This is a genomic window from Verticiella alkaliphila, from assembly GCF_018904615.1.
Taxonomy (GTDB): domain Bacteria; phylum Pseudomonadota; class Gammaproteobacteria; order Burkholderiales; family Burkholderiaceae_B; genus Verticiella; species Verticiella alkaliphila.
Genome location: NZ_JADCNH010000003.1, coordinates 1 through 55,881 on the forward strand (window position 1 = coordinate 1; position 55,881 = coordinate 55,881).

General features: G+C 66.8%; 53 protein-coding genes and 1 tRNA gene (1 of these 54 only partly in view). 20 read left to right on the top strand and 34 right to left on the bottom strand.

Annotated features, from left to right (window positions below; genetic code table 11):
- The coding region (locus IMZ29_RS02910; protein ID WP_216180266.1) for a hypothetical protein at positions 1-200 on the top strand (200 nt) is incomplete at its 5' end.
- Positions 201-749: 549 nt separating this feature from the next.
- Here the strand turns inward: IMZ29_RS02910 and IMZ29_RS02915 are convergent.
- The 5 genes from IMZ29_RS02915 to IMZ29_RS02935 all read right to left on the bottom strand — a co-directional run bounded on the left by IMZ29_RS02915 (position 750) and on the right by IMZ29_RS02935 (position 4,558).
- A complete protein-coding gene (locus IMZ29_RS02915) occupies positions 750-1,475 on the bottom strand; it encodes an amino acid ABC transporter ATP-binding protein (protein ID WP_216180269.1) in 726 nt (241 codons plus the stop codon).
- Entirely contained in the window at positions 1,456-2,112 is a 657-nt protein-coding gene (locus IMZ29_RS02920; protein WP_216180272.1) for an amino acid ABC transporter permease, read from the bottom strand. The genes IMZ29_RS02915 and IMZ29_RS02920 overlap by 20 nt, the downstream gene beginning before the upstream one ends.
- Positions 2,109-2,783 carry an amino acid ABC transporter permease gene (locus IMZ29_RS02925; protein ID WP_216180275.1) on the bottom strand — a complete coding sequence of 225 codons (675 nt, stop codon included), beginning with the start codon at positions 2,781-2,783 and terminating at the stop codon, positions 2,109-2,111. The genes IMZ29_RS02920 and IMZ29_RS02925 overlap by 4 nt, the downstream gene beginning before the upstream one ends.
- A 27-nt stretch (positions 2,784-2,810) precedes the next feature.
- On the bottom strand, positions 2,811-3,596 hold the full coding sequence (locus tag IMZ29_RS02930; protein ID WP_216180278.1) for a transporter substrate-binding domain-containing protein: 786 nt from the start codon (positions 3,594-3,596) through the stop codon (positions 2,811-2,813).
- A gap of 272 nt (positions 3,597-3,868) precedes the next feature.
- Positions 3,869-4,558, bottom strand: a complete 690-nt coding sequence (locus IMZ29_RS02935; RefSeq protein ID WP_216180281.1) for a GntR family transcriptional regulator — start codon at positions 4,556-4,558, stop codon at positions 3,869-3,871.
- A gap of 86 nt (positions 4,559-4,644) precedes the next feature.
- Between IMZ29_RS02935 and IMZ29_RS02940 the strand changes: the two genes are divergently transcribed.
- The gene (locus IMZ29_RS02940; protein ID WP_216180284.1) at positions 4,645-5,904 is read left to right on the top strand and encodes a M20/M25/M40 family metallo-hydrolase; all 1,260 of its coding nucleotides are present in this window, start codon (positions 4,645-4,647) and stop codon (positions 5,902-5,904) included.
- 136 nt (positions 5,905-6,040) lie between these two features.
- On the opposite strand, the gene IMZ29_RS02945 is transcribed toward IMZ29_RS02940, so the two are convergent.
- The 13 genes from IMZ29_RS02945 to IMZ29_RS03005 all read right to left on the bottom strand — a co-directional run bounded on the left by IMZ29_RS02945 (position 6,041) and on the right by IMZ29_RS03005 (position 22,036).
- A complete protein-coding gene (locus tag IMZ29_RS02945; protein WP_216180286.1) occupies positions 6,041-7,297 on the bottom strand; it encodes a hydantoinase/carbamoylase family amidase in 1,257 nt (418 codons plus the stop codon).
- A gap of 134 nt (positions 7,298-7,431) precedes the next feature.
- Positions 7,432-8,184 (bottom strand): ABC transporter ATP-binding protein, encoded by a 753-nt coding sequence (locus IMZ29_RS02950; protein ID WP_216180812.1) that lies wholly within the window; start codon positions 8,182-8,184, stop codon positions 7,432-7,434.
- A 17-nt stretch (positions 8,185-8,201) separates the two neighbouring features.
- On the bottom strand, positions 8,202-8,957 hold the full coding sequence (locus tag IMZ29_RS02955) for an ABC transporter ATP-binding protein (protein ID WP_216180289.1): 756 nt from the start codon (positions 8,955-8,957) through the stop codon (positions 8,202-8,204).
- Positions 8,954-10,054, bottom strand: coding sequence for a branched-chain amino acid ABC transporter permease (locus IMZ29_RS02960; protein ID WP_216180292.1), 1,101 nt, complete (start codon positions 10,052-10,054; stop codon positions 8,954-8,956). Before IMZ29_RS02960 ends, IMZ29_RS02955 begins: the two co-directional genes overlap by 4 nt.
- Positions 10,051-10,917, bottom strand: a complete 867-nt coding sequence (locus tag IMZ29_RS02965; protein ID WP_216180295.1) for a branched-chain amino acid ABC transporter permease — start codon at positions 10,915-10,917, stop codon at positions 10,051-10,053. Before IMZ29_RS02965 ends, IMZ29_RS02960 begins: the two co-directional genes overlap by 4 nt.
- Before the next feature lie 122 nt (positions 10,918-11,039).
- Positions 11,040-12,218, bottom strand: coding sequence for an ABC transporter substrate-binding protein (locus tag IMZ29_RS02970; RefSeq protein WP_216180298.1), 1,179 nt, complete (start codon positions 12,216-12,218; stop codon positions 11,040-11,042).
- Positions 12,219-12,335: 117 nt separating this feature from the next.
- The gene (locus IMZ29_RS02975) at positions 12,336-12,659 is read right to left on the bottom strand and encodes a 2Fe-2S iron-sulfur cluster-binding protein (protein WP_216180301.1); all 324 of its coding nucleotides are present in this window, start codon (positions 12,657-12,659) and stop codon (positions 12,336-12,338) included.
- A gap of 8 nt (positions 12,660-12,667) precedes the next feature.
- Positions 12,668-14,104, bottom strand: coding sequence for a glutamine synthetase family protein (locus IMZ29_RS02980; protein WP_216180304.1), 1,437 nt, complete (start codon positions 14,102-14,104; stop codon positions 12,668-12,670).
- 10 nt (positions 14,105-14,114) lie between these two features.
- Positions 14,115-15,437 (bottom strand): aromatic ring-hydroxylating dioxygenase subunit alpha, encoded by a 1,323-nt coding sequence (locus IMZ29_RS02985; protein WP_216180307.1) that lies wholly within the window; start codon positions 15,435-15,437, stop codon positions 14,115-14,117.
- 284 nt (positions 15,438-15,721) lie between these two features.
- Positions 15,722-16,126: a RidA family protein gene (locus IMZ29_RS02990; RefSeq protein ID WP_253206737.1), complete on the bottom strand. Its 405-nt coding sequence runs from the start codon at positions 16,124-16,126 to the stop codon at positions 15,722-15,724.
- The gene (locus tag IMZ29_RS02995) at positions 16,123-17,088 is read right to left on the bottom strand and encodes a Bug family tripartite tricarboxylate transporter substrate binding protein (RefSeq protein ID WP_216180310.1); all 966 of its coding nucleotides are present in this window, start codon (positions 17,086-17,088) and stop codon (positions 16,123-16,125) included. The genes IMZ29_RS02990 and IMZ29_RS02995 overlap by 4 nt, the downstream gene beginning before the upstream one ends.
- On the bottom strand, positions 17,085-20,756 hold the full coding sequence (locus IMZ29_RS03000) for a hydantoinase B/oxoprolinase family protein (protein WP_216180312.1): 3,672 nt from the start codon (positions 20,754-20,756) through the stop codon (positions 17,085-17,087). The genes IMZ29_RS02995 and IMZ29_RS03000 overlap by 4 nt, the downstream gene beginning before the upstream one ends.
- Positions 20,753-22,036, bottom strand: coding sequence for an NAD(P)/FAD-dependent oxidoreductase (locus IMZ29_RS03005; RefSeq protein WP_371820092.1), 1,284 nt, complete (start codon positions 22,034-22,036; stop codon positions 20,753-20,755). Before IMZ29_RS03005 ends, IMZ29_RS03000 begins: the two co-directional genes overlap by 4 nt.
- Before the next feature lie 285 nt (positions 22,037-22,321).
- Between IMZ29_RS03005 and IMZ29_RS03010 the strand changes: the two genes are divergently transcribed.
- A complete protein-coding gene (locus tag IMZ29_RS03010) occupies positions 22,322-23,092 on the top strand; it encodes a GntR family transcriptional regulator (RefSeq protein ID WP_216180316.1) in 771 nt (256 codons plus the stop codon).
- Positions 23,093-23,135: 43 nt separating this feature from the next.
- Here the strand turns inward: IMZ29_RS03010 and IMZ29_RS03015 are convergent, their stop codons facing one another.
- A complete protein-coding gene (locus IMZ29_RS03015; protein WP_216180317.1) occupies positions 23,136-23,912 on the bottom strand; it encodes an enoyl-CoA hydratase in 777 nt (258 codons plus the stop codon).
- A gap of 113 nt (positions 23,913-24,025) precedes the next feature.
- Here IMZ29_RS03015 and IMZ29_RS03020 point away from each other — a divergent pair, with 113 nt between their 5' ends.
- Both IMZ29_RS03020 and IMZ29_RS03025 read left to right on the top strand, forming a co-directional pair.
- On the top strand, positions 24,026-25,807 hold the full coding sequence (locus IMZ29_RS03020; protein WP_216180319.1) for a M61 family metallopeptidase: 1,782 nt from the start codon (positions 24,026-24,028) through the stop codon (positions 25,805-25,807).
- Positions 25,804-26,652: an SDR family oxidoreductase gene (locus IMZ29_RS03025; RefSeq protein WP_216180321.1), complete on the top strand. Its 849-nt coding sequence runs from the start codon at positions 25,804-25,806 to the stop codon at positions 26,650-26,652. The genes IMZ29_RS03020 and IMZ29_RS03025 overlap by 4 nt, the downstream gene beginning before the upstream one ends.
- A 12-nt stretch (positions 26,653-26,664) precedes the next feature.
- On the opposite strand, the gene IMZ29_RS03030 is transcribed toward IMZ29_RS03025, so the two are convergent.
- Complete coding sequence (locus IMZ29_RS03030; RefSeq protein ID WP_216180324.1) at positions 26,665-27,591, bottom strand: LysR family transcriptional regulator; 927 nt, start codon at positions 27,589-27,591, stop codon at positions 26,665-26,667.
- A gap of 102 nt (positions 27,592-27,693) precedes the next feature.
- On the opposite strand from IMZ29_RS03030, the gene IMZ29_RS03035 reads away from it, so the two are divergent.
- Both IMZ29_RS03035 and IMZ29_RS03040 read left to right on the top strand, forming a co-directional pair.
- Positions 27,694-29,742: a metallophosphoesterase family protein gene (locus IMZ29_RS03035; RefSeq protein ID WP_216180328.1), complete on the top strand. Its 2,049-nt coding sequence runs from the start codon at positions 27,694-27,696 to the stop codon at positions 29,740-29,742.
- Between the two features lie 49 nt (positions 29,743-29,791).
- Positions 29,792-30,760, top strand: coding sequence for a Bug family tripartite tricarboxylate transporter substrate binding protein (locus IMZ29_RS03040; protein WP_216180331.1), 969 nt, complete (start codon positions 29,792-29,794; stop codon positions 30,758-30,760).
- A gap of 12 nt (positions 30,761-30,772) precedes the next feature.
- Here IMZ29_RS03040 and IMZ29_RS03045 read toward each other — a convergent pair whose 3' ends face one another.
- Positions 30,773-31,606: an NADPH-dependent oxidoreductase gene (locus tag IMZ29_RS03045; protein ID WP_216180333.1), complete on the bottom strand. Its 834-nt coding sequence runs from the start codon at positions 31,604-31,606 to the stop codon at positions 30,773-30,775.
- Between the two features lie 93 nt (positions 31,607-31,699).
- On the opposite strand from IMZ29_RS03045, the gene IMZ29_RS03050 reads away from it, so the two are divergent.
- From IMZ29_RS03050 to hisC, 4 genes are read left to right on the top strand one after another with little or no spacing between them, the layout of a single operon-like run.
- Complete coding sequence (locus IMZ29_RS03050) at positions 31,700-32,503, top strand: SDR family oxidoreductase (RefSeq protein WP_216180336.1); 804 nt, start codon at positions 31,700-31,702, stop codon at positions 32,501-32,503.
- On the top strand, positions 32,500-32,865 hold the full coding sequence (gene folB, locus IMZ29_RS03055) for a dihydroneopterin aldolase (RefSeq protein WP_216180339.1): 366 nt from the start codon (positions 32,500-32,502) through the stop codon (positions 32,863-32,865). Before IMZ29_RS03050 ends, folB begins: the two co-directional genes overlap by 4 nt.
- 29 nt (positions 32,866-32,894) lie before the next feature.
- Complete coding sequence (gene ttcA, locus IMZ29_RS03060; RefSeq protein WP_216180342.1) at positions 32,895-33,869, top strand: tRNA 2-thiocytidine(32) synthetase TtcA; 975 nt, start codon at positions 32,895-32,897, stop codon at positions 33,867-33,869.
- A 33-nt stretch (positions 33,870-33,902) separates the two neighbouring features.
- Positions 33,903-34,964, top strand: a complete 1,062-nt coding sequence (gene hisC / locus IMZ29_RS03065; RefSeq protein WP_216180345.1) for a histidinol-phosphate transaminase — start codon at positions 33,903-33,905, stop codon at positions 34,962-34,964.
- A gap of 143 nt (positions 34,965-35,107) precedes the next feature.
- On the opposite strand, the gene IMZ29_RS03070 is transcribed toward hisC, so the two are convergent.
- From IMZ29_RS03070 to hemA, 5 genes are all read right to left on the bottom strand, one after another.
- Positions 35,108-35,704 carry a UbiX family flavin prenyltransferase gene (locus IMZ29_RS03070; protein ID WP_216180348.1) on the bottom strand — a complete coding sequence of 199 codons (597 nt, stop codon included), beginning with the start codon at positions 35,702-35,704 and terminating at the stop codon, positions 35,108-35,110.
- Positions 35,704-36,030: a Grx4 family monothiol glutaredoxin gene (gene grxD / locus IMZ29_RS03075; protein WP_216180351.1), complete on the bottom strand. Its 327-nt coding sequence runs from the start codon at positions 36,028-36,030 to the stop codon at positions 35,704-35,706. Before grxD ends, IMZ29_RS03070 begins: the two co-directional genes overlap by 1 nt.
- A gap of 30 nt (positions 36,031-36,060) precedes the next feature.
- Positions 36,061-36,990, bottom strand: a complete 930-nt coding sequence (gene prmC, locus IMZ29_RS03080) for a peptide chain release factor N(5)-glutamine methyltransferase (protein ID WP_216180354.1) — start codon at positions 36,988-36,990, stop codon at positions 36,061-36,063.
- Positions 36,991-37,141: 151 nt separating this feature from the next.
- Positions 37,142-38,221: a peptide chain release factor 1 gene (gene prfA / locus IMZ29_RS03085; RefSeq protein WP_216180817.1), complete on the bottom strand. Its 1,080-nt coding sequence runs from the start codon at positions 38,219-38,221 to the stop codon at positions 37,142-37,144.
- Positions 38,222-38,355: 134 nt separating this feature from the next.
- A complete protein-coding gene (gene hemA / locus IMZ29_RS03090) occupies positions 38,356-39,624 on the bottom strand; it encodes a glutamyl-tRNA reductase (RefSeq protein WP_216180357.1) in 1,269 nt (422 codons plus the stop codon).
- A 157-nt stretch (positions 39,625-39,781) separates the two neighbouring features.
- On the opposite strand from hemA, the gene IMZ29_RS03095 reads away from it, so the two are divergent.
- Both IMZ29_RS03095 and IMZ29_RS03100 read left to right on the top strand, forming a co-directional pair.
- Positions 39,782-39,857 (top strand) — tRNA-Phe (locus tag IMZ29_RS03095).
- A 430-nt stretch (positions 39,858-40,287) separates the two neighbouring features.
- Positions 40,288-40,560 (top strand): hypothetical protein, encoded by a 273-nt coding sequence (locus IMZ29_RS03100; protein ID WP_216180359.1) that lies wholly within the window; start codon positions 40,288-40,290, stop codon positions 40,558-40,560.
- A 511-nt stretch (positions 40,561-41,071) separates the two neighbouring features.
- On the opposite strand, the gene IMZ29_RS03105 is transcribed toward IMZ29_RS03100, so the two are convergent.
- Genes IMZ29_RS03105 through IMZ29_RS03115 form a run of 3 tightly spaced genes read right to left on the bottom strand, consistent with a single transcriptional unit; the run spans position 41,072 to position 44,043 of the window.
- On the bottom strand, positions 41,072-42,559 hold the full coding sequence (locus tag IMZ29_RS03105) for a tripartite tricarboxylate transporter permease (RefSeq protein WP_216180820.1): 1,488 nt from the start codon (positions 42,557-42,559) through the stop codon (positions 41,072-41,074).
- Entirely contained in the window at positions 42,559-43,041 is a 483-nt protein-coding gene (locus tag IMZ29_RS03110) for a tripartite tricarboxylate transporter TctB family protein (protein WP_216180361.1), read from the bottom strand. The genes IMZ29_RS03105 and IMZ29_RS03110 overlap by 1 nt, the downstream gene beginning before the upstream one ends.
- Positions 43,042-43,086: 45 nt before the next feature.
- Positions 43,087-44,043, bottom strand: coding sequence for a Bug family tripartite tricarboxylate transporter substrate binding protein (locus IMZ29_RS03115; RefSeq protein WP_216180363.1), 957 nt, complete (start codon positions 44,041-44,043; stop codon positions 43,087-43,089).
- 256 nt (positions 44,044-44,299) lie between these two features.
- Here IMZ29_RS03115 and IMZ29_RS03120 point away from each other — a divergent pair, with 256 nt between their 5' ends.
- From IMZ29_RS03120 to IMZ29_RS03140, 5 genes are read left to right on the top strand one after another with little or no spacing between them, the layout of a single operon-like run.
- Complete coding sequence (locus IMZ29_RS03120; RefSeq protein WP_216180366.1) at positions 44,300-45,295, top strand: acyl-CoA dehydrogenase family protein; 996 nt, start codon at positions 44,300-44,302, stop codon at positions 45,293-45,295.
- Complete coding sequence (locus IMZ29_RS03125; protein ID WP_216180368.1) at positions 45,283-46,041, top strand: PIG-L deacetylase family protein; 759 nt, start codon at positions 45,283-45,285, stop codon at positions 46,039-46,041. Before IMZ29_RS03120 ends, IMZ29_RS03125 begins: the two co-directional genes overlap by 13 nt.
- Positions 46,038-46,622 carry a class I SAM-dependent methyltransferase gene (locus IMZ29_RS03130; protein ID WP_216180370.1) on the top strand — a complete coding sequence of 195 codons (585 nt, stop codon included), beginning with the start codon at positions 46,038-46,040 and terminating at the stop codon, positions 46,620-46,622. The genes IMZ29_RS03125 and IMZ29_RS03130 overlap by 4 nt, the downstream gene beginning before the upstream one ends.
- A complete protein-coding gene (locus IMZ29_RS03135) occupies positions 46,619-47,317 on the top strand; it encodes a glycosyltransferase family 2 protein (protein ID WP_216180373.1) in 699 nt (232 codons plus the stop codon). The genes IMZ29_RS03130 and IMZ29_RS03135 overlap by 4 nt, the downstream gene beginning before the upstream one ends.
- 50 nt (positions 47,318-47,367) lie before the next feature.
- Positions 47,368-48,000 (top strand): ABC transporter ATP-binding protein, encoded by a 633-nt coding sequence (locus IMZ29_RS03140; RefSeq protein ID WP_216180377.1) that lies wholly within the window; start codon positions 47,368-47,370, stop codon positions 47,998-48,000.
- Between the two features lie 64 nt (positions 48,001-48,064).
- Here IMZ29_RS03140 and IMZ29_RS03145 read toward each other — a convergent pair whose 3' ends face one another.
- The 5 genes from IMZ29_RS03145 to IMZ29_RS03165 form a co-directional block, all read right to left on the bottom strand.
- Positions 48,065-50,992, bottom strand: a complete 2,928-nt coding sequence (locus tag IMZ29_RS03145) for a DUF4135 domain-containing protein (RefSeq protein WP_216180380.1) — start codon at positions 50,990-50,992, stop codon at positions 48,065-48,067.
- A 44-nt stretch (positions 50,993-51,036) separates the two neighbouring features.
- Positions 51,037-52,053: a hypothetical protein gene (locus IMZ29_RS03150; protein ID WP_216180382.1), complete on the bottom strand. Its 1,017-nt coding sequence runs from the start codon at positions 52,051-52,053 to the stop codon at positions 51,037-51,039.
- Between the two features lie 69 nt (positions 52,054-52,122).
- Positions 52,123-52,428 (bottom strand): Nif11-like leader peptide family RiPP precursor, encoded by a 306-nt coding sequence (locus tag IMZ29_RS03155; protein WP_216180385.1) that lies wholly within the window; start codon positions 52,426-52,428, stop codon positions 52,123-52,125.
- An 82-nt stretch (positions 52,429-52,510) separates the two neighbouring features.
- Positions 52,511-54,001: a dihydropyrimidinase gene (gene hydA / locus IMZ29_RS03160; RefSeq protein ID WP_216180388.1), complete on the bottom strand. Its 1,491-nt coding sequence runs from the start codon at positions 53,999-54,001 to the stop codon at positions 52,511-52,513.
- Between the two features lie 94 nt (positions 54,002-54,095).
- A complete protein-coding gene (locus IMZ29_RS03165) occupies positions 54,096-55,037 on the bottom strand; it encodes a LysR family transcriptional regulator (protein WP_216180391.1) in 942 nt (313 codons plus the stop codon).
- A 115-nt stretch (positions 55,038-55,152) separates the two neighbouring features.
- On the opposite strand from IMZ29_RS03165, the gene IMZ29_RS03170 reads away from it, so the two are divergent.
- Together IMZ29_RS03170 and IMZ29_RS03175 are read left to right on the top strand one after the other, a co-directional pair.
- On the top strand, positions 55,153-55,821 hold the full coding sequence (locus IMZ29_RS03170) for an aspartate/glutamate racemase family protein (protein WP_216180394.1): 669 nt from the start codon (positions 55,153-55,155) through the stop codon (positions 55,819-55,821).
- A gap of 50 nt (positions 55,822-55,871) precedes the next feature.
- Positions 55,872-55,881, top strand: partial view of an N-carbamoyl-D-amino-acid hydrolase gene (locus tag IMZ29_RS03175; RefSeq protein ID WP_216180397.1) — the 5' portion only. Its footprint extends 998 nt past the window's final position; only the first 10 of its 1,008 coding nucleotides appear in the window; it begins with the start codon at positions 55,872-55,874; the stop codon falls past the right edge of the window.

Consider the following 55,881-nt stretch of genomic DNA (forward strand, 5'->3'; position numbering starts at 1 on the left):
TCGCTGCGGCGCCGTCATCAGCAGAGAAGCGAGATTATGAAGAAGTTTTTGAAGCTTGTCAAGCTAGCGTTTTCGCTCACTTAACGGCCAACTTCTTCACGCTCGATTTGTTCAACGTTCTTGCTAGAGAACCTTCAACGAATCGCTCGCCGCACCCCTTCCAGGACACTTGGCTCGCCTGCCTGGCCGCGTCCCCGTAGTGATCAGCGCCGTAGCAGCGAAGCCCTCAACTATAACACGTTTATTTCATCCGTGTTGCGAAACCGAAAATTTCTTTTCAACCCCGCTTGCCTCTGCTGTTCACCACCCCATCGCGTTGCCGCGTACTGCCGGGTGCTTGTCTGGACATCACCGTGGTGATGCGTGATCAGCGAAGCCCTGAACTATAGCACGTTTATTTTCGTGCTGGCAAATCGAAGTTGGCGCTGAGAGAAGCTTTCTTCACCAACCCGACTTGGCGTCAGGCCCGTCACCCAATCCGTCGCGCTTTGCGCTGCGTTTCAAGTGCCGAGCCAAGAACTATAGCACGGTTTTCGAGTTGTGCAACAGCATGTTCGTTCGAAAGACAAAATATCGCCATTAACGGCGTCGTTCCTCTTATGCGCCCCTATATATAGCGTGCGGCATCTTCAAGGAAGTGCCGTTCGCCGCAACGGACCCTCTGCGGAAAGGCGCCATGAGATGCCGGACCACGATATGTGGTGTTCGCTATATATAGGGAGCCCCTCGTATGTAGCCCGGGTAGACCGCTACAGCATACCCAGGAACTGACGCAGTTCCGGCGTCGACGGGTTGTCGAACACTGCCTCGGAAGGTCCGACCTCGTGCACACGCCCCTGGTGCATGAAGACGACGCGATCACAGACTTCCCGGGCGAACCGCATTTCGTGCGTCACCATCATGAGCGTCATGCCCTCGGCCGCAAGCTCGCGCACCACGGCCAGCACCTCGTTGACGAGCTCGGGATCCAGCGCGGAGGTGATCTCGTCGCATAGCAACGCCATGGGCTGCATGGCCAGGGCGCGCGCGATGGCCACGCGCTGCTGCTGACCGCCGGACAGCGAATCCGGCCAGGCATCGAACTTGTGCTCCAGCCCCACGCGCGTGAGCATGCGGCGGGCGATGTCTGCGGCCTCATCGTCCTTCATGCCCTTGACGACCTTGAGCGACAACATGACGTTGCGGCCAGCCGTCAGGTGGGGGAAGAGATTGAATTGCTGGAAGATCATGCCCACGCGCAGGCGTAGCGCACGCAGACGGATCTCGTCGGTGCCCACGTGGGCGTCGCCCACCATGATGGCGCCGCTCTCGATCGTCTCCAGCCCGTTGATGCAGCGCAGGAGCGTGCTCTTGCCCGAGCCGCTCTTGCCGATGATGGCGATCACCTCGCCCGGGTCGACGTTCAACGACACGCCCTTGAGGACTTCGTTGTCGCCAAAGCGCTTGCGCACCTCGTCAACGACGATAAGCGGCATGGGATCTCCTCTCGAGATGACGGCTGGCCAGGGAAAGCGGCCAGCACAGGACGAAGTACAGCAACGCCGTGAAGCCGAACACGGTGAAGGGCTGGAACGTGGCGTTGGTGATCATGCTGCCGGCCTTGGAGAGCTCGACGAAGCCGATGATGGACGTGAGCGCCGTGCCTTTGACGACCTGCACGGAGAAACCCACGGTGGGGGCAATGGCCACGCGAAAGGCCTGGGGCAGGATCACATGGCGCATCTGCTGATAGCGGTTCATGGCCAGGCTGGCCGACGCCTCCCACTGCCCTCGGGCGACCGCATCCACGCAACCGCGCCAGATCTCGGCGAGAAAGGCGGCGGACCACAGGATGAGTGCAAGCCCCGCGGCGACCCAGGCCGGCAGATTCACGCCGAGCAGCGCCAGGCCGAAGAAGGCCAGAAAGAGCTGCATCAGAAGGGGCGTGCCCTGGAAGAGCTCGATGTAGCCCCAGGCCAGGCGACGGGGCCACGCGCGGCGCGACGTGCGCATCGAGAGGATCGCGAGACCGAGGAGGCCGCCGCCGATGAAGGCGGCGACCGACAGCAGCACCGTCCAGCGCGCGGCCAGAAGGAGATTGCGCAGGATGTCCCACGTGGTGAATTCGATCATGCGGGGCTCCTGCGTGCGAAGAGCGCCCAGCCCAGCGCGCGCAGCGCCTGGCGCAGCAGGATGGCGAGCATCAGGTAGATGAGCGTCGTGGCGAAGTACGCCTCGAACGCCCGGAAGGTGCGCGCCTGGATGAGATTGGCCGCATACGTCAGATCCTGGGCGGCCACCTGCGAGCACACGGCCGAGCCCAGCATGACGATCACCACCTGGGATGACAGCGCCGGCCAGATGCGTTGCAGCGCGGGCATGAGTACGACGTGCCGGAAGACCTGCATCCGGCTCATCGCGAGGCTGGCCCCCGCCTCGAACTGACCGCGCGGCGTGGCCTCGATGCCGGCACGGATGATCTCGGCACTGTAGGCGCCCAGGTTCACCACCATGGCGAGCAGCGAGGCCTGCATCCCAGTGAGCTTCACGCCCAGCACGGGAAGCCCGAAGAAGATGAAAAAGAGCTGGATGAGGAACGGCGTATTGCGCGTGAGCTCGATATAGGCGACGACGGGCGGGCGCAGCCAGCGCGGGCCGAGTGATCGGCTCCAGGCGCAGAAGATGCCGAGTGCGCCACCGCCCACCGCACCCACCAGCGTGAGCCAGGTCGTGATCTGGATGCCGTGCCACAGCAGATCCAGGTTCTCGCCCGTGAGCACCGAGAAGTCAAAGGCGTAGTTCATGCCGTCGCCTCATCACGCATGGGGGATTCAAAGATCGGCCGGCAGGCCCATGCCAAGCCACTTCTGGGAGATCGCGTCGAGCGAACCATCTGAGCGGGCCGTGGTGATGATCTCGTTCACCTTGGCGAGCAGCTCCGGCTCGTTCTTGTTCAGGCCGATGAAGCACGGCGAGTTCTTGATGAGGAACTTGGTCTCGGGGCGCGTGGGCGGATTGCGCGCCAGGATGGCGGCGGCCACGACGTTGCCGGTGGCCACGAGCTGCACCTGTCCCGAGAGGAAGGCCGAGATGGTGCCGTTGTTGTCTTCGAAGCGGTGGATGGTGGCGTCGGCGGGCGCGATCTTCGTGAGCTCGAGATCCTCCACCGCACCACGCGTCACACCAATGGTCTTGCCGGAGAGGTCGGACGCGCCCTCGGCCTTGATGGCCGGGCCGCCGAAGACGCCGTTGAAGAACGGCGCATACGGCACGGAGAAATCGATGACTTTCTCGCGTTCGGCGTTCTTGCCCAGGCTGGAGATGACGAGATCGACCTTACCGGTCTGCAGGAAGGGCACGCGGTTCGCGCTGGTGACCGGTACGATCTCGACCTTCACGCCCAGCTTCTGGCCGATCAGATTGGCCGTGTCGATGTCGTAGCCCAGCGGCCGCATGTCGGGGCCCACCGAGCCGAACGGCGGGAAATCCTGCGGAACCGCCACGCGCAGCACGCCGGCCTTCTGAATCTGTTCCAAGGCGTTGGCCTGGGCGACACCGAAAGGGACGGCGAAAGCGGCGACGGCCGCGAGAGAAGCGAAGACTTGCCGGAAGGACATGTGGATCTCCTGAGGCGGCCGGTGCGGCCAAGTGCACACGAATTTCGTATACAAAACGTGATGCAAAGGCTGTGCCATCTTTATGCCTGGAGCATGGCGGGAGGATCCTGGCCGCCAGGGTGCACGCTCGAAGCGCTGTCATTCCGGACGTGGGTTCAGCTAGCCGGCCCGAGGGTGGTGCAGTCAGCACCAGGATGGTGCCAATCCGTGACCACCGGCCTCAGGTGCGTGCACGGGGTGGTGCCCCCTGGCTTTCCGGGCGGTATGCCAGATCAGGCAAGCAGCGCGGAGACGAGGTCCGCGCTGTTGGCCGCCGGCTCGTCGAACACCAGGGAATCCTCGACGTGCGCGAGATGCGCGAGCATGAGCGCACAGGCACGATCGGCATCACCGGCCTTGGCGGCCTCGATGAACTGCGCGTGTTCGTCGGACGAGCACTGGGCATCCATGCCGGACTGATAGAGCACCGTGATGACGGCGCTGCGCGCCGACAACTCCTGCAGCATCTCCGTGAGCACGGTGTTGCCCACGACATTGGCCAGCAGGATGTGGAAGTCGCCCAGAAGGCGATTGCGCAGATGCGTGTCGCCTGCCGCAATGGCCTTGCGCTCCTGGCGCAGGTGCTGCTCGATGCGCTTGTAATCTGCCGGCTTGGCGCGGGCGACGAACTCGCGCGCCAGGGCGGCCTCGAGGATCTTGCGCACGGCGAAGATCTCGCGCGCCTCGGCAGCACTGGGCCGGCTCACGAAGGCGCCCTTCTCTGGCACGGTGCGCACCAGCTTGTCCTTCGTGAGCATGAGCAGTGCCGCACGGATCTTGGTTCGGCTCACGCCATAGACCCGGGCGAGCGCCTCTTCGCGCAGGCGCGCCCCAGGCGGTAGCTGGCGGGTGACGATGGCGTTGGCAATGCTGGCGGCGATCTGCTCGGCGCTGGCGTCAGCGGGAATGTCGGGCGTGCTCATGGGGGCCTAGTCTACCGAATTTCATACGATCCTATGGCACTAAAATTGCATCCTTATTTTGGATACAAAATAGACCGTGAGATCCCATGTCCTCGACGCCAAAGCAGCTGCTGTCCTACCTCGCGACCCAACGCGACGCTCAGACCGAATTCCTGCGGGCGCTGGTCCGCACGCCGTCTGACAATCCGCCTGGCGATTGCCAGGCACTGGCCGAGGTGGCTCAAGACGCGCTGCAGGCGCTTGGCCTGACGGTGGAAACCGATGCGGTGCCGCCGGACGCGGTGCAGGCCAACGGCATGCGCGCCGTCACGAATCTCATCGTGCGACACCGGTTTGGCACAGGCGGTCCGGTCATCGCGCTCAATGCGCATGGGGACGTGGTGCCGCCAGGGGATGGCTGGGGTTACGACCCTTATGGCGCGCAGATCGTCGAGCATCCGGAACACGGACCGACCCTGTATGGGCGCGGCGCTGCGGTGTCCAAGTCGGACTTCGCCACGTATACCTGGGCGTTGCTGGCCCTGAAGGAGGCCGAGCAGGCAGGCGCGGCACTGGCGGGCACCGTCGAGCTGCACCTCACGTTCGATGAGGAAGCGGGTGGAGAGATCGGCCCCGCGCGGTTGTTGGCGAATGGTCTGAGCCGCCCGGACTACGCGATCTCGGCGGGGTTTGCGTACGGGGTCGTGGCGGCACACAACGGCTGCCTGCATCTGGAAGTGACGGTGCGCGGGCGCCAGGCGCATGCAGCGCTGCCGCACACGGGCGTGGACGCGCTGGAGGCGGCCACCCACCTGCTCAGCGCGCTCTATGCGAGCCGGACAGCGCTGGCGCGGCAGCATTCAGCCACTGACGGCATTGATAGCCCGACGCTGAACATCGGTCTGATCGAGGGCGGCATCAATACCAACGTGGTGCCGGATCGGGTGAGCTTCCGGGTGGACCGCCGCGTGATTCCGGAGGAATCGATGGCGACGGTCGAGGCCGAGTTGCGGGCGCTCCTGGCCGAAGCAGCAGCGGCGCGCCTTGGCATCACGATTGAGATCCGCACATTGCTTCGCGCCGATCCCTTGCCCCGACTGCCACGTGCGGACCGTCTCATCGAGGCACTCACCCGGCATGCGCAGGCGCAGACCGGTCACACGATTCCGGTGACGGGCTCGCCGCTCTACACAGACGCTCGGCACTATGCGGCGGCCGGCATCCCGACGGTGCTCTATGGGGCGGGGCCGCGCACGCTGGCGGAGGCCGGCGGCCACAATGTGGACGAGAACATCCGTCTGGGTGACCTGGCGCTGGCCACGGACGTGGTCACGCTGACGCTGGCGGAGATGCTGGGCGCTTCCTGACCAGAGCAGCGTTAAGACCCCGCGGACGGCAGATGCGACACATTCGAGGCACACGCCGCCGCCGGCAACGCTGCGGGTCACGCAACGCGGCAGCCCCATCGCGAGCCGCGCGCCATCATTCGACCCAGAAGCAGCTTCAGGCGCCCAGCCCGGCGCCCTCGAGCAGGAACGCATGGGTCGCTGCCAGCGCCAGGGCCACGTCTGCGACGTCGACGATCTCGCGCGGGTTGTGGCTGATGCCGCCATTGCCGCACCGTACAAAGAGCATGCTGACGGGGGTGACAGACGACATCATGACGGCATCGTGGCCGGCGCCGGAGGGCAAGGCATAAGCTGGCACGTTCACCGCGGACAGTGCCCGTTGCCAGGCAGCCTGCCCTGAAACATCGCACGGCACGGCAGGGCCGCGCAGCAGGGTCTGGCGGCCACAGTCGATATTGCGCTGGGCGGTGATCGCATCGATCGCCGCATCGATCCGTGCCAGCGCGGCGTCCCGCACGTCGTCCGCGCCGGCACGCACGTCCAGCGAGAGTACGCAGGCGCCAGGCACGACGTTGACGGCGCCATCCGGCACACTCAGTTGACCGACCGTGCCCACCAGGCCGGGCACGTTGGCGCAAAGGCCTTCGACGGCGAGCACGATCTCGGCGGCCGCGCACGCGGCATCGCGTCGAAGATGCATGGGCGTGGTGCCCGCGTGGGACGCCGTGCCAGCCAGATGCAAGCGCCGGCGCTCGGCGCCAGCGATGGCTGTCACAACGCCCAGCGGCTGCCCGGCATCGAGCAACACCGGGCCCTGCTCGATGTGGACTTCGAAGTAGTGAGCGATGGCGGGTGACGGCGCCGTGGCGGGCCGGGCCAGTGCGTCGGGGTCGCCGCCTGCGGCCTGCACAGCCTCGCGCACGGTGACACCGCTGGCATCTGCGCGCTCCAGCAGCGCGGGATCGAATCGGCCGACGAACGCGGACGAGCCGAGATAGGTGCTGCCAAAACGCACGCCCTCCTCCTCGGCGAACGCCACGACTTCCAGGTCCACGGGGAGGCGGCGCCCTTGCGCGGACAGTCGCGCTACGAGGGCCATGGGCAGGAGAATCCCGAGCCGTCCGTCATAGCGGCCCGCGTCGCGCACGGTGTCGTAGTGGCTGCCCGTCACCACACGGCGAGGGTCGATCATGCCAGCGTCGGCGCCGTAGCGGCCGATCACGTTGCCGATGTCGTCCCGACGCACCTCGTCAAAGCCGCAGGCGCGCATCGTGTCTGCGAGCCAGAGTGCTGTGCGCTGATGGGCGTCGGTGAGGAAGGTGCAGGTGAGCTTGCCGGGCTCTTCCGTGAAGGCGGCCAACTCATCGGCCCAGGCCATGATGCGCTCGGCATCGGCAGCGAAGTCGGACATGCGCGCACACTCCTGGAACGGGTTTGGGAAAGTCTACACAATTTTTGTATACAGAAAAACCCTGACCCGGCTTTGGCTCGCTGGCGAAATGTCATCTTCGGTGGCCCCTGCCGACGCCAGACGGCGAGCGCACCTTACCCAAGCCCGATCAGCCGCTCCAGTCGCGCCGTGTCTGCCAGCAAGCCAGCACTGTCGCCGTCGTAGACGACGCGCCCACGATCCATCACGAGCGCCTGGCGTGTCATGGCCAGCGCCTGTTGGGCGTGCTGTTCGACCAGGATGAGGGACAGTTCGCCACTGCTCGCCATGGCCTGGATCGCGTGCGTGAGTTGCTCCACGATGACCGGCGCGAGGCCTTCCAGGGGCTCGTCCAGCAAGAGCAGGCGCGGCTGCAGCATGAGGGCACGCGCAATGGCCAGCATCTGCTGCTCGCCGCCGGAGAGTTGATTGCCGAGGTTGTGCTGGCGCTCCTCGATACGGGGAAAGAGTTCGAAGATGCGCGCGAGTGTCCACAGCCCCTTGCGCGCGGCCACCGTCAGATTCTCCCGCACGGAAAGCGAGGGGAAGATCCAGCGTTCCTGCGCGACCCAGCCCAACCCGGCCGCGGCACGTCGATGCGCGGGCACCGTGTGCAGCGGCTTGCCCTCAAAGTGGATGGAGCCGCGGTGCAGGCGGGTGGCGCCCATCAAGGTGCCGATGAGCGTGGACTTGCCCACGCCATTGCGGCCCAGCAAGGCGAGGCTGCTGCCCTGGGCCAAGGTGAAGCTGACGCCTTCGAGGATGACGGCACGGTCGTAGCCCGCGTGGACGTCCTGGAGTTCGAGCAACGGTGCGGTTGTCGATGTGCTCTCCTGCCGGGACAGGCGATCGTCGCTGGCAATGGGCATGGCTGCGGCGTGCGTACTCATGCGGCGTGCTCCGCGTTGCCCAGATAGACGGTGCGCACGTCGGGATGGTGGGCGATCTCCTCGGGCGTGCCTTCGGCCATCACGCCGCCCGCCACGAGCACGGTGATGCGCGAGGCGAAGCGAAAGACAAGGTGCATGTCGTGTTCGATGAAAAGCAGGGAGATGTCGTCCGGGAGCTCGGCGATGATCTCGAAGAGCTCGGCACTTTCCGTGGTGGGAATGCCGGCGGCAGGCTCGTCCAGGAGGAGCACGCGCGGTTTGAGCGCCAGTGCCAGCGCCACCTCCACGATGCGCTGCTGGCCGTACGGCAGCGTGCGTGTGCGCTGATGCGCGACCTGGCCCAGGCGCAGGCGATGCAGGATGGCGAGGGCTTCGTCCACCGCCGCCGTGTGATCCCCGGTGCGGCGATGCCACCGGTGGGTGATGCCGAGGCGTTCGCACACGGCCAGCGTCACCGCCTCGTGGGGTGTGAGCTCGGGAAAGAGCGAAGTGACCTGGAAGGTGCGCACGAGGCCACGCTTGACGCGCTCGTCCGGCCGGCGGGTGGTGATGTCTTCGCCCAGGAGCTGGATCTGCCCGCTCGACGCGGGCAGCGTGCCCGTCAGCAGGTTGATGAAGGTTGTCTTGCCGGCGCCGTTGGGGCCGATGAGGGCATGGCGCGCACCGACGGGCAGCGTGAAGTCGACGTTGCGCGTCACCTCCAGCGCGCCGAAGCGCTTGTTCAGGCCCAAGGTCTGCAAGGCGGGGGTCATGTGGGCTCCTTGGCGGGATGCGCGCCGGCCGGTCGCCCCGCGGTGGCCTCGGTGCGGCGAAAGCCCAGGCGCGCGCCGATCCAGTGCGCGCCGCCCAGCACGCCTCCAGGCGCGAAGAGCACGACCAGGATCATCGCGATACCCAGGCCGAATTGCCAGAACTCCGGACTCAGGCCTGAGAGGATGTCGCGGGCGATGAGGAACGCGGCAGCGCCGAGCAGACCGCCGTAGCGATAGCCCACGCCGCCCAGCACGAGCATGATGAGCACGTCGGCCGAGAGCTGGAAGCTGAGGGTTTCGAGCGCGACGAACTGCGTGGTCTGTGCAAGCACGGCGCCGGCGACGCCCGCGAAGAGGGCGGACAGTGTGTAGGCCTTGCGCAGCCGCGCGGCCACCGGCGTACCGATGGCCGCCATGCGCTGCGGATTCCCGCGCAGGCCGCGCAACGCCAGGCCGAAGGGGGAATCGATGATGCGCGTGATGACGACGAAGCACGCGGCCAGCACGCCCACGGCATACCAATAGGCCGTGTGACCCCAGAAATCGAACTCGAACACGCCGAAGAGCGGCCAGACCGACATGCCCTGAAGACCGTCATCGCCGCCGGTGTACTGACGCAGGCGATTGGCAGCTTCGAACACCATGAGGCCGATCCCGAGCGTGACCATGAGCTGGGCCAGATGGCGCACGCGCACGACGATGAAGCTGGTGAGAAAGCCTGCGACGGCCGCGACCAGTGCGCCAGCGGCCAAGCCGGTAACGGGCTCGCCCCACCCCGCCACGGACAGCATGCCGGCCGTGTAGGCACCCAGCCCGAAGAACGTGGCGTGCCCGAGCGACAGCAGCCCGGCATAACCGATCAGCAGGTCCAGCGAGATGGCAAAAAGACCGATCGCGGCGATCTGGCTGGCAAGGACCAGGTAGCCTGGAAAGGCGATCCAAACGATGATCGGGATGGCCAGCCACAGGGCGATCTCGAGGCCGCGGCGGCGCAGCCAGGGCGTCTCGGACGGGCCAGTTGCCGGGATAGCCGTCGCCGACGACACAGGCTGCGGCTGATCTGCGCGAGCCGGCACCGGGGAAGTGGACTCGTTCATTGCGGTTTCCCGAGCAGGCCGTGCGGGCGCCACATGAGAAGGGCAACCATGACGGCATAGATGATGAAGGCGCCTGTCTGCGGCAGGAAATACTTGCCGGCGACATCGACCACGCCGATGAGGCAGGCGGCGAGCAGCGTGCCGGTGACGGAGCCCATGCCGCCCACGGACACGACGACGAGGAAGAACACCAGATACTTGAGCGGGAAGGCGGGGTTCAGGCCCAGCACCTGGATGCCGAGGGCGCCGCCCACGCCGGCCAGACCACTGCCCAGCGCGAAGGTGATGGCAAAGACGCCACCGACGCTGATGCCGAGCCCCGTGGCCATGACCGGGTTATCCACCGCGGCCCGGATGCGCGCGCCAAAGCGCGTGCGCTCGATGCCCAGCACCACCGCGGCGGCCACGGCCAGGCCGACGACGATGAGAAAGAGCCGGTAGACGCCGACCTGGATGCCGAGCAGCGACATCTGACCTTGGAGAAAGGCCGGCAGCGCCACGGGCTGCTGCGAAGGACCGAAATGCCAGGTGACGGCGGCGATCAGAACGAATGTCAGACCAATCGTGAAGAGCACCTGATCCAGGGGGCCGCGTCGATAGAGCCGGCGATACAGCAGGCGCTCGACCACGACGCTGGCCAGCGCCACGGCGACGAAGGCCGCAGGCAACGTGGCCAGGAACGGCCAGCCGGCCTCCTGCATGAGCACGACGGCGAGATACCCGCCCAGCATGGCGAAGGCGCCATGGGCAAGATTCACGAATCCCATCAGCCCCATGGTGACCGACAGGCCCAGACTGATGAGAAAGAGCAGCATGCCATAGGCAATGCCATCGAAGAGGACGCCGAAGATGACTGCGGCCATGCGGTAGATCTCGCGGTGGGTGCCTGATGGGGCCAGGTGGACGACGGGCGGGTGGCGCGCAATGGACAGGGAACCTCACCCGGCACGTCGTGCCAGGCGAGACCCTGCCGCGCAGACTCCGCTCAGTTGGCCTTGGCCGGATCCTTGACCTGATCGAACTGATCGAACTCGACGTTCACGAGTTCGCCATTCACGCGCTCGACCTTGCGGATGTAGACGTTCTGCACGATGTCGCGCGTTTGCGGATCGATCTGGATCGGACCGCGCGGGCTTTCGAACTGCAGCCCGGCCAGCGCCTGCATCACCTTCTCGCCGTTCACGTCACCGCCCGTCTTCTCCAGCGCGTTGGCGATGGCGGCCATGCCGTCATAGGCGGCCACGGCAAAGTAGCTCGGCCGCAGCTTGTCGCCGAACTCGGTGCGGAAGTTCTGCACGAACTTCTGATTGAGCTCGGAAGGGTGGGCGTACGAATAGTGGTGGCTCGTCACGAGGCCCAGCGCCACATCACCCGTGGCCTGCAGATAGCTGTCGTCCGTGGCCTCGCCGGTGGCGAGCAGGCGGATGCCGTCGGCCTCCAGGCCGCGCTCCTGCCAGGCCTTCAGAAAGGCGGGCGGCTGCACGCCGGAGGGGAAGAAGATGAAGACGGACTCGGGCTTCTCGTTCTTGATGCGCTGCACGTACGCCGAGAAATCCGGGTTGTTCATCGGGGTGCGCAGCTTGCCCACGATCTTGCCGCCGCCGGCGGTGAAGGCCTTCTCGAAGGCCTCCTCGGCATCGATGCCGGAGGCGTAGTCGGCCACCACGATGAAGGCTTCCTTCACGCCGTCCTTCAGCGCCCACTCGGCCATGGGCGCGGAGACCTGCTGCACGGTAAAGGCCACGCGCGCCACGTAGGGCGACTTGGTGGTGATGGCCGAGGAGGCCGCGTTCATGACAACCACGGGCACCTTGGCCTCGGAGGCCACGGCCCCCACGGCGTAGGCGTTGGGGCTGAAGTCCAGGCCCGTGATGACGTTGACCTTATCGCGCACGATCAGCTCCTGCGCGAAGCGGCGCGCCTGGTCGGGCGCGGGGCCGGCGGTGTCACGCTTGATGATCTGCACGTCCTTGCCGGCGATCTTGCCGCCGTGCTCCTTCAGGTACAGCTGGATGCCGCTGTCGAACTGGCGACCGTAATCCGCATAGGGGCCCGAGTACGACGCGATCACGCCGATACGCAGCGTGTCGGCCGCGTGGGCGGAACAGGCGAACATCGCGGCAGCGAGTGCGAGGGAAGGCAACATCGGGATCTTGCGAGACATCGGTTTCTCCAGGGCGGATACAGGGGCTTTGCCGAAAGCCCGGATGGTGCGGCAGGGTCAGATCAGCCGGTGCGTGGCCCAAGGTGCCGCACACCGAGGGGACATCGCATCGACGGTCTACGCCTGGCGCTGGGGCACGCGCACCGTCAGGCCGTCGAGCTCGGCCGTGACGACGATCTGGCAGGACAGGCGGCTGTTCGGTTCCCGGTCGACGGCGACCTCATCGAGCATCTCGGCCTCCTCCTCGTCTGGCGGATCGAGCCGGTCGAAGAAGGCGTCGTCGACGTAGACATGACAGGTGGCACAGGCACAGGAGCCGCCGCATTCGGCGTCGATGCCGCGCACGTTGGCGCGGATGGCGGTCTCCATGACACTGTGACCGGCCGTGGCCTCGACCGCGCGGGTCGAGCCGTCCTTGAGGATGAAGTGGATCTGGGGCATGGGTGCAATCAGAACATGTCGAAGTACTCGCGATGCTCCCATTCGGAGACCTCGAGCTGGAAGCGGGCGATCTCGGCTTCCTTGATGTGGCAGTAGTAGTCCACGAAGCGTTGGCCGAGGCGTTCGCACAGATAGGTGTCGGCACGCAGGCACTGCAGGGCAGCCGCGAGCGACGTGGGCAGCTTCTCCGCGGGCGTCTCGTAGGGCGCATCGGCCGAGGGGCCGGGCGACAGGCGCCGCTCGATGCCGTCCAGACCGGAGAAGATCTGCGAGGCGAGGTAGAGATAGGGATTCGCGGTCGGCTCACCCACGCGGTTTTCGATGCGGGTGGCCGGCGAACCCACGCCCCCCAGCACACGCAGCATGGCGCCGCGGTTGTCGCGTCCCCAGGCTGCACGGTCGGGCGCCAGCGAGAAAGGCCGGTAGCGGCGATAGCCGTTGATGGACGGGCTGGCAAGGGCGGCCGCGCCACATGCGTGCGCCAGCAGCCCTGCGAGATACTGCTCGCCGATCGGACTCAGATCCTGGCCGCTGGGCGAGGGCATGAAAGCGTTGCGGCCATCACCCACGCCGCGCAGGGACTGATGCAGGTGCCAACCACTGGACATCACGTTGGGGATGCGCGGACGACACATGAAGGTGGCGTGATAGCCATGGCGGCGGCAGACCTGTTTGATGGCGCTGCGTAGCAGCACCATGGCGTCGGCCGGGGCCATGCCCAGCGTCGGCCCGAAGGTCAGCTCGAACTGGCTGGGGCCAAACTCGATCTCCAGCGAGCGCAAGGGCAAGTCCAAGGCCTGGATGTGTCGACGCAGCAGCGTCATGACCTCATCGACCGCGTCATAGCGCAGCTCGGTGAGGTACTGGTGGCCATGCGAGAGCAGTTCCACGGATGGTGGCGTGCCTGGCTGACCGGAGTCGTTCAACCCCATGCGCGGATCGAGCAGGCGAAACACGTGGAACTCGACTTCCAACCCTGCCAGGAACTCGTGGCCCGTGCCGGCCAGCTGATCGACGGCGCGACGCAGGATCTGGCGCGTGGCGAGCGGCGAGGCGCTGCCATCGGGCATATAGGCATCGCACAGCACCCAGCCGGTGTTCTCGGCCCAGGGCAGTACGCGGAACGTGGTCGGATCCGGCAGGATGATGAAGTCCGCCCCGCCCTGCATTCCCGGGAAATCGAAGCCGCCGCCGCTGGAGAACACCGGGAACACCGTCTTGTGCGAGGTGTCCTTGGCGAGCAGCGTGGTGGTCATGTTCACGCCATCGCGCAGGACGGCGCGCGCTTCGTCCACGACGAGCGTCTTGCCGCGCAACACGCCGTGCTGGTCGGGAAAGGCGAAGCGCACGACCTCGATGCCGCGTGCATCCAGGCTGCCCAGGAGCTCGCGCGCTGCGTGTTCCTGATCGTTCGTCCAGAGACCGAATCGTTCGGAGAAGGACATGGCGCGGGCCTCAGGCAGCCTTCGTGTCGGCTGCCCAGCTCGAGGCCTCGCGACGGCGACGGTCCTCGGTGCGCCAGTAGCCGTCGGTATCGTCCGAGGGGCCGATGCCGTCGATGGATGGCGGGCCGGCATACTCGCCCGCCTGATCGGCCTGGATCACCATGGGTACGCCCTCGCCCTGCTGGTTGCGCTCGATGGCATCGACCAGCATGCGACGGTAGGCGATGATGCCCTTGTCGGAGGTGCCCAGATGCTCGCGGGTGCGGTCCTGGATCGGGCCCTGAGACTCGATCGCCCACTGGTCATGGACGTTGATGTCGTGGCCCATGCCGGTGTAGGTCTTGCTGGCCTGCTCGGCGACGTCGAAGCCGTAGTTGTTGCGCTTGTTCTGACGCGAGACGTAATCCGGCAGCTCATAGAGCTCCAGGCGCTGGGCGCGCATCTGCGCCTTGTCCACCGGCTCGGTGAAGCTCGTGAAGATGGCGTACCAATAACAGGAGGTGTCGTCCACGGGCACGTGCCACTGCGAGATCGTCATTTCGGCGCTCATGGGGATGACGAAGGCCTGCGGGAACACGAGATTGGTCACGCGCACGTGGGTATGGGTCTCGTCGAGCTTACGCAGGGCCGTGAGGCGCATGCCGTGGTTGACGGGCTCCACGCGGATCTCGGGGCGGCCGAACTCGCGCAGCACGCGAGTGATGGGCATGTCCGAGTTGGCCGACGCGCCGCGGAACTGCTTGCCATAGCTCTCGGACGTGTCCTCATCCTCGAAGAAGCGATGCAGATAGGACGCATGCGCCGGATCAATGCCGACTTCGAGTGCCTGCAGCCAATTGCATTCGAGCAGGCCCTTGAAGGCGAACGTGTGCGTGCCGGGCGCCACGAAGCAGTCAAAATCCGGGAACGCCGGCGGCTCGCCCTCGCCGATGTAGGCGAAGATGATGCCACTGCGCTCGACGACGGGATAGGACGCCTGCCGGATGCGCGAACAGAGCTTGCTGCCCACGGGCTCGGCAGGCATGTCCAGGCATTTGCCCTCGACGCTGAAGAGCCAGCCGTGGAACGGGCAGCGCAGGCCGCCATCTTCCAGTCGGCCGAAGGCCAGATCGGCCCCGCGGTGCGGACAGTCGCGGTCCAGGAGCCCGAGCTTGCCGGCCTCGTCGCGAAAGAGCACGAAATCCTGCCCCATGAGACGCACGGGGCGCACAGGCCGTGGGCCTTCGAGCTCGTCGCTGATGGCCACGGGCTGCCAATAGCGCCGCAGCAGCGCGCCGGCTGGCGTCCCTTTGCCGACGCGGGTCATGAGGTCATTCTGTTCGGCACTGATCACGGCGATCTCCTGTGATTCCTGCATTCCGTTGTATGCAATATGATGGGATTATGAGTTTCAGGCTGTGACGCCGTCAAGACATTCCGAGCCTGAAAACACATGAAATCCATGCCGAATTTCCTTTCAATAAATTGATTTTGAAAGAAAAACATCCATCATGATGCATGACGGCACCGGCATGACGCACCGTGCACCATCCGGGACCGGGAAAACCCTGACTTACTCAATGCACTGCATTGCATACAAAGATGTCGTCGGATCGTGGTGTCGGGTCAGTCGGGCCGTCACGCCGTGCCGGGAACAACCGCCACCGCCTCGATCTCCACCAGCACCGGCGCAATCAACCCGCTGATGACGGTGGAGCGTGCAGGTGGCGCCTCGCCCATGCGCTCGGCGTAGGCCGCATTGAAACCGGGGTAGTCTTCAGCGCGCGTCAGCCAGACATTGACCTTCACCACGTCGGAAAGTCTTGCCCCGGCGTGCGCGAGCAGCGCTTCGATCATGTCCAGCGTCGCGTGGGTCTGGCCGGCGATGTCGTCCGCAGCCGGCCGGCCATCGATCATGGGCACCTGCCCCGACACGAAGGCCAGCGGGCCGTTCGCAAGGACGACCGGCGTGATGGGCTGGCGCTGGCCTGCTCGCATCACCGGCCCGCCCAGGCGGGTGATGCCAGGGCGCGGCGCGCTCAATTGCGCTCCACGCCGGCCTTGGCCACGATATCCGCCCACTTGGCGGTTTCTGCCTGCACGAACGCGCCGAATTCGGCAGGTGAATTGCCCGCGACCGTGAAACCCTGGCCGGCAAAGAAAGCCTGCACCTGGGGATCGCGCAGAATGGTACCTACATTTCGACTCAAGGCCTGAATGACCGGCTCGGGGGTGCCTGCCGGCGCAAACAAGCCCTGCCAGGACAGCGACTCGAATCCGGGCACGCCGGATTCGGCGATCGTCGGCACCTCGGGCAGCATGGGATGGCGCTGTGCGCCGGTGACCGCGATGGCCCGGATGCGGCCGGACGTCAGATGCGGCATGAGCACGAGCACGTCGCCATACATGGCATCGATCTGTCCACCCAGCAGGTCATTGGTGGCTGCCGCACTGCCCTTGTAGGGAATGTGCAGCGTGTCCGTGCCCGCGGCGAGGTCGAACATTTCCCCAGTCAGGTGCATGGAGGTGCCGTTGCCCGGCGAGCCGTACGTGAGTTTGCCCGGATTCGCCTTGGCATAGGCGATGAAGCTGGCGGTGTCCTGGATAGGCAGACTGGCGTTGACTGCCAGCACCAGCGGTGCGCTGACGATCATGGATACGGGAGCGAAGTCCTTGACCGGGTCGTAGGGTGGCTTCTCGTACAGGCTGTAGCTCACCGAATGTGATCCCGTGACCCCCATCACGAGTGTGTAGCCGTCCGGGGCGGCGCGGGCGACGGCTTGCGAGCCCACCGTGCCCCCCGCCCCGGCTTTGTTCTCGACCACCACGGGCTGGCCCGATGCCTTGCTCAGGCGCTCGGCCAGTTGGCGGGCGAGGACGTCGGTGCTGCCGCCAGGCGGAAACGGCACGACCAGCGTGGTCAACCGCGAGGGATACTCCGACGCGGCGGCGCTGGCGCCGAGACAGAGGGCGACGACGCCCAGAAGCGATGCAAGACGATTCATGAGTGACTCCCGGACAGAACGGACGTTGAATGGGACAGGTCTTGTATGTCTCCCCAGCCCCCACCGCCTGCCGTGGCGATGACCAGGCGCTCGCCGGCCTGCCAGCCGAACCGCGCCTTGGAGGCAATGTCGATGCGCGAGCCGTCGGCGCGCTCCAGCCAGGCGCGGGAGGACGATCCCGCAGACCCGCCCGCCGCACCGGCGGCACGCCCTTCGTGGCGCTCTCCGCGATACGACACCGTGGCTCGCCCCTCGAGCAACAGGTAGCGGCGCAGCACACCATCGCCGCCAGCGTGCCGGCCGACGCCGCCAGACGCGACGTGCCGGGCGTGGCATTCCACGCGGATGGGGGCCTGAGCCTCGAGCATCTCGGCGGGCAGATTGCGAGCGTTGCCCACGTCGGTGGACACTCCGCTCACCCCGGGGCCGGCGGCATGGGCGCCCGCGCCACCGGCCACGATCTCGGTGAAGAAGAAAGGCCGGCCGGCGTCGTCCTCTCCTCCGACTGACATGACCACGGCCACACCGGCATTGGCAGCGACCGCGCGCTCGGGGTCGGCCTGAGCCCAGGCGGCCAACAAGGCGTTGCAGGCGAGCTTGACGGTGGCCGTGCGGGCATTCACGGGCGCTGGCAGCGCCGGATTGACGAGCGAGCCCGGCGGCAGTTGCAAGGTGAGCGGGGCAAGACACCCATGGTTGTTGGGCGCGGCAGGGGCAAATGTGCGCATGAAGAAGAACGCCGCCGACAGCATGGCTGCCGGCGGGGCATTCAGGGGTGCCCGCACCTGCGGCGACGTGCCCGTGAAATCCAGCGTGATGCACTCGCCCTGCTTGTGCACCCGCACGCACAGACGGGCCGGCTCTCCCGTGGCCAGCGCATCCAGGGCATCCGCATGCGTGAACTCACCATCCGGCAATGCCAGCAGTGCCGCCCGCGTCATCCGTTCGGCGCGATCCATGAGGGCAGCCCCCACCTGGGCCAGGTCATCGGTGGGTCGTTCCTCCAGCATTGCTAGCAGTTCGCGCACGCCCAGAGACACGGCGGCCCACTGGGCATCCAGGTCACCGAGGAGGTTCTCCGGCGTGCGCGAGTTGGCCGTCAGCAGCGCGGCAAGCCCCGGATCGACGACACCGCGCGCACGCCAGCGTACAGGAGGAATGCGCAGGCCCTCCTGATAGATGTCGAGTGCATCGGGCGGCACCGATCCGGGCGCGGAGCCGCCGATGTCCTGGTGGTGAAGAATGCTGGTGGCAAAGGCTACGACCACGCCTTGCCGCACCACCGGCCGCAGCATCACGATGTCCGGCAGGTGCGTGCCGCCCGACCACGGATCGTTGAGGAGATAGGCGTCCCCCTCGGCCATGCTGCTGACCGGAAAGACCCGCAGGATGCCGGCTACCGCCGGAATCAGACTGCCCAGCAGCAGGGGAAGCGAGCGCGCCTGGGCGAGGATGCGGCCATCCGCCAGGAACAGGGCGGCGGCGCAGTCCATGCCTTCGCGCGCCACGGACGAGACGGCTGAACGCACCAAGGCCTGCTGCATGCGCTCGGCAATGCCTTCCAGCCGCAGCCGCAGCACATCGAGCCCAGCGGTGCCGTCAACGTCGACAGCCTGGACGGACACCGCCGCGGTCATCGCCAACGTGCCATCCTGGGCGACCCGCCATTGCCATCCTGGCGGCACCCAGATGGTGGTGTCCGAAGCCAGGATGCGGGCAGGCCCCTTCCCGGTCTGCCCCACCGCGAGGTCTGCGCGATACCACTCGACAGCGGCATCCGCGCCATCTCTGGTGGCGTCTGCTCGCTCGGCCTTCCGCAGTCCCCCAGGCGTCATCCAGTCCGGTGATGGCGATGCCTCCAAGCCTTGCGCGAGCACCCATCGCAGGCCGCGCAGGCGTTGGGCGGCGGAGAAGACCTGGCCTCGCACCTGTCGATGCGTGTCGTCAAAGCGGGCGCGAAGGTCAGCCACCGTATCGCGCTCCCAATGGACAGGCACGGCCAGGCTGAAGGCCTGCCCTTCGTAGCCCATGTCGAGAAACCACTGCGCGTCGACACGCGGATAGAGGTCCGCCAAGCACGGCGCCAGCACCAGGTTGCCGGCCGCCGCACGTGCCGCAGCCAATCCGGCGGCATCCAGCGCGACATCCAGGGTGTGTTCGGCCACCCGGGTCAGCGGACTGTGCAGCAGGCCGATCGCCGCGGCCACACCGGGCAGCGCCGGCACGAGCACGCGCGCCACGCCAGCGCGCGCAGCCGCCTCGGCCACATGCAGTCCACCTCCACCACCAGCGGCCACCACCGTGACTGCGCGCGGGTCCAGGCCCGCGCCGATCGCCACGGCCTTGATCGCTTCTGCCAGCATGGCATTGGCCACGTCCAGGGCGGCGCGAGCGGCCTCCCGCACCCCGACCCCAAGGGGATCGGCAAGATCTCGCTGCACCGCGCGCTCAGCGCCCGCCACATCCAGCCTCACCTCCCCTGCCAGGCGGTCGGGCGCCATGCCGAGCACCACCAGGCAATCCGTGAGGGTGGCACGCTGGCCACCTCTGCCGTAGGCCGCCGGCCCGGGATTGGCACCCACCGAGTCCGGGCCGATGAGAATGCCGCCGGCGCTGTCGACGCGCGCCAGGCTGCCGCCGCCCACCGCAATGGAGGTGATGTCCACGGAGTGCATCCGCAGGCTCAGCTCACCCACGTCCAATGTCTGGGTGTGCGTCACGCCCCCCTCGCGCAGCAGCGCCAGATCGGCGGTCGTGCCGCCAATGTCCACGCTCACCACCGCCCCGGCCGAGGCGGAGGTGTCGAGCATGCTCGCCACACCGAGTGCCGCCGCCACCGGCCCTGACATGGCCAGGCTCACCGGTGTCTCCAGACAGACGGCGACGGGCGCCACGCCGCCGAGCGAGCGCATCATCAGCACCGGTGGATACCCGCGCTCGGCTAATCCCTCGCTCAGCGCCATGAGGTAGCCCGCCACACCCGGCTTGACGTAGGCGTCCAGTACGGTGGACAACCATCGCTCGTACTCGCGCGGCCGGGGGTCCACCTCGCTCGAGAGCGAGACTGCCAGGCCGGGGGCCACCGCGTGCACCCAGTCACGCACCTGACGCTCCTGATCACTGTTCACGTGTGCAAAGAGAAGGCACACGGCAACGCTGCGCGCGCCCGCCTCCCACAGCCGGCGAGCCGCAGCTTGCACCTCCGCACGCACCACCGCCTCCTGCACGGCGCCTTGCGCATCCAGGCGCCCGGCGATCTCGCAGCGCCAGGCCTCGGGTGCGAGTTCCGCTGGCGTCTGCGGCAGGATGGCCGAGCGATACAGGTCGCGCCGGTCCTGGCGGCCCAGGGTCAGGACATCGGCGAACCCACGCGTGACGATCATGCCCACGGGCGCCGCGCTGCGCTCCAGCAGAATGTTCGTGGCGATGGTCGAACCATGCAGCAATCGCCGCACACGGCTTGGCGTGATCCCACGCTGTCGCGCCATCGCATCCAGCGCGGACAGGACGGCCTGCGCGGCGGACCCTGGCACCCGGGGATACTTCGCGGTCGCAAGCCCTGCCGGACCCTGTACGGCCACGTCGACGAAGGTGCCGCCCACGTCGATGGCGATGTCCACGACCCCGGCGCACGAGCGCTCGCCCTCGCGGGCTGCTGCGGCCATCATGCGAATCGCCCCGGCGAGAAAGGGGCCAGATCGACAGCGGGCGGGCGCCCGTCGATGAGCGCGGCGATCTCTCGTCCGGTGCTCGCCCCACCGCACATGCCGACATGGCCGTGGCCGAAGGCGCACCAGGCGTTGGCCACGCGAGGCACCTGACCCAACACTGGCAGACTGTCGGGCAGACAGGGACGATGGCCCATCCATTGGGTGTATCGACTGACGTCCAGATGCGGGAACATGTCGCGACTGCGCTGCAGCAGCACGTCGGCGCGCTGATAGTTGGGCGCCGCCGTGAGGCCGGCAAACTCCACCGAGCCCGCCAATCGCAGGCCCTTGGCCATCGGATTGACCATCATGTTGTGCTCAACCGCCATCACCGTGTGGCGCAGGGCGAGGTTGTTGCTGTTGACGGTGACGTGGTAGCCGCGCTGTGTCTCCAGCGGCACGCGCAGGCCGAGCGCGCGCGTCAGCTGCGCGGACCAGGCCCCGCCCGCGATGACCACACCGTCGCACGCGATCGGTTCGCCTGCCTCCAGCCGCACCGCGCGGACTTGGTCGCGCTGTCGAACGAAGCCGGTAGCCGTCGCCAGCACGGTGCGCGCACCATCGCGTTCGCATTGCGCGTGCAGGGCCTTGACGAGTTCAGACGGATCCAGGGTTGAGCCGTTCTCCGGCGCAAGAATGCCAAAGCGGAAGCGCCCCTGCAGGTCCGGCTCGAGATGCTCAAGCTCGTCCTGCTCGACATCTTGCATCACCACGCCCAGCCGACGCCGCAGATCCATGCCCCACTGCCACTGCCGCGCGATCTCACGCGAGGAATACACGTAGAGACACCCCGTGCGGCGCACCAGGTGCTGGGCATCGGCCCGCGCAAGCAACGGCTCGTAGCTCTCGAAGATGGGCGCGAGCAGCTGACGCATGGCCGTGGCGATACGCTCGACTTCGCGCGGCGAACTGTGGTGCAGAAAGCGCATGAGCCACGGCAGTACTTGCGGCAGATAGGGCCAGCGCACCGTGAGCGGACCCAACGGATCAAGCAGCCAACCGGGCACCTTCTTCCACATGCTCGGCATGCCCACGGGCAGACATGCGCTGGGCGAGAGCGAGCCGGCGTTGCCGAACGAACAGGCCTCACCCGGCGGCAAGCGATCCACGAAGGTCACCTGGTGGCCACCGCGCTGCAACCACGCCGCCGTGCAGACGCCAACGATACCTGTCCCTATGACTACCACATGCATGGATGCTGCCCTCTCAATGACATGGACCGACAACCCATCACCCATGGATCCCGCTGCATGCAAAGCAACGGGAATGGGCGCAATCCGACGGAGCCACTCAAGGCTCCCCACGGCGCCGCGCACGGCCACATTGCCCTGCAGGCGGCGTAGCAGCTGGTCTGGTGCACGCGGACCAGCAAACGTGCAACGATGCCCGGCCTTGGTGCAAGACAAACGCTGCAGTCAGACGAGCCTACGTTGTATGCAATATGTGAGCCAAAATCGTCCACCCACGATCACTGCATGCAGTCAGTACAATCTGAATATCGTCTCCCACGCCCCGAAGCCACCATGTCCTCGCAGCAATCCCGCGTTCTCGTCCAATTGCGCGACCTGATCCTGAAGGGCGCGTTCGCGCCCGGCGAACGGCTAGCCGAGATTCCGCTGGCTGAACGATTGGCTGCCTCGCGTACCCCGGTGCGCCTGGCCCTTGCCGCGCTGGAGCACGAAGGCTTGATCGAGCCATCTGGCAGCGGCGGCTACCAGATGCGCCGGTTCACCGGGCGGGAAGTGACGGACGCCATCCGGGTTCGCGGCGTGCTCGAAGGCATGGCCGCGCGCACGCTGGCCGAACAGGGCGCCTCACGACAACTGCTGCGCGAGTTGCATGACTGCCTGGACGCTGGTGATGCGACGGTAGGCAAGGCGAGCATGGATCTGGACGACTATGCCGCCTACGTGGAAGTGAACACGCGCTTTCATCACCTGCTCGTCAATGGCAGCGGCAACCTGGCATTGATCCGCGCCATCAACATGCTCAATGGCCAGCCGTTCGCAGCGGCCAGTGCGATGCTGCCGATGCAGTCGTCCTTTGACGAAGGACACCAATGGATGAAACAGGCGCAGCGCCAGCACCACGCCATGGTGCAGGCGATCGAAAACGGTCAGGGGTATCGCGTGCAGGCGCTGTGCGAGGAGCACGTGGAGATCGCCTGCATGAACATGGAATACGCAATGGAGAAGCCCGACGTGGCCGCCGAGCTGCTGCCTGGGATCCATCTGGTCGCGCTCGAGGCAGGCCCCGGCGAGCTCGCCACCCGGCGGGCGCTGCGCAACCGTTGAGTGCCCCACGCCGAGACCCGCGCGGGGCACGCGGCAGACACGCCTACTCGTGCACGAAATGCGGCTGGCGCTTCTCGATGAAGGCCTTCATGCCTTCCTTCTGATCGCGCGTGGCGAAGGCCGAATGGAACACCCGGCGCTCGAAGAGCAGGCCTTCGGCGAGCGAGGATTCGAAGGCCCGGTTCACGGATTCCTTGGCCATCATGACGGCGGGCAGCGACATGCCGGCGATGATCGTGGCCGCCTCGATCGCTTCGTTCAACAGATCCTTGGCGGGCACCACGCGCGAGACGAGCCCGGCACGATCGGCCTCTTCCGCCGTGAGCATGCGGCCCGTGAGCACCATGTCCATGGCCTTGGCCTTGCCCACCGCGCGCGGCAGACGCTGGGTGCCGCCCGCCCCCGGGATCACACCGAGCTTGATCTCGGGCTGGCCGAAGCGCGCGTTGTCTGCCGCGATGATGATGTCGCACATCATCGCGAGTTCGCAGCCGCCGCCCAGCGCGTAGCCGCCCACGGCAGCGATCACGGGCTTGCGGATGCGGCGCAGGGTTTCCCAGTTGCGCGTGATGTAGTCCGTGCCGTAGACCTCCATGTAGGTCCAGTTCTGCATGGCGGCAATGTCCGCGCCGGCGGCGAAGGCCTTCTCGCTGCCGGTGATGACGACAGCACCGATGTCCAGGTTGTTCTCGAAGGCGAGCAGTGCGGCGCCGAGCTCGTCCATGAGGGCGTCGTTCAGGGCATTCAGCGCCTTGGGCCGATTCAGGGTGAGAAGGCCGACGCGGCCGTGGGTTTCGACGAGGACCAGCGGTTCGCTCATGGATGTCTCCTGACGGTGCCGCGGCGAGGCGCCGCGGACGGTATGATGGCTCGCAGCATTGTGCCAGTCACCCCGGCGGGCAGCCAAGCCGGCACCCGCCCCTCTCCGAACTCATGACCGATACCCCAATCCGCTACCGTCTTGCCCCCATCGACCTCGCTGGCCACCGCTGCGAGGTACGTCTCACGATCGACGAGCCCGCCGCCGATGGCCAGATCGTCTCACTGCCTGCGTGGATTCCCGGCAGCTATCTGCTGCGCGAATTCGCTCGCCAGATCGAAACGATCGAGGCCCGCAGTGGTCGCGAGCGCGTGGCACTGACCAAGCTGGATCGCAACACCTGGCACGCCGCGCCCTGTCGCGGTCCGCTCGTCATCACGTGCGTCATCTATGCGTGGGATCTCTCCGTGCGCTCGGCGCATCTGGATCAATCCCACGGCTTCTTCAATGGCACGAGCGTGTTCCTGCGCGTGCAAGGCCGCGAAACCTCGCCCTGCCTGCTGGAACTGGTGGCGCCGGATCGCCGCCAGACGTTCGCGGACACGCCTTGGCAGGTCTACACGAGCCTGCCCGAGGCCACGGGCGTGGCGGGCGCTGCACGCCGGCATGGCTATGGTCTTTACCAGGCCCCGGACTACGACGCCCTCATCGATCACCCGATCGAGATGGGCACCCCCCAGGTGGCGCGCTTCGTGGCGCACGGCGCCGAGCACGAGCTCGTATTCACCGGCACCGCGCCCGGGCTGGACCTCGGCCGCATCGCCGCGGACGCCAAGCGCATCTGCGAAGCCCAGATCGCGTTCTTCGAACCAGAAACGCGCCGCGCGCCCTTCCTGGACAGCGCACAGCGCTACGTCTTCATGACGCAGATCACGCCGGATGGCTATGGCGGCCTGGAGCACCGGGCCAGCACGGCCCTGGTGTGCGCCCGCGCCGATCTGCCGGTGACGGGCCGCGCGGAGCAGAGCGATGGCTACCGCACCTTCCTGGGTCTGGTCAGTCACGAGTACTTCCACACTTGGCACGTGAAGCGGATCAAGCCGGCGCTCTTCGCGCCCTATGATCTGTCGCGCGAGAACCATACCCGGCTGCTGTGGGTGTTCGAGGGCTTCACCTCCTATTACGACGATCTCATGCTGCTGCGCAGCGGGGTCATCGACCTGCCGGCGTATCTCAAGCTCGTGGCCAAGACGGTGGCGGGGGTCGAGCGGGCGCCGGGGCGTCACAAGCAGTCCGTGGCCGAGAGCTCGTTCGATGCCTGGACGCGCTACTACCGGCAGGACGAGAACTCGCCCAATGCGCTGGTGAGCTACTACACCAAGGGCTCGCTGATCGCGCTGGGCCTGGACATCACGCTGCGCAATGCCACGGGCGGACAACGCTCGCTGGACGACGTGATGCGGTTGCTGTGGACCCGCTATGGACGCGACTTCTATCAGGGTCGCCCTCGCGGGATCCCGGAAGACGCCCTGCCCGCCCTCATCGAAGAAGCCACCGGCGTGGACGCAAGCGCCTTCATCACGCGCTACGCCGAAGGCCGCGAGGACGTGCCCGTGCGCGAACTGCTCGCCACGCAACGCATCGCGACGCGCCCGCCCAAGGCCGTCACCGCGGCGGGACTGGACGTGCGCGTGCGCGCCCAAGGCACGGATGCCGTGCTTGCCACCGTGTTGGAAGGCGGCGCAGCGCATCGCGCGGGGCTGTCCGCACACGACGTGCTCGTGGCCATCGATGGCTTGCGCATCGCAGGCTCCGCGGGACTGGACGCTTTGCTCGCGCGCTACCAGCCGGGCGCGAGCGTGACGATCCACGCCTTCCGCGGCGACGAGCTGCGCGCCTTCAGCGTGCGCCTGGGCGAGGCCGCGCCGGCTGAACCGGCATTCGTGGCGGAATGACCACCCACCTCCCAGGCGCGCCAGGGACTGACGCGCCCGCGCTCGCGCAGGACGCTGCGCAGCCAGCCGCCGCGCCGGCCTGGCTCTCGCGCTTTTCGCTCGCGGGGCAGGTTGCCCTCGTGACCGGTGCCCGTCGCGGGCTGGGCTGGGAGATTGCCCGTGCGTTGGCCGGCTGCGGCGCGCACGTCGTCCTCAATGGACGGGAGGCGCACGCACTGGAAGCGGCGGCGCAGTCACTGCGCGAGCAGGGCGCCAGCGCCTCGGCGGCCGCCTTCGACGTCGGCGACGCTCCCGCCATGCGGGCCGCGTTCGCGCGCCTCGATGCGGAACACGGTCGTCTGGACATCCTCGTGAACAATGTCGGCGGCCGTTTGCGCCAGCCGCTCCAGTCGCTGGACGATGCGCAGATCCTCGGCCTGCTGCACACCAACCTCGCCGCCGGCGTGCTGCTCGCCCGCGAGGCGGCGCAGCGCATGCTCAAGCAAGGCAGCGGCCGGCTCATCGCGATCACCTCGATCGCAGGTCCGCAGGCGCGCGCGGGCGACGCGATCTATGCCACCGCCAAGGCTGGCCTGGCAGGCCTGGTGCGTGCCCTGGCCGCCGAATACGGCCCGCACGGCATCACCAGCAATGGCATCGCGCCCGGTGGCTTTGCCACCGAAGCGAATGCCGCCATGGTGGCGGACCCTGCGGTAGGGGCGCATTTTGCCAGCAGGACGCCGGTGGGACGATGGGGCCGGCCTGAGGAAATCGCCGGCGCCGCCGTCTTTCTGGCATCCCCAGCGGCGTCCTACGTCAATGGCCACGTGCTCGTCGTGGACGGCGGCATGTCCATCGCCATGTAGACGCGCTGCGCTTCAGGGCAACGGGTGACTGTTGCGCTGCTCGGCCAGCGTGTCATCCACCGCCTTGCGCAAGGCCAGTGCTGCCGTCGACGGAGCGCCACCTTGTCGGGTGATCCATTGCACAGGCCAGCGTGCCGAGCCGTGATCGATCGCGCGCACGTCGTACACCGTCGGATCCAGATGTGACGCCGCGAATGCCGGCAGCAGCGTCATACCCAGGCCGCAGCGCACCATCTGAAGCACGGTGGAATACAGCGACACCTCATAGGCGATGTTGAACGTGATGCCTTCCTCGGAGAACTGCAGGAAGAAATCGCGCCACTGCCCCGTCACCCGGCCAGTGAGGATGATCTCGGCATCCTGCAGCACGGCGCGCGGCAGGCGCTTGGACTTGCCGCGTAGCTCCGGCGCCAGGCCGGCACCGTAGACGGCATAGACCCGATCGTTCAGCAGCGGCTCGCTGCGCAGCAGACCTGCCAGACGCGGGTTGTTGCCCAGCGCGCCCACGGCAATGTCCACCTGCTCGACCGCCACGCCCTGGGCCACGTCCTGCACCGGCATGTCCACGAGATCGACCGACACCATGGGCTGGCGCTCGCGAAAGAGTGCCAATGCCCGGGGCATGAACGTCGCCGCGGCCAGCGGCCCTGCGGCCAGACGCAATCGGCCGCCCTCCTGCTCACGTCCTGTGCGAATGCCGTCCAGCGTGCGATTCAAATCCGTGATGGAGCGCAATGCGCTTGCGCGCAGCGTCTCGCCAGCCGCCGTGAGGTGCACGTTGCGCCCCCGTACCACGAGCGGCTCGCCCACGAGTTCTTCGAGCTCGCGAATCATGACGCTGATCGCCGACTGGGTCACCGCCAGCCGTCTGGCGGCAGCCGTGAAGCTGCCCGTCTCGGCCACGCCAATCAGCGCCCTAAGCTGTTTGATGGTAACCATGAAAATTTCTTATTCTTGGATCAGAAAATTGAACTTCATTGATTGGACGCATTACGACATACTACGGATGAACCCTGCTTATGGATGCGTGCCAGGAAACCGATGTCCGAATCTCCGCTGTTTCGTTTTGCCGTCATCGCGGATTCGCACGTGAACCCGTCGGACATCGACGAGATCTCGCCGTTCGCATCCCATCGGCTCACGAACACCCGGTTGCGCCATACCATCGCAGCGGTGAACGCCGCAGCGCCGGATTTCGTGGTGCACGTGGGGGACATGGTGCATCCGGTGCCCGAGGCGGTGTCGTACCCGCAGGCGGTCCGGATGTTCCGCGAAGCGACGGCAGCGCTGCAGGCGCCATTGCACCTGGTGCCGGGCAATCACGACACCGGGGACAAGTGCGCGGACTACGTGCCCGCCGGATCGATCCAGGAAGCGTATGCCGAGCGCTACGAGACGCACTTCGGACAGCACTTCTATAGCTTCGACACGCATGGCTGCCATTTCATCGTCATCAATACCTCGCTGATCAACGCGAGGCTCGACCGTGAGAAGGCGCAGGCGGCGTGGCTGGAGGCAGACCTGGCGGCCCACGCGGACCGGCGATGCTTCCTGATGATGCACTACCCTCCTTACGTAGCCTCAGCCGACGAGCCGGGCCATTACGACAACATCGATGAGCCCGGGCGCAGCTGGCTGCTGGCACTCCTGGCACGCCATCAGGTACGCACGGTCTTCACCGGACACGTCCATAACTTTTTCTACAACCGGCACGGGGATACCCAGTTCTTCCTCATGCCGTCGACCGCGTTCGTGCGCGCCGACTACGCCGAGATGTTCCGCGTGACGCAGCCCGATGGCCACGAGAACGGGCGCAACGACGACGCCAAGCTGGGCTTCATGCTGGTGGACGTGTATCCGCAGGCTGTTGTGCCGAGATTCGTACGCACGTTCGAGCGCGTACGCGAAGCCGACCCCACGCCTCAGCGTGACTGGCCTGCACTGCCCGCACCCTTGGCGCGTGGGCCGCGCCTGGGCATCGACCTGAGGCACGGCTGGACCGAGTTGCACGACATTCCCTACAGCAGCATGCTGGATGAGTTCCGCCGCAAGAAGGCGCGCAACGACTATCCGATCCTGGCGCTGTGGGAGATGGGGATCCGCAGCCTGCGCGTGCCCCTGGACGACCTGCTTGACCCAGCCACGCGTGAACGCATGGCCGCCCTGCGCCAATTGGGGATCTACTTTACCGTATTTCATTTCGGGTGGCCGAACGAAAACTCGCTCGGTGTGGCGCAAAAACACGCGCTCCTGCTCGACGGGATCGAGCTGATTCTCAAGTGGCCTTTGCCCGAGGACCACGGGCAGCGACTGCTGTCTCTACAGGCAAGGTTGGGCGTGCCTGTCGCGGTGTCGCGCTTCTGGAGCGCGGCGGGCGGTTCGCGCGATGGCAAGCAGATCAAGCTGCTGGTCGACCACGGCTACCAGGGCGCCGACGACCCGCATCTCGCAGACGCGGCCACACTGAGCCCGCAGACCGGCGTGGATCGGCTGGTGTTTCGTATCAGCCACACCACCCCCGCGCACGCCGGTATCGCCGAAGCCGCTGCCTATTGCAGCGCCCGCGGATTGCACGCGCACGTCCACGTCCGGCTCGCATCGAACACGCCGGCGCAGGGTGCGCCGGATGCCTGGCACAACGCGATGCGCGCAGCGCAAGCGGCCTTCTGTGCACAGACCGTACCGGGCGCCACCATCTTTCTCGACACGCTGGCCGACGTGGACCGCGGGTACTTTCCGCGTGCCGGGCTGATCGATCGCCTGGGCAATCCCCAACTGGGCAGCCGTATCATCCGCAACCTGCACGGCGCCCTGAGCGAGCTGCCGCCGCTGGACGCGGGCGTGACGTGGACGCCGGTTCCCGGAGGCCTGATGGGTGAGGCCAGGAGTGCCGGCAATGCCGTCTGGCTGATTCTTCCAGAACAGGAAAATGCGCCTGCCGCATTGTCAAGCACTAAATTTGGCAACAATTTGCGTTACACGAATCTCGTGGACGGAATTTCCGGCGAATCGGCGCGAATCTCGGCAAGCCGATCAGGTAATGTGACGAGTTTCGACGAGCCGGTGCTTCTGTACGCTGGCCGTTCTTGATTCACTGCGCTGCGGGTCATCCTGCCCCGGCGATTGTCGGGAGATGGTGATGGCGGCTTGGCGCTGGCAGGCTCTGGTGATGTCGATGATGGTGGCGGGCACCTGCCATGCCCAGGCGGCGTGGCCGGATCGCCCCATCACCACGGTCGTCCCCTTTCCCGCTGGGGGCGCCATCGACGTGGCCACCCGGGTGCTGCTGCAGGAGATCAGCGGCCCGCTCGGCCAGAGCATCGTCACCCAGAATCGCCCGGGCGCCTCGGGAAACATCGGTACCTCGCAAGTCGTGCGATCCGCCGCCGATGGCTACACCTTGCTGCTCGGTGCAGCGCCCAACACCGCCATCAGTCCCTACATGTACAAGGACCTGGGCTACGACGTGGCCAAGGATCTGGCGCCCATCGCCCAGTTCGGCGATGCAGTGAACGTGATCTACGTGAACGCGGGCTTTCCCGCCCAGGATCTCGCGAGCCTGATCCAGGCGGCGCGCACTGCCGAGAAGCCGTTGGCCTATGCCTCGCCGGGCAGTGGCACGACGGTCCATCTCGCCATGGAGCTGGTCCGATCGGGCAATCAGCTCGAGATGCTGCATGTGCCGTTCAAGGGCAGCCCCGCGGCGGTCGCTGCCGTTGCTGCAGGCGAAGTGCCGATCGGCGTGGATGCCCTCGGCCCTGTGCTGCCGATGATCCAGGCGGGCAAGGTCCGGCCGCTCGCCGTCTCGGGCAGCCAACGGTATGCCGGCCTACCCGACGTGCCCACTTTCGCCCAGGCCGGCGTGAAGACGCTGGTGCCGGCGTCCTACCTGGGTCTCTTCGCACCCGCAGGCACGCCCGAGCCCGTCATCCGTCAGGTCGCCGACGCCATGCGCGACGCCTTGAAGAAGCCGGCGGTGGTCGAGCGCCTGGAACAGTTGGGCTATCTGGCCGCCTACCGCGACACGGCCGACTTTGCGCAACGCGTCGAGGCCGAGCGCCCGGTGTGGAAGAACGCCGTCGAGATCTCCGGCGCCACGGTGGACTGAGCGCGTCCGGCGTTACTTGAGCGGGTAGCCCAGATTGCGGAAGGCCTCGGAGAGCCGGTCCCGTCCGGTCAGCGACTGGGGCGAGGCCATGCGTGCCAGCGCACGGCCTACCCAGCTCTCGCCCATGCCCTGGTTCGCATAGAAGGCATTGACGCGCTCTTCGTAGCGCGTCACTTCGAGCCGTTGGGCTGTGAGATCATAGGTTTCGTGGTGCAGCACGGCCGCCTGCGGCAGGCGCGGCTTCACGGTGGCGTTGTCGTCCGCCGCGGGATAGCCCAGGCACATCCCGAAGACGGCAAAGACGTGCGGCGGCAGGTTCAGGATCTCGGCCACGGCCTCCGGCTTGTTGCGGATGCCCCCGATGTACACCCCGCCCAGACCGAGCGATTCGGCGGCCACCATGGCGTTCTGCGCCGCGAGCGCCGCATCGACGCAGCCCAGCACGCCGGCTTCCAGGTAATCCTGGCCATCCAGCGGCACCGCGTGATCGCCCGCGAGCTGACGCAGACGGGCGAAATCCGCCAGCCAGACCAGAAAGAGCGGCGCCTGTGCCACGTGCCGCTGGCCACCGGCACATTCGGCCAAGGCGGCCTTGCGGGCGGGGTCGCGCACCGCGACCACACTCCAGATCTGCAGATTGGACGAGGTGGCGGCAGACTGCCCGGCAGCGACGATCGCGCGCAGCATGTCGTCCGTGACCGGACGCGCGTCGTCGTAGCGGCGCACGGAGCGGTGAGCCAGGAGCGCGGCGATGGTGGGATTCCAGGCCATCGCGTCGGCGGCCTCGGGAGCCGCGCCGTAGCGGGCGTGGAACGCGGTATCGGAAGAGGGAACGGTATCGGTCATGACAGGCTCGATTCTGCGAAAAAAGCGGGCTCGCGCGGCGCACGAGGCCCTGGCGCGCCCACTATACCGAACCGCGGCGCTTACAATGCCAGCATGACTCCCTCCCCCACCCAGCTCGCCAACGCGCGCGCGGCGCTCGTCACCGGCGCGGGCAAGCGCATCGGACGCGCCATTGCGTTGGCACTGGCTGCGGCCGGCTGGCGGGTGGCGGTGCACTACAACGGCTCGCGCGAAGACGCCCTGGCGACGGTGGCAGACATCCGCACACAGGGCGGCACCGCGGAAGCCTTCGACTGTGATCTCGCGGATGAAGCGGCGGTGAACGGGCTCGTCGCCCGCGTGGCCACGCATTTCGGTCGCGTGGACGCCGTCGTCAACAATGCTGGCGTATTCGAGTTCGACGATGCCGCGTCATTTCGGGGCGCCAACCTGATCGCCCACCTCGGGCCCAATCTCGTGGCACCGATCGCGCTCGCGCGAGATCTCGCCGCGCATCTGCGCGAGCGGGGTCAAGACGCCCGGGGCGTGGTCGTGAACCTGCTCGATCAGAAGCTCTGGAACTACAACCCGGATTTCCTTTCGTACACGCTCACCAAGGCTGCGATGGAAGCGGCCACCACCATGCTGGCCCAGGCGCTGGCGCCCGCCGTGCGCGTGGTGGGCGTGGCGCCCGGCCTGACCTTGCCCAGCCACATGCAGAGCGAGGCCGATTTCGCCCGCACGCACCAGATGTCGCCGCTGGGCCGCGCGAGCGATCCGCAATCCGTGGCCGACGCCGTCGTCTTCGCGGCCGGCAACCCGGCCATCACCGGCACGACGCTCGTCGTCGATGGCGGACAGCACCTGGTGGGCTTCGCCCGCGACTTCAGCCTGATGCGGGACCCCCAAGAATCATGATAGAACGACGAATCTTCTTCTCTCGCCTGGCGGTCGATTCCCAGATCGGCATCCTCGATCACGAGCGCGGCACCACCCAGCCGCTGCACGTGGACGCGGAGTTCGCCGTCAACGTGCGCCCGCCGGCGAGCCACGACGACATCCACGACGTGCTGGACTACCGGCGCCTGCGCGAGACGATCATCGACGAGTGCTCCAAGGCGCACGTCAATCTGCTCGAGACGCTGTGCGACCGCCTGGCCGCCCGGCTCCTGCAAGACTTTGCCGACGTGACGAGCGTGAAGCTGCGTGTGGGCAAGCCGATGGCCTTCGCCGATTGCGCGGCCGTGGGCATCGAAGTCTTCGCCACCCGCCCGGCCTGAGTGCCGGGCCCCAACCTGCTTTTGCTGCCATGAACGCCGTTCTCACGCCCGCCACCGCCCCTGCCGACGCCGCTGCCGAGCGCAAGCTCGCCTTCGAGCGCAACAAGCTCGCCAAGCGGCTGATGCGCGAGACAGGCCGCGCCATCGTCGACTTCAACATGATCGAGGAAGGCGACCGGGTCATGGTGTGCCTGTCCGGCGGCAAGGATTCCTACGGGCTGCTCGACATCCTGATGCGGCTGCGCGAACGCGCGCCGATCGACTTCGAGATCATCGCCGTCAATCTGGACCAGAAGCAGCCTGGCTTTCCGGAACATGTCCTGCCCGAGTACCTGCAGAAGCTGGGCATCCCCTTTCACATCGAGACCCAGGACACGTACTCGATCGTCAAGCGCCTGGTGCCCGAAGGCAAGACGACGTGTTCGCTGTGCTCGCGCCTGCGCCGCGGCATCCTGTACCGGGTGGCCGATGAACTCGGCGCGACCAAGATCGCCCTGGGCCATCACCGCGACGACATCGTGGCGACCTTCATGATGAACCTCTTCTACGGGGGACAGATGAAGGCGATGCCGCCCAAGCTCGTGTCCGACGATGGTCGCCACACCGTGATCCGGCCCCTGGCCTATGTGAAGGAAGACGACCTCGTCGCCTACGCGGCCTGGCGTGCCTTCCCGATCATCCCGTGCAATCTGTGCGGCTCGCAGGATGGCCTGAAGCGCCAGGAAGCCGCGCGTCTGATCGACGAGTGGGAAGCGCGCTTTCCCGGTCGCATCGACAACATGTTCAACGCGCTGAGCCGCGTCACGCCCAGCCATCTCATGGACCGCGAACTCTTCGATTTCGCCGGTCTCAAGCCCACGGGCGCACCCAATCCCCAAGGCGACACCGCCTTCGATCCGGTCGAGCCCACGAGCGCCGCCACCGACGAAGCCTGTGGCGAGCCCGCCCGGGACGATGGCCTGCGCCCGGTGCAGATCCTCCGGCGCCGTCCCGCCGATACCTAGCATTCCCTGTCACACCTGCCGCAGCGAGCCGTCATGAGCCAGTTCTGGAGCCCCATCGTTCATCAGTTGACGCCCTACGTGCCCGGCGAACAGCCGCGCATCTCGGGGCTGATCAAGCTCAACACCAACGAGAACCCGTACGGGCCGTCGCCCAACGTGCTGGGCGTGCTGCAGGATCACGCCGACAACTCGTTGCGCCTGTATCCGGATCCGCACAGCTCGGCACTCGCCCGCATCATCGCCACGCATCACCACGTGAAGCCGGAGAACATCTTCCTGGGCAATGGCTCGGACGAGGTGCTCGCCCATGTGTTCAACGGCTTGCTGCGCCAGGCGCAGCCGCTGCAGATGCCGGACATCACCTACAGCTTCTATCCGTCCTACTGCAAGCTGTACGACATCCCGCACGTGGTGCGCCCCGTCAACGAGCGCTTCGAGATCGTGCTGGCCGATTACGCGGCGGGCGCCGGCCCCATCATCTTCGCGAACCCGAACGCGCCCACGGGGCACCTGCTGCCGCTGGACGCCATCGAGACGCTGTTGAAGCGCGTGCCGAACCAGGTCGTCGTCGTCGATGAGGCGTATGTGGATTTCGGTGGCAAGACGGCCATCCCGCTGACGCGCCAGTACCCGAACCTGCTCGTGGTGCAGACGTTCTCCAAGTCGCGCTCGCTCGCGGGCCTGCGCGTGGGGTTCGCCGTAGGCAATGCCGCGTTGATCGAAGGGCTGGACCGCGTCAAGAACAGCTTCAACTCGTTCCCGCTCGGCGCGCTCGCCCAGGCCGGCGCGGTGGCGTCGTTCGAGGACGACAACTGGTTCCGCACCACGCGCGAGAAGATCATGAACTCGCGTCATGACCTGTCCCTGGCGCTGGAAAAGCGCGGCTTCGACGTGCTGCCCTCGCACACCAACTTCATCTTCGCCCGTCACCCTGGGCACGACGGCGCGGCGCTGGCTCAGGCCTTGCGCGATCGCAACGTGCTGGTGCGGCACTTCAAGCTGCCGCGCATCGATCAGTTCCTGCGGATCTCGATCGGCACGGAAGCGGAATGCGCCGCGCTGCTGAAGGCGCTCGACGCGATCCTGGGGCATTGAGCGCAGTCTGGGCTGGCGCGCTGTCTGAGGCGCCAGCCCCGCGGTGCCGGGGCCTCGCCCGGCGCGAGTTCTGGGTCAGTGCCGTGTCAGACGCTGGCCCCGGAGCCTAGGCCCTGTGAGAGTTCGGCCTCAGACTTGCCGTATCAGGCGTTTACTTCAGGCCGGGTGCCCAGCCATTCGGGCCCCGGCACCTCGATCCCCATGAGCCCCAGCACTCGGGCCACGGTGTGGTCCACCATCTCGTCGATGGACTGCGGCCGGTGATAGAACGCCGGCAGCGGCGGAAAGACGATGCCGCCCATCTCCGTGACGGCCGTCATGTTGCGCAGGTGGGCCAGATTGAACGGCGTCTCGCGCACCATCAACAGCAAGCGGCGGCGCTCCTTCAGGACGACGTCTGCAGCCCGCGTGATGAGATTGTCTGACAGGCCCTGGGCCACGGCCGCCAGCGTGCGCATCGAGCACGGCAGGATGATCATGCCGTCGGTCGCAAAGCCACCGCTCGCGAGCGTGGCGCCCACGTCGCGGATGCCATAGACATGGTCGGCCAGCGCATGAAATTCCGCCCGCCCCACGTCCAGCTCGTGCTTGATGTTGAGCACGCCCGATGGCGAGATCACCAGGTGCGTCTCGACATCCGCGAGCGGCTGCACCATCTGCAGCAGCCGCAGCGCGTAGATCGACCCGGTGGCGCCCGTGATGCCGACGATCAGCCGGCGTGGCCGGCCTGCGCCGGACATCAGCCCGTGACGCCTGCGCCGTCGAGCAGCTGCTTGAGCTCACCCGACTCGTGCATCTCGGCCATGATGTCCGAGCCGCCGACGAATTCGCCCTTCACGTAGAGCTGGGGAATCGTCGGCCAGTTCGAGAACTCCTTGATGCCCTGACGGACTTCGTCGTCCTCGAGGACGTTGACGGTGATGAGCTGCTTCAAGCCGCACGACTTGAGCAGCTGGATGGCACGGCCGGAGAAGCCGCACTGCGGGAACTGGGCCGTGCCCTTCATGAAAAGGACGACGGGGTTGTCGGTGACGGTCTGGCTGAGGAATTCCTGGACGGTGCTCATGGCTGCCTCGCAATGAAGAGATGACGACAATTATAGAAGTGCGCCGGTGATCCGTTCGATCCCGGCAAGGTCGCGCAGGCTGCGCGCGTCACGCAGGCCTGCCTGGTCCAGCAGATCGCGTACCGCGGCGGCCTGGTCATAGCCGTGCTCGAACCACACCGCGCCGCCCGGCGCGAGCCGCGCCGCAGCGCCCTGGGCCAGAATGCGCAGCGCGGCGAGGCCATCGGCGTGGTCCGTGAGCGCGTCGATCGGCTCGAAGCGCAGGTCGCCCTGGGTCAGATGCGGATCCCCGGCGACGATGTAAGGGGGATTGGAAACGATGAGATCGAAGATGGGGGCGGCCTCCTGCGACGGCAAGTCGGCGGGCGTCGAACCGGTCGCGGCAGGCATGGCCGCGCGCGCGGGGCCCGACGCCACCGTCTCAGACGCCAGCGCCGACCACCAATCGCCCGCCAGGAACGTCACCTCCGCCCCCAGGTCACGGGCATTGGCCCGCGCCACGGCGAGCGCCGCTTCGCTCTGGTCGGTGGCGATGACGACGGCGTCCGGCCGGGCCAGGGCCAGGGAGATCGCAATCGCGCCGCTGCCTGTGCCCAGGTCCAGGATGCGCGGACGGGTGCGTCCCGCGACGTGTGCCAGCCCTGTCTCCACGAGGAGTTCGGTTTCCGGCCGGGGAATCAGCACGTCCGGCGACACCGCAAAGGCATGCCCCATGAACTCGCGGCTGCCCAGCAGGTAGGCGATGGGCTCGCCCGCGGCGCGACGGGCGGTCAGATCCGCAAAGCGCGCCGCGTCGGCTGGGGCGATTGCGTCCGTATCGTGCGTGATGAGCCACGTGCGCGGCACGCCCAGCACGTGACACAGCAGCAAGCGCGCTTCGCTGGCAACGATGCCGGCATCCCGGAGCCATTGCGCGACGGTGCGTGCTGCCGCGGCATTGCCATTCCCGGGGGTGGTCATGCGCGCCCCCAGGCCGCGGCGCGGCTCGCCCGCATCGCGCCTGACGCGCCGCCGAATCGACGGCTCGCGGGGGCGCCGCGCGAGAAGCGCTGCCCAGCCACGGCAACCGGCCGGGCAGGCGGCGTTGCCGCCGTGCCGGTTCGGATCATGCTCACGCCTCGCCCAGCGCCGCCAGCAGCTCGGCCTGATGTTCGGCGAGCAGCGCCCCGGTGATCTCGTCCAGATCGCCGTCCAGCACGTGCTGCAGCTTGTACAGGGTGAGATTGATGCGGTGATCCGTGATCCGCCCCTGCGGGTAGTTGTAGGTGCGGATGCGCTCGGAGCGGTCGCCCGAGCCCACCAGGCTCTTGCGCTGCGCGGCTTCCTTGGCCTGACGCTCGCGCACTTCCTTGTCATGCAGGCGCGCGGCCAGCACCTTCATCGCCTTGTCGCGGTTGCGATGCTGGGAACGATCGTCCTGGCATTCCACCACCAGGCCCGTGGGCAAATGGGTGATACGCACGGCCGAATCCGTCTTGTTGATGTGCTGGCCGCCCGCACCGCTCGCGCGGAACGTGTCGATGCGCAGCTCCGACGGGTTGATGTTGATCTCGGCCATCTCGTCGGGCTCCGGCATCACGGCCACCGTGCAGGCCGACGTGTGGATGCGGCCCTGGGCTTCGGTCTCCGGCACGCGCTGCACGCGGTGGCCGCCCGATTCGAACTTGAGCTTGCCGTAGGCGCCCTCGCCTGCCAGGCGCACGATCACTTCCTTGTAGCCACCGAGTTCGGACGGGCTCTCGGACATGATTTCCGTCTGCCAGCGATTGCGCTCGGCATGGCGCAGGTACATGCGCAACAGATCGCCCGCAAAGAGCGCGCTCTCGTCGCCGCCCGTGCCGGCGCGGATTTCCAGGAAGAGATTGCGCGCATCGTCCGGATCCTTGGGCAGGAGCAGCAGCTGCAGCTCGTCGGCCAGCGCGCTCATGCGCGCGCGCCCCGTCTCGATCTCCTCTTCCGCCATGGCCTTCATGTCCGGGTCGGCCAACATCTCGCGCGCTGCCTCGACGTCGGATTCCACCCGCACGAAGGCATCGAAGGCCTGCACGACGGGCTCGAGCTCGGCGCGCTCGCGCGAGAGCTTGCGGAATTCGCCCACATCGCTGCCCACCTCAGGGGTGGCCAGCAAGGCATCGATTTCGACCAGGCGGCGCGACAGCTGCTCGAGTCGCTCGCGCATGGAGGCTTTGATCATGACGGCGGTTCCGGATACGTTCGGCGGGCTTGCAGTGCCCAGACGGATGAAGAGACGAGAGGGGCCAGCCACAGGCGGCCGGCACGGGCAAGGCCTGCGCACGGCAGACGGCCCGGGAAAGCCGAGCGCCGCTAACGCTCGCGCAGGGGATACAGGCGCGGCAGCCAGGCGAGCAGTTGCTCGCGGTGCTCGCCTTCGCTTTGGTTGAGCGCGGCCAGGGGGCCGTGCAGATACTTCTGGGTGAGCCCGTGGGCCAGCTGCTCGAGCACGGCCTCGGGGGATTCGCCGCGCGCGAGCATCTTGCGCGCGCGATCGAGCTCGGCCGCGCGGATGGCGCCCGCCGCCTGGTGCAGATCGCGGATCACCGGCACCATCTCACGCGTGCCCAGCCAGTGCATGAAATGCTGCACCCGGGTTTCGATGATGGCCTCGGCCTGCACCACCGCCGCCTTGCGCGCGTCCGTGGCCGATTGCACCAGCCGGCCCAGATCGTCCACACAGTAGAGATAGACGTCGTCCAGCCGGGCGACTTCGGCTTCGATGTCGCGCGGCACCGCCAGATCGACCATCACGATCGGCTTGCGACGCCGCTGACGGGTAGCCCGCTCCACCATCCCCAGGCCGAGGATGGGCAGGGAGCTTGCCGTACAGGAGACCACCACGTCGTAGTCGGCCAGCCGCTCGGGCAGGTCCGACAGCTTCATGGTGTCGCCCGAGATGCGCGTGGAGAGCGTCTCGGCGCGCGCGAGCGTGCGATTGGCCACCGTGACGCGCTGCGGATGCTGCGCGGCGAAGTGGGTGGCGCAGAGATCGATCATCTCGCCCGCGCCGATGAAGAGCACCTTCACCTGGGTGAGATCGCCGAAGACCCGCTCGGCCAGCCGCACCGCCGCAGCCGCCATGGAGACGGACTGCTCGCCGATGGCCGTCTGAGAGCGGACTTCCTTGGCCACCGCAAACGTGCGCTGGAACAGCTGGTGCAGCAGCGTGCCGAGCGAGCCGGCATCATCTGCCGTGCGCACGGCTTCCTTCATCTGCCCGAGGATCTGCGGCTCGCCCAGCACCATCGAATCCAACCCGCTCGCCACGCGGAAGGCGTGACGCACGGCGTCGTCCTGGTCGTGACGATAGAGATGGGGGTGCAGATCGTCTGCCGAGATGCGCTGATGCTCGGCCAGCCAGATCGGCAGCTGCCGGGCCGCCTGGGGCTCGGCCGCACAGTAGATCTCGGTGCGATTACAGGTGGAGAGAATCGCCGCTTCGCGCACCGCGCCGCCAAACGCCGCGCGCAGGCCATCCAGTGCCGGGCGCAGCAGGTCACCCGTCAACGACACCCGCTCGCGCACGGCAAGCGGCGCGGAGGTGTGGTTCAGACCGAATGTGATGACGTCGACCGACATACGTGAGGCCCGTGGCACCGGACGCAGGGCGCCGGCAGCGAGCTCGAATCAGGAAGCGGAAGCCTAGATTATAAGCAACCGACCGTGAGAACGCACAAAAAAGTCCTGCACACGGTTTGACGTGGGTCAAATATGGTGTATAGTTGCGGTCTTCGTTGGCCTGGTAGCTCAGTTGGTAGAGCAGCGGATTGAAAATCCGCGTGTCGGTGGTTCGATTCCGCCCCAGGCCACCAAGGAATTCCAAAGGGGGCTGCACGTGAGTGCAGCCCCCTTTTTCGCGTCCTCATTCGTGGCGGCGTGAGGCGTCGGACAGTGATGGGTCTGAGCGCTTCGGTCGCCTTTAAGGCGGCCTGTGATCGACGATGGTTGCGCCCCCAAGACCGGCCCCTCATGAATGATCAGTGCTCGATTGCTGCTTGTTCAAGCCTCACCGACGAGTTGCCGTGCACTGGCAGGCCCATATGCTGTTGGCCCACGAAGGCTCAGCGCTGGTCTGAGCGATTTACGTGGCAGCACCAATGGTCATTGCGGCCGGTGACCGCCACAATGACATCCCGCAATTGCAGTTGGGAGATCATGGATCCGACGAACGAGCGCCAGAAGTCCAGGAGCTGAAGGTCGAGCGGCAGTCGCTCATCATCGCGACTATAAACAGGAGTCTATGTGAAAACCGGAAAGTCGATTCCCGGGGTCGATCGCCTACCGTGGTGGCAGCAAAAATGGGTAGTCGAGTTCGGAGCCGCGACGCTCGCATTGCTATTACTCATGCGGCAGCGGCGCTCCCCGCCGTCTGACGATCCGCTGAGTGGACAAATGACACTCGGCGTGATTTACTTTGATTCAAGTAGTCGCGGCGTGTTCGACAACGAAGAAGTTCAGGAGCAGATACTTTCGTTGGTTGACGCAATCGCAGACTATGTAACCTGGAGGTATTAAGATGACTACTCCCAAAACTCCAAAGGGTCCGGGCAGTAAGTACATCGAGAGCACCAGTCTCGTATCCCCTACCGGATCGAAACTGGTGGTGCGTAGGATCCGCTTGACGCGAACCGGCCGCGATGCTCTTACTACTCAGAGCGAAGGAATTCCGGATCGAGCCTCGAAGTCCTTTCGCACGAAAGAGCAGTTTGAGCCTGCCTGAGTCGTCTGCTGAATGAGCCCGCTAAGGCGGGCTTTTTTGCGTCACCTGCAGCCATGGTGGCACATTGACAACCATCCGCCGCGTGATCGCGCGGATATGAGCAAGACGACATATGGCCTGAGGCACCCTCCGTGCCTTGTATCAAGATCGATCAGATCAACGTTGAGAGACTGAGTGTGCTAGATGCAACCTGCGCTGCCACGTCCGGCCGCAGTTGTCGTTTGCGGTACGGCTATGGCCGTAACGGATCCGCCTAGGCAATAAGCTCCTGCGGGGCCGCACGTACGACACGAAGTGGAGCGCAGACTACGCGACCTTCTTCACCCGATTGACCAGAATCGGCACGAACAGGAACAGCGCGGCCAGCGACAGGAACGCGATCGACACCGGCGTCTGCACCAGGACCGACAGGTTGCCCTGCGCTGCCGCAAGCGCGGTGCGCAGCTGGTTCTCTGCCATCGGCACGAGGATGAGCCCGATCAGCAGCGGGGGGATCGGGAATCCATAGACGCGCATGGCGTAGCTCATGACCCCGAGCGCGGCCATCAGGAGCAGATCGAACACGGATCCCGACACGCCCCAGATGCCGATCATGGCAAAGACCAGTATCCCGGCGTAGAGCTGCGGGCGGGGCACGCGCAAGAGCTTGACCCAGATGCCCACCAGCGGCAGGTTCAGCACCAGCAGCATCACGTTGCCGATGTACAGCGAGGCGATGAGGCCCCAGATCAGTTCGGGATTGCTGTTGAAGAGGAAAGGGCCGGGCTGCAGGCCGTAGTTCTGGAAGGCGGCCAACAGGATGGCCGCGGTGGCGGACGTGGGTAGCCCCAGGGTCAGCAAGGGCACGAGGATGCCTGCGGCGGCCGCGTTGTTGGCCGCCTCGGGGCCGGCCACGCCCTCGATGGCCCCCTTGCCGAATTCGTCCTTGTGCTTCGAGAGCTTGCGCTCCATGGCGTAGGACAGCATGGTGGGAATCTCGGAGCCGCCGCCGGGAATCGTGCCGATCGGAAAGCCCAGCGCGGTGCCGCGCAGCCACGGTTTCCAGGAGCGCTTCCAATCCTCGCGCGTCATGAAGGTCCAGCCCTTCACGGTCACGATCTCGTCCTCTTCCTTCACATAGCGGCTGGCTACGTAGAGGATTTCGCCCACGGCGAACACCGACACGAGGACGACCGTGAGCTCGACACCGTCGAGTAGTTCAGCCGCGCCGAAGGTCATGCGGGGCTGGCCGGTCATGGCGTCGATGCCGATGAGGCCCAGGCCCAGGCCGATGAACAACGACACGAAGCCCCGGACCCGGGATGCACCCATGACGACGGCCACCGAGGTGAAGGCCAGCACCGTCAGCGCAAAGTAATCCGCCGGCTTGAGCAAAAAGGCCAGCTCTGCCACCACTGGGGCGGCAAAAGTGAGCAGCAACGTGGCGATCGTGCCGGCCACGAAGGAGCCGATGGCCGCCGTCGCGAGCGCCGCGGCGCCGCGCCCGGCCCGGGCCATCTTGTTGCCCTCGAGCGCGGTCATCATCGACCCCGCTTCGCCCGGCGTATTGATGAGTATGGAAGTCGTGGAGCCGCCATACATGGCGCCGTAAAGCACGCCCGCGAACATGATGAACGCGGACACCGGCCCCACCGACACGGTGATCGGCAACAGCAGCGCGATGGTGAGTGCCGGCCCGATCCCGGGCAGCACGCCGATGGCGGTGCCCAGCACGGATCCGACGAAGGCCCACATGAGGTTGGTGGGCGTGAGCGCCACCTCGAAGCCCTGCAACAGCAACGCCAAGGTGTCCATCACAGCCCCGCCAGCGGGAGGAACCCGCCCAGTTGCAATCCCAGCCAGCCAAACAGCCACCAGCACACCGCGCCCAGCACGAACCCATAGATGAGATCGGCCAGCACGCGGCGCGAGCCGAAGGCGCGGGCCACCAGCATGAAGGACAGCATCGCCGTCACCGGCAGGCCCAGCGTCTCGATGGCAAGCGCCGGCAGGACCACGGCCAGGAGCGCGGTGAAGAAGGCCCGCTTGTCCATGGGCTGCCCAGCCGCTGCGTTCTCGGCGCCTTCAGGCTCGAACACCTCACCCCGGGCGATCTGGATCAGCAGCAGGATGCCCAGCACGACCAGACCGAGCCCCACCACCGACACCAGCATGCCCGGGCCGATCGCCGCGTACTGCGCCGTGGCCGAAAGCTCGGTCGAGGCATATAGGCAGACGCCACCCAGGCCCATCACCGCCAGCCCCAGCCACCAGGGGCCTTTGCGCAACCCAATCATCCACGTTCCTTCAGGCGTCACCGCAAGAGAAGACGGCGTTGGCCATTACTTGGCCAGGCCTGCGTCCTTGAGCACCTGATTGATGCGCTGGCTCTCGCTCTGCATGAAGGCGCCGAACTGATCGCCCGGCAGGAAGTACGGATCCCAGCCCTGCTTGGCGAGCACGGCCTTCCAGGCGTCGCTCTCGCTGAGTTTGGTGAAGCGGTCCACCCATTCCTGGCGATTGGCCTCGGGCATGTCGATGGAACCCAGCACGCCGCGCCAGTTGGCGATCTCGACGTCGTAGCCCGCTTCCTTGAAGGTCGGGACATCCGGCAGGTTCTTCATGCGTTCGGCGGTGGTGACGCCGAGGATGCGGATCCGGCCATCCTGCGCGAACTGCTGGAACTCGGAAACCCCCGAGATCCCGGCCTTCAGCGTGCCGTTGACGATACCAATCACCGTATCCGAGCCACCCGCCTGCGGGATGTAGTTGAGCGACTGCGGGGGCACGCTGGCGCTTTGCGCGAGCAGTGCCAGGGCGATGTGGTCCACGCCGCCCGCCGAGCCGCCACCCACGGCCGTCGCGCCGGGGTTGCTCTTCAATGCCTTCACGAAGTCGTCGAGCGTCTTGTAGGGGGAATCGGCCTTGACGGCGAGCACCAGGTATTCGGCCGTGAGGCGGGCCACCGGCTTGAACTTGCTGAGATCGATGGGGGATTTGTTGAGTGTGACAGCGCCCACCGTGATCGCACCGAACACCGCCAGCGCATCCGGCTTGCCCTTGGAGGCCCGCTGGAAATCCGCCAGGCCGATCGTGCCGCCGGCGCCACCCTTGTTCGTGTAATTGACCGTGCCAGTGTAGATGCCGGCCTGATTCATGGCCTGGAAGGCCTGCCGCCCCGTGGAATCCCAACCGCCGCCGGGATTGGCCGGCAGCATCACGCTCACCTGCGCGTGCGCCGCACCCGCGCACACCACTGCCCCGAACGCCAGTGCCTTCAGCCACTGAATCGCTTTCATGCCCGTCCCCTTCTCTCTCTTGTTGTCATCACGCGAGGCGATCGTGGCAGCGTATGCCTCTGCCCATGACCTGTCAATGCGCTGTCATTCCACTGTCAATTCGGCGTGACTGCAACGTACATGACCAGAGGCTGCGGCAGTGCAGCGCGACAGCAGGCTCGCGGCTGCATAGGGGAATGCCGCTTGCTTTGTGTCTTGCTGTCCCCGCAGCACGTCGCTGTGTTGCGGGCCTGAAAACGCTGAACTGGATCCTGCCGTGAACGCCACTGGGCTGCGCCTCGAGCACCCGCCTGATGTCTTCGCCAAGCTTCGTCGGCTGATCGAAGACGGGCTCGACGGCCTGCCTCGACCCGGCAGCGGCCGGACACTGGAACGCTGGCGCGCGCTGGCCGCCGTTGCCGAGCGGGATCTCACACTCGCGAAGCTCTTCGAAAGTCATGTGGATGCGATCGCCATCCTGCGCGAACTCGAACCAGACCACCCGGACGCTGCACCTGGCCTTTGGGCCGTCTGGTGCGCCGAGCCACCGGCGCAGAGGGTGATGTCACGCGCGCGGGGCGCTGACGGAGTGAGACTAGACGGCATCAAGGCCTGGTGCTCGGGAGCCGCTCACGTCGATCACGCGCTCATCAGCACGTGGGACGACGAAGGCCGCCCACAGCTGGTACAGGTGGCCACGGCGCAGCCGGGAGTGCGGGTGGGCACCGACGGTTGGGCCGCGGTGGGCATGGCCCAGACCGCCACGGTGGACGTGGCATTCGATGGCGCCGTCGGCGTGCGCGTGGGCGCCCCGGGCGAGTACGTGTCCCGCCCGGGTTTCCTGCACGGCGGCGCAGGCGTGGCTGCCTGTTGGTACGGCGGCGCGTGTGCCCTGGCCGCTCATGTCCGGCGCAATGCCCAGCAGCGGCCCGAGGACGCTCATGCCCTCGCGCACCTTGGCGCGATCGACGTGGCCCTGGCCCAGGCGCGCGCGCTGCTGCGCGAAGCCGCCCACGCCATCGACGCCACGCCCTGGGACCCCTGCGCGCAAGCCGTGCAACGCGCGCGTCTGGCCGTCGAAGCCGCGGCCGAGACCGTGCTGCACCGTGCCCCGCGCGCCGTGGGTGCCGGGCCGATGTGCAAGGACGCGACCTTTGCCAGGATGATGGCCGACCTGCCCGTTTTCATTCGTCAAAGCCACGCAGAGCGCGATCTCGCCGCACTCGGGCTGGCACTGTCACCAAAGAATCTCGCCTCACCATGGACACTGTGAGCTCGCGCTTCATCCAGGGCGAAGGCACGCCCGAATCCGTCTGGCAGGCGTGGCTGCGTCGTCATCCATTGCCCGCGGCCACCACGGCGCAGATCGTCAGCCCAGCGCGCGCCCTGCACGTGGTTGCCCCCCACCCAGACGACGAGATCCTCGGCTGCGCGGGGATCATGCGCCAGGCGGCCCGTCTGGGGGCGAGCATTCACTTGTGGGCCGTGACGGATGGCGAGGCGAGTCACCCAGACTCCCCACGATGGCCTGCGGCGCAACTGGCCAATGAACGCACGCGCGAAAGCGAATGGGCGCTGCACCGTCTGCGGGTGCCGGCCACACGTTACCGCCTCAGGGTGCCTGATGGCGGGGTCGAGCCCCAGGAAGACTGGCTTTCGGCGCGTCTCGCGCGGTGCCTGTCGCCCGGCGACACCGTCATTGCGCCCTGGCATCTGGACGGACATCCCGATCACGAAGCCGTGAGCCGGGCCAGCCGCCACGCAGCCGACGCGAGCGGCTGCACGTTCCTGGAAGTGCCAATTTGGGGCTGGCATTGGGCCGACCCCGAGCGCGGCGATTTCCCGGCGGAGCGTGCGATCGCCATCGCTCTGGATGCGGACGATCAGGGTGCGAAGCGCGACGCCATCCAGACCTTCCGCACGCAGCTGGATGCCGATCCGTCGACGGGGCGTGCGCCCATCCTGCCGGATTTCGCACTGGACCGGGCGCTGCGCGACATTGAGGTGTTGCTGCGATGACGGATTTCGAGGCGATGTATCGTCGCGACGCGGATCCTTGGTCGGTGCGTAGTGCCTGGTATGAGCGCCGCAAGCGCGCGCTCCTCATGGCCGCCTTGCCGCGCGAGCGCTACCGCATGGCCTTGGAGCTAGGCAGCGGCACGGGAGAGACGACGCGTGTGCTTGCCGCACGCTGCGACGCCGTACGCGCCGTCGATCTGTCTGCCACGGCGGTCGAATCGTCCCGCCAGCTTTTGTCTACCGACGGTATGTGCAATGTGGATGTCGCCGTCATGCGCTTGCCCGAGGCCTGGCCACTCGGCGAGCAGGAGCAGGCGGACCTGATCGTGGTCTCGGAACTCGCCTACTACTTCGACGACATGGCGCTTGCGCGCTTCTTCGCGAAGTGCCACGCGAGCCTGGCGCCGGCTGCCGACTGGGCCATGTGCCACTACACGCGGGATTTCCACGATCGCTGCCAGCCCACTCATCGTTTGCACGACGTCGTCGACGCCATGCCGGACCTGCGCCGCATCGTCGCCCATGTCGACGAGGCGTTCCGCCTGGACATCTGGCGGCGCGTTCCCGGAGGCATCCGATGATCGGCGTCTGCATTCCCGCGCACAACGAGGAGCACGACATCGCGCAGTGCCTAGACTCGGTGCTGGTGGCTGCGCGCCATCCCGGGCTGAGCGGAGAATCGGTGCAGATCGTCGTCGTGCTGGACGACTGCACCGACGGCACCGCCGCGCTGGCGGCAGCGTGGCCCGTCACCACCCTGAGCACCCAGGTGCGCAATGTCGGTCTGGCCCGATCCGCCGGCGCCGGGCACCTGTTGGCCGAGGGCGCGCGCTGGCTGGCGTTTACGGACGCCGACACCGTGGTGTCGCCGGCCTGGCTGTACCATCAATTGTCGCTTGGCGCGGATGTCGTCTGCGGCACGGTGGGCGTGGTCGGCTGGGAGCGGCACGGCCCTCACGCCGCGCAGGCCCGGCAGGCATTCCTCGCTGCCTACCAGGATCGCGATGATCACCGGCACGTGCACGGCGCCAATCTCGGCATCTCGGCGCAGACCTACCAGGCCATCGGTGGATTCGAGGCCCTGGCGTGCAGCGAAGATCAGGCGCTCGTGGATCGCCTGGTCGGTGCCGGCGTGGCGATTGCGTGGTCGGCGTTGCCTCGGGTGCAGACGAGCGCGCGGCCCTTCTCCCGCGTCGAAGGCGGGTTCGCATCGACGATCCGTCGGGCCTGGCGGCCGGGCGAAGGCGCGCCCGCCCTGGCAGCCGCGCCGGGATGAACGCAGGCGTTGACAGGGCCCGAGCGCACGCATTGACATAGAATCGCGACATGTCTACGCCCTTGCTCACCATCGAGCGCGTGTCCCATCGCTACGACACGCGCGTGCTTTTCACTGATCTGTCCTGGGCTGCTGGTCCGGGCTGCTTTGCGCTGGATGCCGAGAGCGGCACTGGCAAATCCACGTTGCTGCGCATTCTGGCCGGGCAGGCCGAGCCGGGCGGGGGCGAGGTCACCGTGGCTGGCCATTCCTTGTCGAATGCGCCGGATGTCGCACGCGCAGCCCTTAGCTTCATTCCCGAAGACTTCGCCGAGTACCCTGCGCAATCGGGCCGCGCGTTCCTTGCGGGCGTAGCCGCGTCACGTCAGGTAGCGCTCGGCGCTGACACCATGGCACTCGCCGACGCCTTCGGGCTTACGCCTCACCTGGACAAGCGCTTCGACCAGATGTCTTTCGGCACACGCAAGAAAACGTTCTTCACGGCCACCGCGCTGGGACAGGTGCGGGTGATCCTCGCGGACGAGCCAACCAGCGGCCTGGACGGCCCATCACGGCGCGTGCTGGCGGATTTTTTTCGGCACAAGGGCACCAGCAGCCTGGTGCTGTTCACCAGCTACGACGCCGATTTCGTGCAGACCACGGCGGCGCGTTTGATCAGGTTCAGCGACATGCAGCAAGCCTGAGTCGAACCCGGCAACTGAGGTGTCTTGCCATCGACGACCACACACGCCGCAGGGGGGGCTTCGCTCACACGTCCAGCAGGCTCGGCACCGCACTGGGCGCATGCAAACGTAGGCACTGATAACCGATGCCTGCCAAGCCGTCGAAGAGACCGCTCGTGGCAGGTGCCATGGGCGCATCGTCGCCCAGCTTGAAGCCCGATTGCGCCGCGCGCGCCAGCAGCGCTCCCATGCGCTCGTGCGCGACCTCGATAAGCGGAGCGCGATCCAGATGCTGACCCGCCAGCAGTAGCGCTTCCACAAAGCCTGTCTCGCCGCAGCACAAGAAGTCGCCAGCGCAAGGCCCGGTGGCATGGATCCGACGCAGCGCCCGATCGATGTCGCGCGCCACGGGCGCCAGCACGTCGGGGCTGCATCCGGCATGGCGCAGATCCCGGGACGTCGACAGACGCGCGATCAGAATGCCCGGCGCACCGTGGCACCATGCGGAGGTGAACGCGGCCGGCCTGTCTGGCCCCCCTCTTCCGTCTTGCCACTCCCCCTGCACAGGGTCGAACCAGTCCGATTCGCGCTCGATCAGCGCCAGCGACTGAGCGGCCCACTGACGAGCCCCGTCCGGCTTTCCCCATTGCCCTGCCAAGCGCGCCAACGCTGCTGCCGCGCGCGCCACCCCAGCAAGCCCATGAGACTGTCCAGCCCAGACGCGCGACTCGCTCGAGAGCCCTGTCAGCGCATCGCGCAGCCGTGCGGCCTGCCTCGCGAGTCCGGGTGGGGGCAGGTCACCATGGCGCACTCGTTCACAGGCAACGACGATCCAGCCACAGGCGCCTTGCAGATAGTCCAGCGGGGGCAATGGGGGCGCGCTCGCCGCCCCGTCAGTCTGGCCATCACTCAAGGCGCCTGATGCCAACCCAGGCAACACGAGCGCCGCACGTTGCCGGGCGAATGCCTGCCCCGCCAGGCCACGGCCGAGTCCTGCGCTGGACAATGGTGCGAGATGTTCGAAGACGGCTCGCGCCATCACCTGGTACGCGGGCGTCTTCAGCACATGACCGGCCATCGCCAGGAAGAGGGCGATGCCGGCACGCCCCGCGTAATAATCGTCGCCGAGCTGCTGCAGGCGAAGGATGCCGCCGGCGTCCTCTGACCGCACGCCTAGCCAAGCCGCGCCGCCGCGACCGTCGTCGATGGCGGTGGCAAGAAGATGATCAGCGATGCGGCGCGCCGTCTCTGCGAACGCGTCCTCCTCGGCCTGCGATCCGCGGTTTGCCGCTGGACGATCCGGGAACGCGGGCGCGGGCGGCGTCTGCAAGACGCTCTTGAGCGTGCAGCGCAGTGCATTGCCCTCAGCCTTGCTCAATGCGGATAGCCTTATCGCCAAGGCGCTTGCCGGCGGCATCGGCAATACGTGGGTGCCGACCTCCTGATCGTCGAGCCACATCGACTGCCTGTCCATGCGAAAGCTGGCGTAGGGGACGTCCAGCTTGCTCACGGAGAGCCGTTCGGCAGCGAGCGCCTGCCAGAGTCGCGCACCTTGCGGTGCACGTAGGTAGCGTGGCGCGAGCGCATCCAGACGGACGGCAAAGCGACGGGAATCCGCCAGGCACGCCGGCCGCCCCAGCATGTCGAAAAGACGACCGTACGCATTCGTCGGCCGCAGGAGCAGACGCCCCTGTGCGCAGCGCAGCCCGCGCAGCGGACCGCAGAGACGGCCATTCACCGCGAGCGCAGGGCCTTTCGCAAGCCAGAGCTGCCATACCGCATCGAACCCGGCGAGGAGTTCGTCGCGATGTGCCGCGAGCTCACTCAGGTGGGGAGAACCCAGGACGCTGGTGTTGAGCCACTTGCCGCGTGCGTTGGGATCGGCGTGCCAGTAAGGCAGGATGCCGTTGTTCAGCAATCGGCGCACAGCGTCTTCGCGCGGGGGGTGCAGCAGGTCCAGTCCACTGTCGATGAGGCATTCGAGATCGACCGCCACGGGATACTCGCCGACGACGATGAGATTCTCCGCGTGGATGTCGTAGCTGCCCAGCACCGCGAAATGCGCCATCAATCCGCCCAGCCGGTGGGCAAGGCGTGCTCGCTCGTCCAGGTTTGCAGGCGCTCGGCCGTGGCACCATCGCATCCAGCCATAGCCTTCTCGCGCAAAGACCTCGGCGGTCTGCTGGTCCAACCCAGTCCCCTGCGCGCGGGCCCAGTCGAGGATCTCGGCGAAAGCCACCTCCATGTCCAGCGGTCGCGGCTTGTAGGCCACGTCCCCGCCCTCGGCCAACGTCAGTCGGCTCACGCGCTGCCCGCCACGGTGCGGATCGCCCTGGTCAGGGTCCAGGCGCGTTACAGGCAGCACCGTCGGCACGCCCAGCCAGGCGGCCAGCGCCGCGGCATCCGCATCGAGCCTGCGCAGCAACACGATGTTTGCGCTGATCCAATGCTCACAGGCGCGGATCAGCAAGCGCGCGGCGGCCGGGTAGGCTTCACACAAGGCCGCCAGCGTGACGGGCAGGCAGCCCAACGCGTCTGCCGAGACGAGGCGGGTGATTGGATGCGTGGCGCGGTAGGCCTGGGCCGCCAGGCCGACGTGCGCGCACAGCAGACGACCGAGATCCTTGGCCAGACTGGCCTCGGCTCTCGCCGAGAGCAGAGTTGCCAGAGCGATGCCTTCGCCGCCCAAGGCGGTGCGTAGCGTCTCCATGCCCGCGGCCACGGCCGGCGCGCAATAGGCCTGAAGGGCCGGCGCGTCCAGCTCCGAGGGAACCAGGCCGACCGCAGCCTGGACCACCACGACGGCCCGATCCCACGCCGGTGACGCCCCGACGCTCCGGGGCAGTGCGCCGTCGAGCCGTTCGAGGCTCGAGGCGTGGCTGCCGGCCATCAGCCACGACCGCAGCGCCAAGGCGGAGACCTCTGACCGTCGCAATCGACGCCGGACCGTGGCGCCATCGCCCAGGATCCGCTGCCACTCCTGCAAGAGGCCGCGCACGTGGGCCGCGTTCATGGGCACCTTGCGCCAGTCGCGCCACCGCAACCGATCCTCCCGCGTCATGGTGCAGCGGCCGCCCACGCATCGGGAATCCAGCGACGGCCGAAGCCGAGATAGGCTTTCAGGCCCACGGGTCGGCCCGGCTCGACGACGAGCTTCAGATGATTGATGGTGCGCCATGCATATAGCATGCCGGGCTCGCCGGCAAGGGCACGCTGCGCCCCGTACGATGTGCCAGGCAACGCCTGACCACCACTCCAGCCCTGCAGGGCCGCACTGGCCAGTTCGCTCAACAGGCCCGTCGCGCACAGCCGCTGCAGCAGCACACGAGTGCGCGACAGCATGCCTGCGCCCCGCCGCGTCACGAGTTCGAGCCCCCAACGAGGGCCGATGCCGTCGTCGCGCACATCAATGCAGGTCACGAGATTGTCCGAAGCGGCAAGCACGGCATCCATGGCCGTGCTTCGGAGGGCCGCCACGCCGGGGAGCGCCAGGTGCGCAGCACTCGGTCCACCGATGTTCAGACGAACCGGATGCCCTTGCCGCCCTGGCATGGCCGCCACGTAGCCGATCTGCAAGGGCCCGTTGCCCAGGGCGTACCGCTGCCAGCACGCGTCGAGGGCGTCGGTGGGCTCGGAAGCGCCCAGCAGCGCGGCTGCGACGCGAGAGAGCAAGGCCCTGTCGCGTCGGTGGTCTGGCTCAATGCCAACGAACAATGCGGCTTGTGCGGCATGACCGGGACGCACGATGTCGTACTCTGCCCAGGCCTCGCGCAGGCAAACGCAGGCAGGGTCGCCGGGCCGGCGCGCCTCTATCACGTCGAACACGTCGGCAAGACGGCGCAATTCCTCGGGAACGGTGTCCGCATGAGACCAGCGCCATCCCGGAATCAGCGAGACATCCAGACGCTGCGGCTGGGCAAGGTCCAGTTCCAGTAAGCCCGACGACGACTCATACTCATCGGGCAGCTGGGAGGCCCAATGGCGGACGGCGTCCACACTGTCAGGTGATACAGGAAGCCGAGAACAATGGGTGAGCGCCTCGGCAACGAGTTCGGCTGCGGCCCCTTCAGACATGACAGAATTCTCTGGCAAGGTAACAGGATCCGGCGGCACGCCGACGGATCCTCGGGTCTGCCACCGGCCTTACTGGCCAGGGCACCAGCCATAGAGCTTCATGCACTTCGTGTCCTGCGCAGTATCCGTGTAGTAGGCTGCGCCCCCACTCACTGCCTCGAGCTCTTCATCCTTCAACTCTGCGCCAGCGGAAACTTCACCCTGCACGGCTGCGCGGATGTCATCAGCGGACAGGGAGTAACCCTTTTCCTGGGCGATCTTGGCGGCCTCGGCGAAGAAGGGCTCGCCTTCGGGCGCTTGCTTCAAGCGGTCGACAGCGGCCGGATCAGCCGTGACCTTCTGGTAGAACTCTTGATACGACTGCGACTTGGACATGAGATGACCCTCGGTTGGAAAACGCAACAAAGTATAGGGATCTCGTATCACGAAGTCACGCAATGTTGCTAGCACCGATTGCCTATTGACATGGCTCTCCGTAGCTTTTCCAGGCCTTGCCGCGCAGATCCAGCCAGCGCGAGGCCGCCGACGGATTCGGCCGCATGGCGCCGTCCAGGATCGGCGTCGGGCAACGGCGCGCCACGTATTGCCCCTGCCCACGCTCGGCCAGGAGCTCGCCCCGATCCACCACGACCCGCCCCCGGCTCAGCACCGTCTCAGGCCATCCCGTGATCTCCCGGCCTTCGTAGGGCGTGTAGCCGACATTGTCGTGCAGGTCGTCCCAGCGGATGGTGCGTTTGACGCTCGGATCCCACAGCACGATGTCTGCGTCCAGCCCCACGGCGATGTCGCCCTTGCAGTGCTCCAGGCCATACATGCGGGCGTGGTTGGTGGCCGTGAGCTGCACGAACTGCTCAGGCGTGATGCGGCCCGTGAGCACGCCCTCGGAAAAGAGCAGCGGCAGGCGCAGCTCCAGGCCTGGCACGCCGTTGGCCATTTCCTTGAAGGTGGTGGCGTCGCCCTTGGGCAGCTTGCCGCTGGTGTCGAAGCGAAACGGCGCGTGGTCCGAACTATAGAGCTGCAGGGTGCCGTCCAGAAAGCCTTGCCAGACGGCCTCCTGCGCATCGGCGTCGCGCGCGGGCGGGCTGCAGCAGAACATGGCCCCGTCCAGACCGTCGCGATCCATGTCCTCGGCGGTCAGGAAGAGATATTGCGGGCAGCTTTCCGCATGGACCTTGCTGCCCAGGCGCTGCGCCCCCCGGATCAGGTGAATCGCTTCCGGGCCGGAGATGTGCACGAGCAGCACGGGCACGTCGAGCAGACGCGAGAGCGAGATGGCACGCGCGCTGGCTTCCGTCTCGGCCAACGGATCGTGCGCCACGCCGTGGAACTTCGGCGCCGTGAGCCCCTTGTCCAGCAGGCGGCGCGCCACCCAGCGGATGACGTCGTGGTTCTCCGCGTGGATCATGAGCATGGCGCCTTCGCGCCCCGCGGCCTCCATCACCTCCAGCAGATGATAGTCCTCGATCTTGAGTGCGTCGTAGGTCATGTAGACCTTGAACGACGTAATGCCGTCAGCAATGGCGCGCGGCAGGTCCTGTGCCAACATTTCCGGGGTGACTTCCGACAGGATCAGATGGAAGCCATAGTCGACCACGGCCTTTTCGCGGGCGCGACGGCTGTAGTCTGCGATGACGTCGGGCACCCGATGGCCGCGGTGCTGGGCCGCGAACGGGATGACGGTGGTCGTGCCCCCGAAAGCGGCAGACACGCTGCCGCTGTAGAAATCGTCCGCGCACATGACGCCCGTGCTTGACGCCTGCTCGATGTGCACGTGGCTGTCGATGCCGCCTGGCATCACCCAGCGGCCGGAAGCATCGATGTCCTGCACACCGGGGGCCAGGTCTGGTCCGATGGCCGCGATCTTGCCATCGATGATGCCGATGTCGGTCTGGACCGTGGTCGTGGAGGTGGTGACGCGTCCGTTGCGGATCGTCAGGTCATAGCGCATGGCTGTTCCATCGTGAAGTTTCGCCGCTGCAGGATTGTTCAGCGGCAAGGGGTCGCTGTCGCTGTCTCTTTTGTGGGGCGACGTTAACCCCGCGTTAAGCGATGGCGACTTCCGCAGCTTCTTCCTCGACAGCCTCGAAGCCGTGATCGACCAGCAGATCGCGCAGCACCTGGATGAAGCTGCGGGTGAGTTGCGCGGGCGGTTCGTAGCGCAGATGCACCAAATTGGCCTGCAATATGGGTGCATCGTCGATCGGACGCACCAGAATGGGGCGCGCCTTCGACCAACTGCGTACCGAGAACTCGTCGACCAGCGCGATGCCCATGCCGGTCTCCACCATGCTGCCCGCGTTCTGCGGAGACCCCACCTCGACCACCGTGGACAGCTGACGGCCGCGCGACTCGACGTGGCCAGCAATAAGGCGCCCCATGGGCGTCTCGGCGCCATAGCCGATCATCGGCCAAGCGCAGAGGTCGTCCAGGCTCAGGGAGTCCCTGGCCGCGAGCGGGTGGCTGTCATGCATGATGCACACCAGCCGATTCAGGCACAGCGGCGTGATCTCCAGATTGGGGTGCTCCAGCGGGAGGCTGATGATGCCCAGATCCGCCTGGTGACTGAGCAGCAGCTTCTGGATGTGCTCGTAGCTGTGGCAGGCGAAGGTGACCTTGCAGTCCGGGTGCACCTCGCGAAAGTTCGCCACGGCCTGCGGGATCACGCTCTGCCCCACGCTGGGGCTCGAGACGAGGTTCAGGATGCCGGTGCGATTGAGCGCGAGATCCTTGGCGAGGTGGTTGACCCGCTGCACGGATTCATAGACGTGCTCCACGGCATGGAAGAGTTTCTTGGCTTCCGGGGTGGCGAAGAGCCGGCCCTTGATGCGCTGAAAGAGCGGAAAGCCGATGCGCTGCTCGGTGTGCGCCAGCAGACGGCTCACGGCGGGCTGCGACACGAAGAGCAGTTGGGAAGCGCCCGCAATGGTGCCCGTGGTCATCACCGCTCGGAAGACCTCGATTTGGCGCAGGTTCAGGGAAGCCATCCGGCGTCGGACCTCGATTAACAAAAGGTTAATTCACACCGACGTTTGTGCAATTTCTGTGCCATTTGCTTTCCCGTACAGTCTCCGGGTCGAGACCGGTCACGGGGATAACGTCATGCAGCGCACTCTCTATGTCATCAACCCCAATCGCAGCGGGATCGTGACGCAGGGCATCGATGCGGCGCTGAAGCCGCTGCGCGTGCCGGGCGGCCCACGCATCGAATGCCTCACCTCCGAAGACGGGCCTCCCGGTGTGCAGACCCAGCAGGATGTCGACGGGGCCGTGATGCCCCTGGTGAGACGCTGCGTCGCGCTGCCTGCGGACTGTGCCGCGGTGATCATCGCCTGCTTCAGCGATCCAGGCCTGCATGCCGTGCGCGAAGCCATGGCACCGCGCCGGGTGCCCGTCTTGGGCATCAGCGAGTGCGGCCTGCTGACGGCGCTCACGCTGGGGCAGCGCTTTGGCGTCATCGCGATTCTCGATACCTCGATTCCCCGTCACCTGCGCGCCTACGGCGCCATGGGCATCCTCGACCGCTTTGCGGGGGAACGCGCCATCGGTCTGCAGGTGAGCGAGCTCACCGACCACGCACTGACGCTCGAGCGCATGATCGACGCCGGCCGCCATCTGGTGCAGCACCAGGGCGCCGACGTCCTGGTCATGGGCTGTGCCGGCATGGCGGGGTTCCGCGACGCGCTCCAGGACGCGGTCGGCGTGCCTGTCGTCGAGCCCACGCAGGCCGCGGTCTCCATGGCCCTGGGCCGTGCGCTCCTCGGCTGGTGACGGCCGCCCGCCCTCTTCATCGAACACTTTCCTCTCCTTTGCCGCTTGCCATGACTCGCA

What these genes read in the sequence shown, in the direction of transcription:
- IMZ29_RS02915 (WP_216180269.1), bottom strand. Translation starts at nt 1,475, where the DNA reads ATGCCGCTTATCGTCGTTGACGAGGTGCGCAAGCGCTTTGGCGACAAC.
- IMZ29_RS02920 (WP_216180272.1), bottom strand. Translation starts at nt 2,112, where the DNA reads ATGATCGAATTCACCACGTGGGACATCCTGCGCAATCTCCTTCTGGCC.
- IMZ29_RS02925 (WP_216180275.1), bottom strand. Translation starts at nt 2,783, where the DNA reads ATGAACTACGCCTTTGACTTCTCGGTGCTCACGGGCGAGAACCTGGAT.
- IMZ29_RS02930 (WP_216180278.1), bottom strand. Translation starts at nt 3,596, where the DNA reads ATGTCCTTCCGGCAAGTCTTCGCTTCTCTCGCGGCCGTCGCCGCTTTC.
- IMZ29_RS02935 (WP_216180281.1), bottom strand. Translation starts at nt 4,558, where the DNA reads ATGAGCACGCCCGACATTCCCGCTGACGCCAGCGCCGAGCAGATCGCC.
- IMZ29_RS02940 (WP_216180284.1), top strand. Translation starts at nt 4,645, where the DNA reads ATGTCCTCGACGCCAAAGCAGCTGCTGTCCTACCTCGCGACCCAACGC.
- IMZ29_RS02945 (WP_216180286.1), bottom strand. Translation starts at nt 7,297, where the DNA reads ATGTCCGACTTCGCTGCCGATGCCGAGCGCATCATGGCCTGGGCCGAT.
- IMZ29_RS02950 (WP_216180812.1), bottom strand. Translation starts at nt 8,184, where the DNA reads ATGCCCATTGCCAGCGACGATCGCCTGTCCCGGCAGGAGAGCACATCG.
- IMZ29_RS02955 (WP_216180289.1), bottom strand. Translation starts at nt 8,957, where the DNA reads ATGACCCCCGCCTTGCAGACCTTGGGCCTGAACAAGCGCTTCGGCGCG.
- IMZ29_RS02960 (WP_216180292.1), bottom strand. Translation starts at nt 10,054, where the DNA reads ATGAACGAGTCCACTTCCCCGGTGCCGGCTCGCGCAGATCAGCCGCAG.
- IMZ29_RS02965 (WP_216180295.1), bottom strand. Translation starts at nt 10,917, where the DNA reads ATGGCCGCAGTCATCTTCGGCGTCCTCTTCGATGGCATTGCCTATGGC.
- IMZ29_RS02970 (WP_216180298.1), bottom strand. Translation starts at nt 12,218, where the DNA reads ATGTCTCGCAAGATCCCGATGTTGCCTTCCCTCGCACTCGCTGCCGCG.
- IMZ29_RS02975 (WP_216180301.1), bottom strand. Translation starts at nt 12,659, where the DNA reads ATGCCCCAGATCCACTTCATCCTCAAGGACGGCTCGACCCGCGCGGTC.
- IMZ29_RS02980 (WP_216180304.1), bottom strand. Translation starts at nt 14,104, where the DNA reads ATGTCCTTCTCCGAACGATTCGGTCTCTGGACGAACGATCAGGAACAC.
- IMZ29_RS02995 (WP_216180310.1), bottom strand. Translation starts at nt 17,088, where the DNA reads ATGAATCGTCTTGCATCGCTTCTGGGCGTCGTCGCCCTCTGTCTCGGC.
- IMZ29_RS03000 (WP_216180312.1), bottom strand. Translation starts at nt 20,756, where the DNA reads ATGATGGCCGCAGCAGCCCGCGAGGGCGAGCGCTCGTGCGCCGGGGTC.
- IMZ29_RS03005 (WP_371820092.1), bottom strand. Translation starts at nt 22,036, where the DNA reads ATGGGTGATGGGTTGTCGGTCCATGTCATTGAGAGGGCAGCATCCATG.
- IMZ29_RS03010 (WP_216180316.1), top strand. Translation starts at nt 22,322, where the DNA reads ATGTCCTCGCAGCAATCCCGCGTTCTCGTCCAATTGCGCGACCTGATC.
- IMZ29_RS03015 (WP_216180317.1), bottom strand. Translation starts at nt 23,912, where the DNA reads ATGAGCGAACCGCTGGTCCTCGTCGAAACCCACGGCCGCGTCGGCCTT.
- IMZ29_RS03020 (WP_216180319.1), top strand. Translation starts at nt 24,026, where the DNA reads ATGACCGATACCCCAATCCGCTACCGTCTTGCCCCCATCGACCTCGCT.
- IMZ29_RS03025 (WP_216180321.1), top strand. Translation starts at nt 25,804, where the DNA reads ATGACCACCCACCTCCCAGGCGCGCCAGGGACTGACGCGCCCGCGCTC.
- IMZ29_RS03030 (WP_216180324.1), bottom strand. Translation starts at nt 27,591, where the DNA reads ATGGTTACCATCAAACAGCTTAGGGCGCTGATTGGCGTGGCCGAGACG.
- IMZ29_RS03035 (WP_216180328.1), top strand. Translation starts at nt 27,694, where the DNA reads ATGTCCGAATCTCCGCTGTTTCGTTTTGCCGTCATCGCGGATTCGCAC.
- IMZ29_RS03040 (WP_216180331.1), top strand. Translation starts at nt 29,792, where the DNA reads ATGGCGGCTTGGCGCTGGCAGGCTCTGGTGATGTCGATGATGGTGGCG.
- IMZ29_RS03045 (WP_216180333.1), bottom strand. Translation starts at nt 31,606, where the DNA reads ATGACCGATACCGTTCCCTCTTCCGATACCGCGTTCCACGCCCGCTAC.
- IMZ29_RS03050 (WP_216180336.1), top strand. Translation starts at nt 31,700, where the DNA reads ATGACTCCCTCCCCCACCCAGCTCGCCAACGCGCGCGCGGCGCTCGTC.
- folB (WP_216180339.1), top strand. Translation starts at nt 32,500, where the DNA reads ATGATAGAACGACGAATCTTCTTCTCTCGCCTGGCGGTCGATTCCCAG.
- ttcA (WP_216180342.1), top strand. Translation starts at nt 32,895, where the DNA reads ATGAACGCCGTTCTCACGCCCGCCACCGCCCCTGCCGACGCCGCTGCC.
- hisC (WP_216180345.1), top strand. Translation starts at nt 33,903, where the DNA reads ATGAGCCAGTTCTGGAGCCCCATCGTTCATCAGTTGACGCCCTACGTG.
- IMZ29_RS03070 (WP_216180348.1), bottom strand. Translation starts at nt 35,704, where the DNA reads ATGTCCGGCGCAGGCCGGCCACGCCGGCTGATCGTCGGCATCACGGGC.
- grxD (WP_216180351.1), bottom strand. Translation starts at nt 36,030, where the DNA reads ATGAGCACCGTCCAGGAATTCCTCAGCCAGACCGTCACCGACAACCCC.
- prmC (WP_216180354.1), bottom strand. Translation starts at nt 36,990, where the DNA reads ATGACCACCCCCGGGAATGGCAATGCCGCGGCAGCACGCACCGTCGCG.
- hemA (WP_216180357.1), bottom strand. Translation starts at nt 39,624, where the DNA reads ATGTCGGTCGACGTCATCACATTCGGTCTGAACCACACCTCCGCGCCG.
- IMZ29_RS03105 (WP_216180820.1), bottom strand. Translation starts at nt 42,559, where the DNA reads ATGGACACCTTGGCGTTGCTGTTGCAGGGCTTCGAGGTGGCGCTCACG.
- IMZ29_RS03110 (WP_216180361.1), bottom strand. Translation starts at nt 43,041, where the DNA reads ATGATTGGGTTGCGCAAAGGCCCCTGGTGGCTGGGGCTGGCGGTGATG.
- IMZ29_RS03115 (WP_216180363.1), bottom strand. Translation starts at nt 44,043, where the DNA reads ATGAAAGCGATTCAGTGGCTGAAGGCACTGGCGTTCGGGGCAGTGGTG.
- IMZ29_RS03125 (WP_216180368.1), top strand. Translation starts at nt 45,283, where the DNA reads ATGGACACTGTGAGCTCGCGCTTCATCCAGGGCGAAGGCACGCCCGAA.
- IMZ29_RS03130 (WP_216180370.1), top strand. Translation starts at nt 46,038, where the DNA reads ATGACGGATTTCGAGGCGATGTATCGTCGCGACGCGGATCCTTGGTCG.
- IMZ29_RS03135 (WP_216180373.1), top strand. Translation starts at nt 46,619, where the DNA reads ATGATCGGCGTCTGCATTCCCGCGCACAACGAGGAGCACGACATCGCG.
- IMZ29_RS03140 (WP_216180377.1), top strand. Translation starts at nt 47,368, where the DNA reads ATGTCTACGCCCTTGCTCACCATCGAGCGCGTGTCCCATCGCTACGAC.
- IMZ29_RS03145 (WP_216180380.1), bottom strand. Translation starts at nt 50,992, where the DNA reads ATGAACGCGGCCCACGTGCGCGGCCTCTTGCAGGAGTGGCAGCGGATC.
- IMZ29_RS03150 (WP_216180382.1), bottom strand. Translation starts at nt 52,053, where the DNA reads ATGTCTGAAGGGGCCGCAGCCGAACTCGTTGCCGAGGCGCTCACCCAT.
- IMZ29_RS03155 (WP_216180385.1), bottom strand. Translation starts at nt 52,428, where the DNA reads ATGTCCAAGTCGCAGTCGTATCAAGAGTTCTACCAGAAGGTCACGGCT.
- hydA (WP_216180388.1), bottom strand. Translation starts at nt 54,001, where the DNA reads ATGCGCTATGACCTGACGATCCGCAACGGACGCGTCACCACCTCCACG.
- IMZ29_RS03165 (WP_216180391.1), bottom strand. Translation starts at nt 55,037, where the DNA reads ATGGCTTCCCTGAACCTGCGCCAAATCGAGGTCTTCCGAGCGGTGATG.
- IMZ29_RS03170 (WP_216180394.1), top strand. Translation starts at nt 55,153, where the DNA reads ATGCAGCGCACTCTCTATGTCATCAACCCCAATCGCAGCGGGATCGTG.